59 protein-coding genes (1 of these 59 running past the window's edge) are annotated in these 56321 nt (G+C 65.6%); 38 read left to right on the top strand and 21 right to left on the bottom strand.

All coding sequences use genetic code 11. The features are described 5' to 3' along the window. The 10 genes in view from NU1_RS12010 to NU1_RS11965 are tightly spaced (at most 39 nt apart) and all read left to right on the top strand, a layout consistent with a single transcriptional unit that may run on beyond the window. A protein-coding gene (locus NU1_RS12010) for an acyl-CoA dehydrogenase family protein (protein WP_067520359.1) crosses the window boundary here: on the top strand, positions 1-92 show its 3' end. Its footprint begins 976 nt before the window's first position; only the last 92 of its 1068 coding nucleotides appear in the window; the start codon falls outside the window, past its left edge; its stop codon occupies positions 90-92. Continuing rightward, on the top strand, positions 85-1035 hold the full coding sequence (locus NU1_RS12005; RefSeq protein WP_067520357.1) for an acyl-CoA dehydrogenase family protein: 951 nt from the start codon (positions 85-87) through the stop codon (positions 1033-1035). The genes NU1_RS12010 and NU1_RS12005 overlap by 8 nt, the downstream gene beginning before the upstream one ends. A gap of 6 nt (positions 1036-1041) precedes the next feature. Then, positions 1042-1395 carry a 2Fe-2S iron-sulfur cluster-binding protein gene (locus NU1_RS12000; protein ID WP_245720073.1) on the top strand — a complete coding sequence of 118 codons (354 nt, stop codon included), beginning with the start codon at positions 1042-1044 and terminating at the stop codon, positions 1393-1395. Beyond that, positions 1392-1820, top strand: a complete 429-nt coding sequence (locus NU1_RS11995) for a Zn-ribbon domain-containing OB-fold protein (protein WP_245720072.1) — start codon at positions 1392-1394, stop codon at positions 1818-1820. The genes NU1_RS12000 and NU1_RS11995 overlap by 4 nt, the downstream gene beginning before the upstream one ends. Then, complete coding sequence (locus NU1_RS11990) at positions 1820-2962, top strand: thiolase family protein (protein WP_067520353.1); 1143 nt, start codon at positions 1820-1822, stop codon at positions 2960-2962. The genes NU1_RS11995 and NU1_RS11990 overlap by 1 nt, the downstream gene beginning before the upstream one ends. A gap of 10 nt (positions 2963-2972) precedes the next feature. Next, entirely contained in the window at positions 2973-3167 is a 195-nt protein-coding gene (locus NU1_RS11985) for a ferredoxin (protein WP_067520351.1), read from the top strand. A 39-nt stretch (positions 3168-3206) separates the two neighbouring features. Then, positions 3207-3431: a biotin/lipoyl-containing protein gene (locus NU1_RS11980; protein ID WP_245720071.1), complete on the top strand. Its 225-nt coding sequence runs from the start codon at positions 3207-3209 to the stop codon at positions 3429-3431. A 3-nt stretch (positions 3432-3434) separates the two neighbouring features. Beyond that, entirely contained in the window at positions 3435-4883 is a 1449-nt protein-coding gene (locus NU1_RS11975; RefSeq protein ID WP_084521208.1) for a carotenoid oxygenase family protein, read from the top strand. Positions 4884-4887: 4 nt separating this feature from the next. Then, the gene (locus tag NU1_RS11970; protein ID WP_067520347.1) at positions 4888-5931 is read left to right on the top strand and encodes an NADP-dependent oxidoreductase; all 1044 of its coding nucleotides are present in this window, start codon (positions 4888-4890) and stop codon (positions 5929-5931) included. Then, positions 5909-7471: an aldehyde dehydrogenase family protein gene (locus NU1_RS11965; protein WP_245720070.1), complete on the top strand. Its 1563-nt coding sequence runs from the start codon at positions 5909-5911 to the stop codon at positions 7469-7471. Before NU1_RS11970 ends, NU1_RS11965 begins: the two co-directional genes overlap by 23 nt. Positions 7472-7692: 221 nt before the next feature. Here NU1_RS11965 and NU1_RS11960 read toward each other — a convergent pair whose 3' ends face one another. Next, positions 7693-8298 carry a dihydrofolate reductase family protein gene (locus tag NU1_RS11960; RefSeq protein WP_067520345.1) on the bottom strand — a complete coding sequence of 202 codons (606 nt, stop codon included), beginning with the start codon at positions 8296-8298 and terminating at the stop codon, positions 7693-7695. 164 nt (positions 8299-8462) lie between these two features. On the opposite strand from NU1_RS11960, the gene NU1_RS11955 reads away from it, so the two are divergent. Beyond that, positions 8463-9200: a MerR family transcriptional regulator gene (locus NU1_RS11955; RefSeq protein WP_067520343.1), complete on the top strand. Its 738-nt coding sequence runs from the start codon at positions 8463-8465 to the stop codon at positions 9198-9200. A gap of 4 nt (positions 9201-9204) precedes the next feature. On the opposite strand, the gene NU1_RS11950 is transcribed toward NU1_RS11955, so the two are convergent. Further along, positions 9205-10692 carry an alpha/beta hydrolase gene (locus tag NU1_RS11950; protein WP_067520341.1) on the bottom strand — a complete coding sequence of 496 codons (1488 nt, stop codon included), beginning with the start codon at positions 10690-10692 and terminating at the stop codon, positions 9205-9207. 251 nt (positions 10693-10943) lie between these two features. Between NU1_RS11950 and NU1_RS11945 the strand changes: the two genes are divergently transcribed. Both NU1_RS11945 and NU1_RS11940 read left to right on the top strand, forming a co-directional pair. Then, entirely contained in the window at positions 10944-11279 is a 336-nt protein-coding gene (locus NU1_RS11945; RefSeq protein WP_067520339.1) for a hypothetical protein, read from the top strand. Positions 11280-11585: 306 nt separating this feature from the next. Then, a complete protein-coding gene (locus NU1_RS11940) occupies positions 11586-12218 on the top strand; it encodes a class I SAM-dependent methyltransferase (RefSeq protein WP_067520337.1) in 633 nt (210 codons plus the stop codon). A 517-nt stretch (positions 12219-12735) separates the two neighbouring features. On the opposite strand, the gene NU1_RS42200 is transcribed toward NU1_RS11940, so the two are convergent. Then, entirely contained in the window at positions 12736-12906 is a 171-nt protein-coding gene (locus NU1_RS42200; RefSeq protein ID WP_169815045.1) for a hypothetical protein, read from the bottom strand. A 198-nt stretch (positions 12907-13104) separates the two neighbouring features. Here NU1_RS42200 and NU1_RS11935 point away from each other — a divergent pair, with 198 nt between their 5' ends. From NU1_RS11935 to NU1_RS43775, 5 genes are all read left to right on the top strand, one after another. Beyond that, positions 13105-13320, top strand: a complete 216-nt coding sequence (locus NU1_RS11935; protein ID WP_067520334.1) for a hypothetical protein — start codon at positions 13105-13107, stop codon at positions 13318-13320. Positions 13321-13528: 208 nt separating this feature from the next. Continuing rightward, positions 13529-14482: an NAD(P)-dependent alcohol dehydrogenase gene (locus NU1_RS11930; protein ID WP_067520332.1), complete on the top strand. Its 954-nt coding sequence runs from the start codon at positions 13529-13531 to the stop codon at positions 14480-14482. Between the two features lie 587 nt (positions 14483-15069). After that, the gene (locus NU1_RS40265) at positions 15070-15282 is read left to right on the top strand and encodes a DUF397 domain-containing protein (RefSeq protein WP_084521217.1); all 213 of its coding nucleotides are present in this window, start codon (positions 15070-15072) and stop codon (positions 15280-15282) included. After that, complete coding sequence (locus NU1_RS11925; RefSeq protein ID WP_067520331.1) at positions 15275-15478, top strand: DUF397 domain-containing protein; 204 nt, start codon at positions 15275-15277, stop codon at positions 15476-15478. The genes NU1_RS40265 and NU1_RS11925 overlap by 8 nt, the downstream gene beginning before the upstream one ends. Positions 15479-15542: 64 nt before the next feature. Continuing rightward, positions 15543-17174 (top strand): S8 family peptidase, encoded by a 1632-nt coding sequence (locus tag NU1_RS43775; RefSeq protein ID WP_067520329.1) that lies wholly within the window; start codon positions 15543-15545, stop codon positions 17172-17174. A 141-nt stretch (positions 17175-17315) separates the two neighbouring features. Here the strand turns inward: NU1_RS43775 and NU1_RS11915 are convergent, their stop codons facing one another. Together NU1_RS11915 and NU1_RS11910 are read right to left on the bottom strand one after the other, a co-directional pair. Next, positions 17316-17732 carry a VOC family protein gene (locus NU1_RS11915; RefSeq protein WP_067520327.1) on the bottom strand — a complete coding sequence of 139 codons (417 nt, stop codon included), beginning with the start codon at positions 17730-17732 and terminating at the stop codon, positions 17316-17318. Between the two features lie 85 nt (positions 17733-17817). After that, positions 17818-18162, bottom strand: coding sequence for a putative quinol monooxygenase (locus NU1_RS11910; RefSeq protein ID WP_067520325.1), 345 nt, complete (start codon positions 18160-18162; stop codon positions 17818-17820). 61 nt (positions 18163-18223) lie between these two features. Here NU1_RS11910 and NU1_RS11905 point away from each other — a divergent pair, with 61 nt between their 5' ends. Then, positions 18224-18550, top strand: coding sequence for an ArsR/SmtB family transcription factor (locus NU1_RS11905; protein ID WP_067520323.1), 327 nt, complete (start codon positions 18224-18226; stop codon positions 18548-18550). Positions 18551-18613: 63 nt separating this feature from the next. On the opposite strand, the gene NU1_RS11900 is transcribed toward NU1_RS11905, so the two are convergent. From NU1_RS11900 to NU1_RS11875, 6 genes are all read right to left on the bottom strand, one after another. Next, entirely contained in the window at positions 18614-19834 is a 1221-nt protein-coding gene (locus tag NU1_RS11900) for a cytochrome P450 family protein (RefSeq protein WP_067520321.1), read from the bottom strand. A 10-nt stretch (positions 19835-19844) separates the two neighbouring features. Continuing rightward, positions 19845-21071: a cytochrome P450 gene (locus tag NU1_RS11895; protein ID WP_067520319.1), complete on the bottom strand. Its 1227-nt coding sequence runs from the start codon at positions 21069-21071 to the stop codon at positions 19845-19847. Continuing rightward, a complete protein-coding gene (locus NU1_RS11890) occupies positions 21068-21670 on the bottom strand; it encodes a GTP-binding protein (protein ID WP_067520317.1) in 603 nt (200 codons plus the stop codon). The genes NU1_RS11895 and NU1_RS11890 overlap by 4 nt, the downstream gene beginning before the upstream one ends. Beyond that, positions 21645-21989, bottom strand: a complete 345-nt coding sequence (locus NU1_RS11885) for a DUF742 domain-containing protein (RefSeq protein WP_067520315.1) — start codon at positions 21987-21989, stop codon at positions 21645-21647. The genes NU1_RS11890 and NU1_RS11885 overlap by 26 nt, the downstream gene beginning before the upstream one ends. Further along, positions 21986-22360 (bottom strand): roadblock/LC7 domain-containing protein, encoded by a 375-nt coding sequence (locus NU1_RS11880; RefSeq protein ID WP_067520405.1) that lies wholly within the window; start codon positions 22358-22360, stop codon positions 21986-21988. Before NU1_RS11880 ends, NU1_RS11885 begins: the two co-directional genes overlap by 4 nt. Before the next feature lie 77 nt (positions 22361-22437). Beyond that, positions 22438-23775, bottom strand: coding sequence for a sensor histidine kinase (locus tag NU1_RS11875; protein ID WP_245720069.1), 1338 nt, complete (start codon positions 23773-23775; stop codon positions 22438-22440). A gap of 401 nt (positions 23776-24176) precedes the next feature. Between NU1_RS11875 and NU1_RS11870 the strand changes: the two genes are divergently transcribed. From NU1_RS11870 to NU1_RS11825, 11 genes are all read left to right on the top strand, one after another. Beyond that, positions 24177-25166, top strand: coding sequence for an alpha/beta hydrolase (locus NU1_RS11870; RefSeq protein ID WP_084521216.1), 990 nt, complete (start codon positions 24177-24179; stop codon positions 25164-25166). 181 nt (positions 25167-25347) lie between these two features. Beyond that, positions 25348-26931, top strand: coding sequence for an alpha/beta hydrolase (locus tag NU1_RS11865; RefSeq protein ID WP_245720067.1), 1584 nt, complete (start codon positions 25348-25350; stop codon positions 26929-26931). Positions 26932-27026: 95 nt separating this feature from the next. Continuing rightward, positions 27027-27419, top strand: coding sequence for an antibiotic biosynthesis monooxygenase (locus tag NU1_RS11860; protein ID WP_157552113.1), 393 nt, complete (start codon positions 27027-27029; stop codon positions 27417-27419). 152 nt (positions 27420-27571) lie between these two features. Beyond that, positions 27572-28654: a class I SAM-dependent methyltransferase gene (locus NU1_RS11855; RefSeq protein WP_067520308.1), complete on the top strand. Its 1083-nt coding sequence runs from the start codon at positions 27572-27574 to the stop codon at positions 28652-28654. Positions 28655-28908: 254 nt separating this feature from the next. Beyond that, positions 28909-30612, top strand: coding sequence for an ATP-binding cassette domain-containing protein (locus NU1_RS11850; protein WP_067520306.1), 1704 nt, complete (start codon positions 28909-28911; stop codon positions 30610-30612). Between the two features lie 317 nt (positions 30613-30929). Beyond that, positions 30930-31637: a helix-turn-helix transcriptional regulator gene (locus NU1_RS11845; protein ID WP_067520304.1), complete on the top strand. Its 708-nt coding sequence runs from the start codon at positions 30930-30932 to the stop codon at positions 31635-31637. A 125-nt stretch (positions 31638-31762) separates the two neighbouring features. Further along, positions 31763-32137 (top strand): VOC family protein, encoded by a 375-nt coding sequence (locus NU1_RS11840; RefSeq protein ID WP_067520302.1) that lies wholly within the window; start codon positions 31763-31765, stop codon positions 32135-32137. Between the two features lie 195 nt (positions 32138-32332). Further along, positions 32333-34162, top strand: a complete 1830-nt coding sequence (locus NU1_RS11835) for a hypothetical protein (RefSeq protein WP_245720077.1) — start codon at positions 32333-32335, stop codon at positions 34160-34162. Beyond that, on the top strand, positions 34159-34332 hold the full coding sequence (locus NU1_RS42195; protein ID WP_169815044.1) for a hypothetical protein: 174 nt from the start codon (positions 34159-34161) through the stop codon (positions 34330-34332). Before NU1_RS11835 ends, NU1_RS42195 begins: the two co-directional genes overlap by 4 nt. After that, positions 34329-34715 (top strand): hypothetical protein, encoded by a 387-nt coding sequence (locus NU1_RS11830; RefSeq protein ID WP_067520297.1) that lies wholly within the window; start codon positions 34329-34331, stop codon positions 34713-34715. The genes NU1_RS42195 and NU1_RS11830 overlap by 4 nt, the downstream gene beginning before the upstream one ends. A gap of 85 nt (positions 34716-34800) precedes the next feature. After that, positions 34801-35661 carry a hypothetical protein gene (locus NU1_RS11825; RefSeq protein WP_174565937.1) on the top strand — a complete coding sequence of 287 codons (861 nt, stop codon included), beginning with the start codon at positions 34801-34803 and terminating at the stop codon, positions 35659-35661. Positions 35662-35677: 16 nt separating this feature from the next. Here the strand turns inward: NU1_RS11825 and NU1_RS11820 are convergent, their stop codons facing one another. Next, positions 35678-36394, bottom strand: a complete 717-nt coding sequence (locus tag NU1_RS11820) for a class I SAM-dependent DNA methyltransferase (RefSeq protein ID WP_067520400.1) — start codon at positions 36392-36394, stop codon at positions 35678-35680. Between the two features lie 66 nt (positions 36395-36460). Here NU1_RS11820 and NU1_RS11815 point away from each other — a divergent pair, with 66 nt between their 5' ends. Both NU1_RS11815 and NU1_RS11810 read left to right on the top strand, forming a co-directional pair. Then, positions 36461-38509, top strand: a complete 2049-nt coding sequence (locus tag NU1_RS11815; RefSeq protein WP_067520398.1) for a M3 family metallopeptidase — start codon at positions 36461-36463, stop codon at positions 38507-38509. A gap of 81 nt (positions 38510-38590) precedes the next feature. Continuing rightward, the gene (locus tag NU1_RS11810) at positions 38591-39109 is read left to right on the top strand and encodes a pyridoxamine 5'-phosphate oxidase family protein (protein WP_067520295.1); all 519 of its coding nucleotides are present in this window, start codon (positions 38591-38593) and stop codon (positions 39107-39109) included. 187 nt (positions 39110-39296) lie between these two features. Here NU1_RS11810 and NU1_RS11805 read toward each other — a convergent pair whose 3' ends face one another. After that, the gene (locus NU1_RS11805; protein ID WP_245720066.1) at positions 39297-39839 is read right to left on the bottom strand and encodes an anthrone oxygenase family protein; all 543 of its coding nucleotides are present in this window, start codon (positions 39837-39839) and stop codon (positions 39297-39299) included. A gap of 380 nt (positions 39840-40219) precedes the next feature. Between NU1_RS11805 and NU1_RS11800 the strand changes: the two genes are divergently transcribed. Next, positions 40220-41401 (top strand): metallophosphoesterase, encoded by a 1182-nt coding sequence (locus NU1_RS11800; protein WP_307643627.1) that lies wholly within the window; start codon positions 40220-40222, stop codon positions 41399-41401. Between the two features lie 132 nt (positions 41402-41533). Here NU1_RS11800 and NU1_RS11795 read toward each other — a convergent pair whose 3' ends face one another. Further along, positions 41534-42712: a hypothetical protein gene (locus NU1_RS11795; RefSeq protein WP_067520289.1), complete on the bottom strand. Its 1179-nt coding sequence runs from the start codon at positions 42710-42712 to the stop codon at positions 41534-41536. Beyond that, a complete protein-coding gene (locus NU1_RS11790) occupies positions 42712-43650 on the bottom strand; it encodes a metal-dependent hydrolase (RefSeq protein WP_067520287.1) in 939 nt (312 codons plus the stop codon). Before NU1_RS11790 ends, NU1_RS11795 begins: the two co-directional genes overlap by 1 nt. Positions 43651-43824: 174 nt before the next feature. On the opposite strand from NU1_RS11790, the gene NU1_RS11785 reads away from it, so the two are divergent. Beyond that, positions 43825-44445 (top strand): TetR/AcrR family transcriptional regulator, encoded by a 621-nt coding sequence (locus tag NU1_RS11785; RefSeq protein ID WP_067520285.1) that lies wholly within the window; start codon positions 43825-43827, stop codon positions 44443-44445. 9 nt (positions 44446-44454) lie between these two features. Here NU1_RS11785 and NU1_RS11780 read toward each other — a convergent pair whose 3' ends face one another. Further along, a complete protein-coding gene (locus NU1_RS11780) occupies positions 44455-45813 on the bottom strand; it encodes a DUF2252 domain-containing protein (protein ID WP_067520283.1) in 1359 nt (452 codons plus the stop codon). Positions 45814-46113: 300 nt separating this feature from the next. Here NU1_RS11780 and NU1_RS11775 point away from each other — a divergent pair, with 300 nt between their 5' ends. Further along, the gene (locus NU1_RS11775) at positions 46114-47535 is read left to right on the top strand and encodes a serine hydrolase domain-containing protein (protein WP_067520281.1); all 1422 of its coding nucleotides are present in this window, start codon (positions 46114-46116) and stop codon (positions 47533-47535) included. 33 nt (positions 47536-47568) lie between these two features. Here the strand turns inward: NU1_RS11775 and NU1_RS11770 are convergent, their stop codons facing one another. Continuing rightward, positions 47569-49905: a phosphoketolase family protein gene (locus NU1_RS11770; protein ID WP_084521206.1), complete on the bottom strand. Its 2337-nt coding sequence runs from the start codon at positions 49903-49905 to the stop codon at positions 47569-47571. Positions 49906-50025: 120 nt separating this feature from the next. On the opposite strand from NU1_RS11770, the gene NU1_RS11765 reads away from it, so the two are divergent. From NU1_RS11765 to NU1_RS11755, 3 genes are all read left to right on the top strand, one after another. Continuing rightward, positions 50026-51987: a molybdopterin-containing oxidoreductase family protein gene (locus tag NU1_RS11765; protein ID WP_067520279.1), complete on the top strand. Its 1962-nt coding sequence runs from the start codon at positions 50026-50028 to the stop codon at positions 51985-51987. 74 nt (positions 51988-52061) lie between these two features. Next, positions 52062-52463: a cupredoxin domain-containing protein gene (locus NU1_RS11760; protein WP_169815043.1), complete on the top strand. Its 402-nt coding sequence runs from the start codon at positions 52062-52064 to the stop codon at positions 52461-52463. Between the two features lie 180 nt (positions 52464-52643). Then, a complete protein-coding gene (locus NU1_RS11755; RefSeq protein WP_067520278.1) occupies positions 52644-53654 on the top strand; it encodes an LLM class flavin-dependent oxidoreductase in 1011 nt (336 codons plus the stop codon). Between the two features lie 15 nt (positions 53655-53669). On the opposite strand, the gene NU1_RS11750 is transcribed toward NU1_RS11755, so the two are convergent. The 4 genes from NU1_RS11750 to NU1_RS11735 are packed head-to-tail and all read right to left on the bottom strand — an operon-like array spanning position 53670 to position 56252. After that, positions 53670-54059 carry a VOC family protein gene (locus NU1_RS11750; RefSeq protein ID WP_067520276.1) on the bottom strand — a complete coding sequence of 130 codons (390 nt, stop codon included), beginning with the start codon at positions 54057-54059 and terminating at the stop codon, positions 53670-53672. Beyond that, the gene (locus tag NU1_RS11745; RefSeq protein WP_067520274.1) at positions 54040-54813 is read right to left on the bottom strand and encodes an arsenate reductase/protein-tyrosine-phosphatase family protein; all 774 of its coding nucleotides are present in this window, start codon (positions 54811-54813) and stop codon (positions 54040-54042) included. The genes NU1_RS11750 and NU1_RS11745 overlap by 20 nt, the downstream gene beginning before the upstream one ends. After that, entirely contained in the window at positions 54741-55388 is a 648-nt protein-coding gene (locus tag NU1_RS40260) for a serine hydrolase (RefSeq protein ID WP_281221102.1), read from the bottom strand. Before NU1_RS40260 ends, NU1_RS11745 begins: the two co-directional genes overlap by 73 nt. Positions 55389-55445: 57 nt before the next feature. Further along, positions 55446-56252 (bottom strand): LLM class flavin-dependent oxidoreductase, encoded by an 807-nt coding sequence (locus tag NU1_RS11735; RefSeq protein ID WP_067520272.1) that lies wholly within the window; start codon positions 56250-56252, stop codon positions 55446-55448. Positions 56253-56321: the final 69 nt, after the last annotated feature.

Here is a 56321-nt window from a genome sequence, read left to right as displayed (position 1 = left end):
CGCACTCGGTGGTCGCGCTCACCGGGGGAGCGCCACGATATCGGCGGCGGCTCGCCGAACTTGTGGATCTCGAGGACGGCCACCGTGACTGACGACACCGTGGACGGGCCGCATTTCGTCGCCCACACCTTGATCGGACCCACCATCGCGGCATGGGGGACCCTGCAGCAGCAGCGGCGGTATCTGCCCGGGATCACCTCCGGAGCCGATATCTGGTGCCAGCTGTTCAGCGAACCGGGAGCCGGATCCGATCTGGCGAGCCTGGGCACCCGGGCACAGTCGGACGGCGACGATTGGATCGTCAATGGTCAGAAGGTGTGGAGTTCGTTCGCGAATCTCGCCGGATACGGCATGCTGCTGGCGCGCACCGATCCGGATAAACCGAAACATGCCGGTATCACCTGCTTTCTGCTCGATATGGCCGCACCCGGAGTGACCGTGCGCCCGCTGCGTCAGATCACCGGCGAGCAACATTTCTGCGAGGTGTTCCTCGACGCCGTCCGGGTGTCCGACGATATTCGGCTGGGGGAGGTGAATGACGGGTGGCGGGTGGCACTGTCGACCCTGAGCACCGAAAGATCCGGTCTCTCCGGCAGTTCCGAGGCGAGCGGTGTGCCGCTGGCGCCGGTGCTGGAATTGGCTCGCCGGGCCGGGGCGTGGCGCGACCCGGTGCTGCGCGATCGGCTGATGGCGCTACTCGCCACCGAGCGGGCATTGCACCTGACCAATCTGCGCGCGCAAGCACCCTCCTCACAGTCGCGTGGCGGCGCGGAGGGATCGATAACCAAACTCGCGCAATCGGAACTGGCGCAACGGATTACCGAACTCGGATACGAGGTCGCCGGTGCCGACGCGGCCTACGCCGATACCGGTCTCACGCCCGAGGCGTACGCGCTGCTGGACAGTCGCCGACTCACCATTGCCGGTGGCACCTCGGAGATTCAACGCACCATTATCGCCGAACGGGTCCTGGGCCTGGACCGCGAACCCGATCCGAACCGGGGGCGACCCTGGAGTGAGTTGCGACGGGGGTGAATACCAGTGCACGACAACGGCGGCGACCCGACGGTGACGGTCCGGCCCTCCGGCATCCAATTCACCGCCACCCCCGGACAAACCATTATGGCCGCCGCACTCGCGGCCGGATATCGGTGGCCGACCATCTGCGGGGGGCTCGGCGATTGCCTCGTCTGCCATGTCGATGTCCTCGAACATGCCGAGCGGCTGTCGACAGCGGCCGAATCCGAGACGCGGGTGGTGAGAGATCTGCGGCCGCACGGCAGTGGGCCGGTCCGGCTGGCCTGTCAGGCGGGGGTGCACGGCGATGTCGTGGTGCTCAAACGCGGCGTCCGGCCGTCGCACAAACCGTCGACCGATGAGGAGAAATCACGGTGACAAGTAAGCCGATCGACCCCCAGCTGATGGATCTAGAGAATGGCCGAATTCGGCTGCGCGGCGGCCGCTGTGCGGCCTGCGGGGACCACCACTTTCCGGTCGGTGCCGCCTGTCCGCGCTGCGGTGCGCGAGAAATCTCGGTGGTGCCGCTCGCCGAACAGGGCGTGCTGTGGAGTTGGACAGTTCAGCGCTTCCCGCCACCGAGCCCGCCGTATGCGGTTGCGGGGGAAGCCTTCACGCCGTTCGGATTGGGCTACGTCGAACTGCCCGACCAGGTGATCGTGGAATCGCTGCTGACCCGGGCGGATCCGCGGCAGTTGCGTATCGGGATGCCCATGCGACTGACCGCCCTCGAGGTGCCCACCGAATCAGGGGAAACAGCGACAACTTTCGCGTTCACCCCCATCGATCAGGGAGAAGCGTGATGAAGGCCGCCATTATCGGAGTCGGTTGCCGTCCCTTCGGCCGGTATCGCGAGACCACGGCGCGCGCGGAGGCCGTGCACGCCGTGCGGCAGGCCCTGGACGACGCCGGAGTGGGGTGGTCCGATATCGACTACGCGGTCGGGGGCAGCATGTCCGCCGGCTCGGCCGATACCCTCGTCACCGAACTCGGACTGACCGGCGTGCCGTTCATCAATGTGCTCAATGGCTGCGCTACCGGCAGCAGTTCGCTCATCTCCGCGGTGCACGCTATCGAATCCGGTGCGGCCGAATGCGCGCTGGTGGTCGGGTTCGACGCCCATCCGCGCGGGGCATTCCGCATCTCCACCGAACATATGGGGCTCGGCCGCTGGTACGGGACCACCGGGATGGCGGTGACCGCACAGTTCTTCGCACTCAAGATCCAGCGCTACCTGTACGCGCACGACCTGCCGCCACGACTGCTGAGCGCGGTGGCGGCCAAGGCGTTTCACAATGGCTCGCTGAATCCGAATGCCTGGCGGCGCAAAGAGCTCTCGGTCGACGATATCGAGAACTCGACCATGCTGGTGGATCCACTGCGCCAGTACATGCTGTGTTCGCCCGGGGACGGCGCGACCGCGCTCGTGCTGTGTAAGGCGAAGAATGCCAAGCGGTTTCGGCGCGACCCGGTGCATGTGGCGGCGGTGGCGGTGCGGACCCGTCGGCCCGGATCGTTCGAGGTGCTCAGCCCGTCGCTATCGATTCGGGGTGGCGAGAGTCCGACGGTCGACGCCGCCCGCGCGGTATTCGAACAGGCCGGAATCGTTCCCGCCGAAGTCGATATCGCGCAGGTGCAGGACACCGACTCGGGCGCGGAGATCATCCATATGGCCGAGACCGGGCTGTGCGCGCACGGTGAGCAGACCGAACTGATCGATGCCGGAGTCACCGCCCTCACGGGCCGGTTGCCGATCAATACCGACGGCGGCTGCCTGGCCAATGGCGAACCGATCGGGGCGTCGGGGCTGCGGCAGATCCATGAGAACGTCCTGCAATTGCGCGGTACGGCCGGGGACCGGCAGGTCGCACGACCGCCCCGGGTCGCGCTGTCCCACGTCTACGGTGCGCCCGGTTTGAGCGGTTGCGCGCTGCTGACCCGATAGGAGTCCCGTCGTGAAGGTTGTGGTGGACCGTGACCGGTGTATCGGGCACGGAGTGTGTGAGGCGGTGTCGGCGGAACTATTCGTCGTCGGTGACGACGGCACCGTGCAGGTACTGGTCGACGAGATATCCGGTGAGACAGCCGCGCTGGCGGCGCTGGCGGTCGCGGACTGTCCGAGCCAGGCGCTGCGGATCGATGAGGACTGAGAAGTCCGGTAGGGAAAGCGAATTCGTATGGAAATCAGAATGCCGAAGCTCGACGTCTCCATGACCGACGGCACCTTCCTGGGCTGGTTGGTACCCGATGGGCAGGCGGTCAGCGAGGGTGAGCCGCTGTACACGGTGGGCACCGACAAGGTGGAAACCGAAATCCCCGCCCCGTCACAGGGCGTGCTGCGCCACGGCGCCGTCGAGGTCGATGGTGAGTACCCGGTGGGCACCACGCTCGGCGTCCTCGAACCGGAGCACTGAGCCATGGCGTCGACGCGGTATCGCGACAGTGCGTTCCTCACCGGGCATCACCGACCCAACCGGATGGAGGTGGACGCGCCGGATCTGTTCATCGAGGGTGAGCTGCCCGCGGATCTGGCGGGCGTGTTCTACCGCAATGGGGCAGAGCCACTGTATCCGCCGACCGATGAGGACTATCACTGGTTCGACGGGGACGGCATGGTGTACGCCTTCTTCATCGAGGACGGTCGGGTGTCGCTGCGTAACCGTTGGGTGCGCACCGACAAGCTGCTGCTCGAAATGAAGGAGGGGCGACGGCTTTTCGGTGTCCACGGCAATCCGATGACCACCGATCCGCTGGCGGAAGGCACCCGCTACAACACCGCCAATACCAATATCGTCCTGCACGGCGGGAAGCTGCTCGCACTCATGGAGGGCGCGCCACCGGTCGAACTCGATCCCCGGACCCTCGACACGCTGGGGGAGGAGACCTACGGCGGGGTGGTCACCACGACCTTCAGTGCGCACCCGACGGTCGACCACTCGACCGGAGAGCTGATCAATATCGGTTCGATCGCGCGACGCGGTGACGCTGCCCCCGAATTGCGCTACGACATTATCGATTTCGATGGGCGGCCGATCGCTACGGAAAGCGTTCCGGTCCCGCATCAGAGCATGCTGCACACCTTCTTCGTCACCGAGCACTATGTGGTGTTTCCGGTGACACCCCTCGACATCAGCCTGCCACGCGCCATGTCCGGCGGTCCGCTGGTCGGCTGGGATCCGGACCGGCCGACGAAACTCGGCCTCATGCCACGGCGCGGCACCGCGGCCGACGTCCGATGGTTCGAAGCCGAACCCCGGCACATGATGCATCAGGCCAATGTGTGGGAGTCCGACGGTCGGATCGTCGCCGATGTGGCGGCGGCCGAGGGCACGGCGCTCTTCCCGGATATCGATGGCACGCGCCGCACCCACCGGGAAACGCGACAAAGCTTGCGCCGCTGGACTATCGATCCGACGGCCACCACCGATGTGGTGCGCGAGGAGATTCTCAATGACCGCGATATCCAGTTCCCGCGACCCGATGACCGGCTCATGACGCGCCCCAGCCGCTACGCGTTCGCCAATAGCAACCTGCACTCGGTCGATGGTCGCGCCGATGGCATGGACTCGGTGGTTCGGGTCGATACGCGCACCGGTTTCGAAGACCTGTACCACTTCGGTGACTCGGCTGCGGCCGGTGAACTCATCTTCGCGCCCAAGGTCGGTGGCACCGACGAACTCGACGGTTACGCAATAACTTTGGTGCACCAGGCTGGGGCCGCGGAAACCGAATTGGTGGTGTTCGACGCCAAGGACCTGACGGGTGGGCCGCTGGCCCGGGTCAAGGTGCCATTCGCGATCCCCAGCGGATTCCACTGCAATTACTACAGCGTCGACAATCCGCTGTACCGCCAGGCGATGGGGTAGCGGCATGACGATTTCTTCGCGGGAATGGCGTTTGATCGCCCGTCCGATCGGTGAACCGAAACCGACGGACTTCGAGTTCGCCACCGTCACCCTGGAAGAACCGGGGCCGGGGCAGATTCTGGTGGCCAATGACTGGCTGTCGGTGGACCCCTATATGCGGGGACGGATGAACGAGGGCAAGTCGTACATGCCGCCGTTCGAGCTGGGGCAGACGATGACGGGTGGGGCTGTCGGCACCGTGATCGCCTCCGCAGCTGATACCGTCCCGGTCGGCACGAGTGTCATTCACTTTGCCGGATGGCGCGAATACGCCGTGCTCGACGTGGCCGACGTGCATGCGGTCGATGTGAATCGCTCACCGGCACAGGCGTATCTGGGGGTGCTCGGTGCCACCGGCCTCACCGCGTATGTGGGGTTGACCGAGATCGCGCCGGTGGGCGAAGGCGATGTCGTCTTCGTTTCGGGTGCGGCGGGGGCGGTGGGTTCGGTCGCCGGGCAGATCGCGCGCAAGCTCGGGGCCTCCCGCGTCATCGGGTCGGCGGGCGGACCGGAGAAGGTCGCGCGGCTGGTCTCGGATTTCGGATTCGACGCCGCAATCGACTACCGCGCCGGACATCTCACCGAACAACTCGCGGCCGCCGCACCCGAGGGAATCGATATCTATTTCGACAATGTCGGCGGCGAACATCTGCAAGCGGCCCTCACCGTGCTCAATACCTTTGGGCGGGTAGCTTTGTGCGGCTCGATCTCGAGCTACAACAACGCCACCTCCGCTCCCGGACCGAATAACCTGCACCTGGCGACTCGTAAACGCATCACCCTGCGCGGCTACATACTCGGCGATCACACCCATCGGTCCGGGGAATGGGTTCGCACCGCATCCGGCTGGCTGGCCGACGGGTCGCTGCGGGTGGGGGAGACCGTCGTCGATGGGATAGACCACGCACTCGACGCCTTCCTGGACATGATGCGCGGAGCCAACACCGGCAAAATGCTTGTTCACCTGCCACGGGAAGGGGAGTCGCGTGTCGAACACCGCAACACCTGAGACAACTGGAATCGATACCGCGACAGCCGATATCGACGTTCACAATCCGGCCGATGGACGCCCCGTGGGACGGGTCGCCGACCATTCGGCGGTCAGCGTTGCCGACACGATCCGCGACCTTCGGGTGCACCAACCGGAATGGGAATCCATCGGCGTACGCGCACGCGCGGAATGGATTATGCGGTTCCAGGATTGGTTGGTCGACAATACTGCCCGGCTCACCGATATCGTGCAGTCCGAAACCGGCAAGACCCGGTTCGACGCCGAAATCGAAGTGCCCGCCGCGATCGACCTGGCCAAGTATTGGGCGCGCAATGCCGAGGCCTTCCTGGTGGATGAGAAGGCGACACCGCACAGCCCGATCGGTCGAACGAAGCGTCTGGTCAAGACCTTTCGGCCGCATCCGGTGGTCGGCATCATCACGCCGTGGAACCTGCCGATCATGAACCCTTGCTTCGATGCTTTCGCCGCGCTACTGGCCGGGGCGGCCGTGGTGGTGAAGCCATCGGAGGTGACCCCGTTGAGCGCGGTCGAACTGGGGCGCGGCTGGGCCGAAATCGGTGCGCCACCGGTATTCACCGTGGTGACGGGGCGCGGTGCGACCGGGCGCGCGGTGGTCGAGGCTGTCGACTATGTGCAATTCACCGGATCGACCAGAACCGGCCGGGCGATAGCGGTGGCGTGCGGGGAGCGGCTGGTCCCGTACAGCCTCGAATTGGGTGGTAAGGATCCGGCCATTGTGCTCGCCGACGCCGATATCGATCGCGCGGCGGCGGGCATTGTCTATGGGGGACTGTTCAATTCGGGGCAGGCGTGTATCTCCGTGGAGCGCGTGTACGTCGAAGCGCCCGTGTACGACAGCTTCGTCAGCAGTCTTGTCGCTCAGGTCAACGAGCTGCGGCAGGGCCAGGACGGCCGCGACTTCGCCTTCGATATCGGTGCGATGGCTACTTCGGCGCAGCGCGATATCGTGCAGCGGCACGTGGAGGACGCATGCGCGAAAGGCGCTCGAATCCTGGTCGGCGGCAAGCCCACCGGAACCGGCACCTTCTTCGAACCGACCGTGCTCGTCGACGTGGACCACTCGATGGCCTGCCTCACCGAGGAAACGTTCGGGCCGGTGCTACCGGTCATCAAGGTCGCCGATGAAGCCGAAGCGATTCGTATGGCCAATGACTCGACCTATGGACTGTCCGCCACCGTGTGGACGGGTGACCGGAGTCGCGGTGAACGGGTGGCCCGCAGCCTGGAAGTGGGAGCGGTCAATGTCAATGATGCCTACGCCAACATCGTGAACTTCGCCCTCCCCATGGGTGGTTGGAAAGACTCCGGCATCGGAGCCCGCTGGGGCGGCGCATCCGGAATCCGCAAATACTGCCGCCAACAAGCGATTACCATTCCCCGAGGACCCGCCCTCTCCCGAGAGCCGCTCTGGTACCCGGCATCCCGTATCAGGTCCCGTGTCGTCACGACCCTGATGCGGGCAGTCGACGCCCGAGGCTGGCGCAAGCTGCCAAACGCTCTCCGCCGCAACAGATAACGAATCCGAGGTCACCGTGATGCTGAGACTCCTCACGAAATCCCCGATCTGGCAGTACATGCTGCACGGACTGGTCGCTCGGCGCAGGCGCGGGCAGCTCGCCGGAGGTGTACGTCGAATACCGGGCGGCTCGCCGCACCGCAGGTTAGTGAGATCGCCGATGGGTCGGTCCGGTTGACCACGACGGTGTCCTCATGGTCCGGACCGGTGGATACGTGACGTCAGGCCGGGGCGCCGAGCGGTGGGTGGTCGAGGACGCGGGGCTTGTACTCGACCAGCTGGATGCCGCCGTCGAAGGTGCGGTGCTCGATCATGTCGAGGGCGACGTCCGGATAGCCGTCGTAGATGCGTTCCGCGCCTGTGGCGCCGGTGATGACCGGGAACATCACGACGCGGAATCGGTCGACGAGTCCGGCTCGTAGCAGGGACTGGCACAGGCTCAGGCTGCCGATTGTGCTGAGGAGCCCTGAGCCGCTGGCTTTCATGGCGCGGACCGCCTCGATGGCGTCGTCGCGGACGAGCGTGGAGTTGGCCCACGTCAGTGGGGCCTCGAGGGAGGAGGAGAACACCACCTTGGACGCTTTCGTGAGCCCGTCGACGGACGCTTCTTCTTCGGGTCGGAACTCGTCTTGGCCATCGGGGACCTGGCCGGCGGCGAAGCCCGACATCAGGCGGTAGGTGTTGGCTCCCATCAGGTGGGTGGACTCGGGCTGCTCGCCGAGCCATGCGAGGTACTCCGGGCCCTCGAGGCCCCAGAACCCGGGCCATCCCTCTCCCGATGCGTAGCCGTCGAGAGAGGTGATGAAGTCGACGAGAAGCTCCGACATGGCGGTGTCCTTTCCTAGGGTGTCATTAGCTTTGACCGGTCGGGAGCCACAAACTCATCGGTCGAACTGCCAGCATCACGGGAGAGGTTGGGCCCCGTGCTTGACCGTGCCCTCGGGGCAGGGTGTGAGCTGTCAGCCATACCGACCAGGTAAGGAGATCGAGTATGGGGTGGAGCACCAGGCAACTTGCCGAGCTCACGCACACAACGATCAAAGCGGTCCGCCACTACCACGACATCGGGTTGCTCGAGCTGCCCGAACGCGCTTCCAACGGGTACAAGCAGTACAACGTCACTCATTTGGTTCGGCTGATACAGATCAAGCGGCTCAGCGAACTGGGTGTGCCGCTGGCGCAAATCGCGGAACTGGGAAGCGCCGATCAGGATCCCGAACAAGCGATCCGCAGCCTCGACGCCCAGCTCGCGGCAACCGTCGAACGCATCAACCGGGCGCGCGCCGAACTGGCCACCATCCTGCGCCATCGCGCGCCGATGCATATTCCGCCCGAGGCCGCTGCCTTGTCCCGGACCCTGTCGAACACCCAGCATTCGCTGCTGACGGTCTACTCCACCGTGTTCAGTGAAGAGACCATGCGAGAGTTCCACGAGATGGTCGCCGATCCCGACCCCACCGAAGCGGAACTCGAGGCCCTGCCCGCCGACGCCGACGATGCGACGATCGAACAGCTCGCCCAGCGCATGCTGCCCGTGGTCCACCGGCGGCGAGTCCAGTATCCGCGGACGGTCGACCCCGCGGCCGATTCACCTCTGGGCCCCGATGCCGCCCTCGAGGCGATGGCCCACGCAGTGACCGAGTTCTACAACTCCGCACAGCTGCGCGTCCTACAACGGCTGGACGCCTTGCTGGCTCAGCCGCACGACAGCGATACCGAGGAACGCTGACTGCTCAACCGGTGGCCGGGCAGTCGAGGTCTTCGGCCGGCAGCACACCGTCGACGAGATACGCGGTCGTGATCCGCGAAGCACAGGAGTTGCCGCCGAGAACGTAGGCGCCGTGCCCGCTGCCATCGACGCGCAGCAGCCGGGATCGTTGACCGAATTTCTCGTTCAGCAGTTCGCCACCGCGCAGCGGCGTGACCGGATCGCGTTGGTTCTGCATGATCAGGACGTCGGCTGGTCCTGAGTCGTCTACCGCGACCGGGGGTTCGGCGGGCCGGTACGGCCACGCGGCGCACGGCAGGATATTGGCGGCGGCCGCGCCGAAGAGCGGATACCGCTCACGGTCGTCAGCGACGGCTTGCCGATACGTCTGCACATCCTCGGGCCATTCGACGTCGTTGCAGGTCACCGCCAGGAAGACCGACCACAGGTTGTCGTAGGGCGACAGCGCGGCTGAGTCCGGCGGCGGATCCGCTACGGGTGCAACAGATTCGGATCCCAATAGCGACCGCCACGCCTGCGCCGTCTGCGGGTACGACCTTTCGCTGTAGAGGCCCACGAAACTGTTCAGCCGGAAGACCGCGCCGGTCATACCGTTCCCCGGAGACCGGTCGAACCGCTGAGCCAGCTGAAAATAGGTGGCGCGCACCTGCTCCGGGGTGTTGCCCAAGCCGTAGGTGTCATGCCGTTCGGCGGCCCAGCGCGCGAAGTCGGGGAAGGTCTGCTCCATTCCCAGGGCATACCTGCGCAGACCGTCGCGATCGAGGTGGGTGTCGCCGTAGTTGCTGTCGAGCACGACCCGATCCGCGCGTTCGGGGAACATCGAGGCGTACGCGGCTCCCAGCGAGGCCCCGTAGGAGTAGCCGAGATAGCTGGCCTGCTCCTCGCCGAGCGCGGCTCGGATCCGGTCCAGGTCGCGGGCCATATTCGCCGTCGACACGTGCCGCAGGCGTCCCTCGTGGTCGTTCGCCGCGCACTGCTCGGCCACCTGCTCGGCGATCCCCGCCTGCGCCCGCACCGCCGCATCATCGACCGCGTAGGGCGGCACATTGCCCTGATAGGGACCGCCGATGGTGAATCCGCAGCTCATCGGCGCGGAGTACCCGATGCCCCGGGTGTCCATCCCGATGAGGTCGTAGCTTTTCCGCACACCTTCGGGAAATCCTTGGGAGACAAGCAGTTTCGACTGAGCCAACCCCGATCCGCCTGGACCGCCCGGATTCAGCAGCAACACACCACGCCGCTTACCCGGATCCGTACTCGCCAGCCGGGAGATAGTCAGCTTGATCAGCGCGCCGCCGGGATCGCTGTAGTCCAGCGGCACCGGCACGGTGGCACACTGCAATTCGGGGGCCTCGGTCGCGACATCCGCAGGACACGAACCCCAGTGCACCTGTGGCGCGGCCGTCCCGTCGGGCGCACACGCCAGCGTGGACAGCACGACCACGGCGACCGCCGCCCCGAGCCCTCGGCGCGTATTTCGTTTCCGATCCATGTCCTCACATCCCGAATCTGGGCGTACCGGATACAGCCCACACCGTGCCCCTCGGGCAGAGTCAAACTTCGGGTGTCAGCGGCTGACTGCGGCTCCTAGCCCGCTCTTCGGCGTTTCAGAGCACTTCTGATGCCGAGATGGCCTCTGCCACGTTGATCTTCGGGCCTGTCGCATGGCCGCTTCGCTCAGCGCACACAGCGGCAATTGAGTGCGTTTCCTCGGCGGTGGCCGAAAGCCGTAATACTGGTCGGATGAGGTGGATTCGCGACTTCTACGCAGATGAGTGCATCTGGCTCCTGATCGAACTCGATGACGATGGCTGGCCCAACCGGCAGGTTAATCTGCGAGGTGCTGACGGCGAGCCGGTCACGGCCGCGTCGCTGGTGGAGGTGATGCATGCACGAGACCACGGGGGATTCGCCGCAGTTCAGGCGTACGAACTCAAATACGGTGTGCTCGCGGAGGGTAGCGCCGAGGATTGGGATGTCGAGGCCAGCGCCCTCGAGCAAATGACGGCCGAGGAATTCGAAACGGTCTGGATGATGGCTCGTCAAGCGATCGAGCACCGATTTCCTGCCGATAGCTGAGCGGATCTCCTCCGCAACAACGCACTCGCTCATCGGCAGTAGCGGCATTCCACCGATGTCGGATGCCCGCCGCCCGCGAATCTTCCAAAGTGCCGCGCTGGCCAGTTCGACCAGCGCGGTCAGCGACAGACGAGGACGTTTGAGAGTAAATCGGTACGTGCGCAAAGCATCTCCAGCTATGCGCCAAAGCGCCTCGCGATGATCGCTGAAGCGGAAGAATTCCGCTCGAGTGGTTTGTTCTGACCCTCACCTCAGAAGGTCGATCATGTCCACGATCGAACCAGTCGGATCGCGAAGGGGGCATCTATGACCGGGCCGAATCACAATCAGGCGTTGGCGAAGTACCGGCGGATCGCCGACAAGTACGACAGCCGGACAGCGCTGTTGGCTGGTCTGCGCCGCCGGACCGTCGAGAAACTCGACCTCAGCGCCGGTGATGTCGTCGTCGATGTCGCATGCGGAACCGGCGCGAACTTCGCCCAGATCCAAGAGCGCATCGGGCCGAGTGGCCGGTTGATCGGCATCGAACTGAGTCCGGAGATGATCGGCCAAGCGCAACGTCGAGTCGGTGACGCCGGCTGGACGAACGTCACGCTCGTCAACAACGGGATCGAACGGGCCGACCTACCGGCGGCACCCAACGCGTTCCTCTTCTCTCTCACCCACGACGTACTACAGCTTCCGGACGCACTGGCCGCGTTGTTTCGACACGCCGAACCGGGGGCGCGGGTCGCCACCGGCGGAACGAAATACACCGCGCGGGGCAGGCTCATGACCGACCCGTTCGTACGGATGCTGGCGCGCCGGTTCGTGACAACCACCGACGGTCTCGACCGGCCGTGGCGGCACTTGGAACGGTTCGCCGACCTGGCAGTGCGATCGACACTGCTGGGCGGCGGGTACATCGCCTGGGGAAGACTGCAAGCCTCGGCCGACTGACACACCCCTCTTTTTGATGACCGTTGATCGCGCCGCTACCTGTAATCGGTATGTGAGTGCGTCGGCCGGGCTGCGCGGCCGAGCGCTCAACGGCAGATGAGTGCGTTGGTGAGATCTCTCCGAGCCCGTCCTATCCTCCCAGCAGCTCGCGTGCTCGTTCGATCGAATCCTCGACATACGGGGGCGCACCCTTGCGGCTCTGTCCAACCTGTGTGCCGCAGGCGTACATGACAATGGTTCCGGCAGTCATGACCTGCGCGCGGGCGGTGAAGTTCCGTACGTGTTCGTAGTAGACGGTTCCGAACGCGATGTCGCAGTGAAGATTCCAGTGAGCGAGCCCGTGCCGACCACATAGCGGGCTATCGCTTTACTCGCGGCGATACTCGATGACGACAACCGGCGCGCTGGAAGTGAGGTCGTCGATCGCCTGCCATTGTTCGTAGGAATTGGTGTGGGGATCGAACTCGATCCATGTCGCTGGCATGCCGAAGCACCTCTGGTCGCCGGACTGCTGCCCTCAGCCGAGGCCGCCGAGAACTTTCGCGACTGCCGCGAATCCGGCCATCAAGAAGCCGGGCTGTGGATCTTGACGCAACTGCTTCTCGAGCACCAGATTCCGATCAACGACCGAACACGCGCCGAGATCGAAATTCTCGCCGAGCATTGGGGCGAACGGTTGGCCAGCCATGACCAAATCGCCGCGTGCGTCAGGGATTCCACCGCTGAGGCTTCCATACGACTACTTCCCGACGATCGCTCGACACCGGTCGATCCAGCCCAGATCGGCATTACCGATTCTGCGCTGACAGGCCTTCTCGTTGTCCCATGGCTCGAATGCTTGGCGATGCGACCGGGTGCTATCCACACGCCCACAGTTTCTTTCGACATGTCTCAGCGCGACCTACGCGACGGGCTCACCCTCGCTCCGGCCAGTGAAGCCGCAGTCACGGCACTATCGGCCGGTCTCACGTGGCGACCGCTGCAGGGCGCACCCACCGTGACGATCCACCTGGTCCTCCCGCGCGTGCAGTCACCACTACATCGCCGCATCCGTGCCGTCGCCAAAACCCTGGCGCACGAGCTGCACTGGCTGCCGGACTGAGGCGGTAGCTGAAACCACCGCCCTCGACACACCCTCGGATTCCGCACACCATCAGAAGCACTCGAAGAAGTGTTGCGGACCGCCTGAGCCCGCAGGGTTCGGCGAGTCGCGCCGAATGCCGACGCACAGTTCGCCGGTCGCGGGGCGGCCCGCCGACTAGAGTCTGTCATGTGTCAGGCTGCCGCTCGATCCTCGGTGCTGGAATCGCATGAGGGCCGTCGTGTACGACCGCTACGGCGGCCCCGAGGTGCTGTCGATCGCGGAGGTCCCAGCGCCTTCCCCAGGGCCGAAACAGGTGCTCGTCCAGGTGCACGCGACGTCGATCAACCTCTCCGACTGGGAGACACTACGGGGGACGCCGCTGTATTCACGCATCGGCGGGCTCCGGGCGCCTAGGCGCCCGGTTCTCGGATCCGATATCGCCGGACGGGTCGAAGTCGTCGGCTCCGAGGTCACACTGTTCGCACCGGGTGACGAGGTCTACGGCGACAATCTCATGCTCAAGGGTGGGTTCGCGGAATATGCCGTGGTTCCTGAATCGGCGCTGGCTCACAAACCGGCGGCGCTGAGCTTCGCCGAGGCGTCGACGCTGCCACAGGCGGGGGCGATAGCACTGCAGGGCACGGCCGACATCGCAGCCGGTATGTCGGTGTTGATCAACGGAGCGGGCGGCGGGTCCGGAGCGTTTGCGATTCAGTTGGCCAAGAGTGCCGGGGCTCATGTGACCGGGGTGGACAACGCCGCCAAACTGGCGTTCATGCGCACGCTCGGCGCTGACGAGGTCATCGACTATCGCGCTGAGGACTTCACCCGAACCGGACCGTACGACCGGGTGCTCGACCTCGTTGCCCACCGGTCGGTCTTCGCCTATCGCAGGTCGGTCGCGCGTGGCGGCCGGTACCGCTGCGTCGGCGGCACCACGCGCGCGTTGCTGCGGTTGACGACGGTCGGAGTGGTCGCCGGAATGGTGACCGGCCGCGGGCTCGGGGTCCTCGCGGTGAAGGAAGGGCCCGCGCACTTCACACCCCTCGCGGAGTCGTGTGTCGCGGGACGGATCGGTATCCACATCGACCGCAGTTACCCCCTCGACGAGACCGCGAACGCGCTGGCCCACGTCGGTGCGGGACGCGCCCTGGGCAAAGTGGTGGTCGAGATCCGCTGATCGGCGCCACCGGATGTTATGAGCCGCAACCAGTCTCGCCCGCCAGTGACCACGACGTGGCCGCTTCGCTCAGCGCGGTAGGCGGTGCGAGCTCAGGCGGTCATCGCAACACTTCTTCGAGTGCTCCTGATGGTGTGCGGAATCCGAGTGCTGTCGAGGGCGTTTCAGGTCCCGATCTGTACCGAACGCCGTTGCGGTACTAGGTGACTCACGACAATCGGTGAGCGGGGCAAACCTGTGGAGCCGGATGCCGTACCCGCCGTGGGAGAAGACATGGCGAAGGGGGATCGCACCGCAGGGGGCCGGATTCAGATTCGGCATCGATGTCGGCCGTCCTCGCGGTGCTGGCACCACTCGGCATCGGGGAGGTAGCACGCTGCTTTTCGTAGGTGATTCTCCATAGCTTGATGCCGTGAGGATGAAAGGTGCGGTGCGGAATGTCGCTATGACGGGCAGGGGCGGTGCAGTTGCATGGTTGGTCGGTGCCGCACAGTTGCTGATCGCGCAGTTGGTCGTAGGAGGGGATGCGTCCCTTGGCGAGAGTGAAACACGAGACCTGCTGCGGCGGGTGGCGAAGGAGTATGAACGTGAGCATTGATCTGCCTGGTGCACAGTGGTTCAAGAGCAGTTACCGCGAGACAGGCGGCCAGTGCGTCGAGGTTGCATGGCTGTCGGGAAGCAATGTCGGCGTGCGTGATTCCAAGAACCCGACCGGCCCGGCTCTTGTCTTCGCACCGGGCGAGTGGGATGCGTTTGCCACCAAGGTCGCGGGGGGAGAGTTCAGCCGTGAACATGGTTGATCCAGTTGGTGCCGAGTGGTTCAAGAGTCGGTACAGCGGCAGTCAAGGTGATTGTGTCGAGGTTGCCTGGCTGCCGGGAGGCGGTGTCGGTATCCGTGACTCCAAGAATCCGACCGGCCCGGCCTTGATCTTCGAGCCGGACGAATGGGACACGTTCGCCACCAAGGTGGCGGGCGGCGAGTTCAACCGCTCCTGAAACCACACGGAGCGTGAGATGCTGCGCCCACGGATCGACCGGACGCTGACGAAGGGAGTCGTGGTTGCCTACCGCGAATTATGGGGCGCAGGGTGAGCCTGGTTTCGAACTCGAAGTGGATCCCGATCTGATTGTGGTGCGGGCGCGGCGTGGGCGTGGGGTGCCGTGGCGAGTCGGCTCGGTGCGCACGCCGCTGAGCGGGGTGCTCGATGATGCGGCACTCGTGGAGGCGTATCCGGAGGTGGGCGTCGAGGTGTATCGCCTGCCTCCCGGTTCGCCCTCGGTCGAAGAGCGCAAGGTGAGGCTGAATGCGGCACCGGAGGTGCGCTTCGCGGGGCGGGTCCTCGTAGACCCGGGCACCGAAGAGCCGGTGCTGTATACCGAGAACATCTTTCTGAAGTTCGTCGATACCGCCACGCCCGAAGACTGCCGAACTGTCCTGCGGGAAGCGGGATTGCAGCTGCGGCAGGAGGTGGTCTACGCCGCCAACGCCTACTTCGCCGCCGCACCCGAGGGGACCGGCCAGGAGGTTTTCGCTATCGCGAACGCGCTGCTCGAGCGCGACGACGTGGAATACAGCCACCCCGAACTGATCCGGCGTCGCTCCCGCAAAACCATCTTCGCCGAGCAGTGGCATCTGAAGCCGACCGTCATCGGCGGTGTCGCGATCGATGCGCACGCGAATATCGAAGCGGCACACTTGATTACCCGTGGTGCGGGCGTGGTCGTCGCGGTGATCGACGATGGTGTCGATATCGATCATCCGGAGTTCTCGGGCAAGGTGGTCGCACCACGTGACGCCACCCTCCGCACCGACGATCCACGCCCCAAGGACTTCTTCGGAACCGGTCCCGATGGCGGCGACAACCACGGCACCGCCTGTGCCGGAGTCGCCTGTGCGAACGGCATTCTGGGTGCGTCCGGGGTAGCGCCGGAGGCCCGGTTGATGCCGATCCGCCTCGCCTCCGGCCTCGGCTCCCAGGCCGAGGCCCACGCCTTCCAATGGGCCGCCGACAATGGCGCCGACGTCATCTCATGCAGTTGGGGTCCCGTCGACGGCGACTGGTTCCGCCCCGGCGACCCGGTACACAACCAAGTGGTCCCCATGCCCGCCAGTACACGACTGGCAGTCGAGTACGCGACGACCAAGGGCCGCGCGGGAAAAGGCTGCGTAATCCTGTTCGCCGCGGGCAACGGCAATGAATCGGTCGACAACGACGGCTACGCGAGCTCTCCGATGGTAGTCGCCGTCGCGGCCTGCAACGACACCGGAAAACGCAGTGTCTACAGCGATTTCGGCAAGGCTGTCTGGTGTGCGTTCCCCAGCAACGATATCGGCCACCCACCCTTCGGTCACCCCGACCCCCGCACCCCCGGCATCTGGACCGTCGACAGGCGCGGCGCCGACGGCTACAACCCCGGCAGCACCGATGCGGGCGACCTCGCGGGCAATTTCACCAACAATTTCGGCGGCACCTCCAGCGCGACCCCGGGAGCGGCCGGTATCGCGGCCCTGATCCTGTCGGTGAACCCGGACCTGACCCGGCAGCAGGTCAAAGACCTCCTGAAGGCGTCCTGCGACAAGATCGACCCACAGGGGGCTGCCTACGGCGACGACGGGCACAGCGACAGATACGGTTTCGGCCGACTCAACGGGCTGACAGCAGTCCGAGCCGCACGGGGCGCGAGGCTCTGACCCGCCGCTGTCCGACTGTCGACCGGATTAATCGTGCACTTTCCGCCCATTACCGGTGAATTCCGCGACTTCCGGTCGAAAAGTGCACGATAAAGCCGGAGTTTCAGACGGGACGGTGCTACCGAGGATCGGGTCGCGCCGTCATGCCTTGCGGACGACCAGTTCGAGCGCGATATTGTCAGGGTCGCGGAACTCCAGAATGTACATGGGGCCAAGGTCTTTCACGCCCTCATGGGCGATGCCCAGTTCATCGAGGAGTGTCGCGGCCGCGTCGATTTCCGCGCGGGTCGCCAGGGAGAACGCAAGATGGTCGAGTCCCACGCGATCCTCGTGGAAATCATCCTTGCCGACCGGACGCAGGCCCAGCAGTGTGTCGCCCATCTGGTAGATGATGCCGCCGAAAAGGAACCAGTACCGCTCGCGCGTGACCTCGTCCGCGTCGGCGGGTATCTCCCAGGCGATCGGCCAACCGAAGACCGTGTCGTAGAAGGCGCGGGAGCGGTCGATATCGGTCACCGTCAAGCGGACATGGTCGAACGAACTGCATGGAATCGGCACGCCGTCGATGCTGCCATATTCGCGGTGCGGTCGATGCGCTCGATCACGGCCGGGTCGATTGAAACCGTGGCTGTGTGAACGTGATTCAGGCGTCGACCGGGCGCGGGTAGGCGCTGTGCATGGTCAGGAACTTGATATCGAGATCGCGTTCGAGGTACTCCATGCGCCGCTCCCAGAAGTCACGCATATGCGGGAGCTCGAGGTGGCGGTCGAGGTCTTCCTTGGAGCGCCACACCTCGTAGAACACGAAACTGCCGGGCTCGGCATTGTCCTCGTGGAAGTGGTATTCGAGGGAGCCCTCCTCGGCGCGGGTGGGGGCGACGAAGGACAGCAGGAGTTCGCGGAGTTCGGCTTCGCGCTCGGGCTTGGGGCGAGCGACGCCGACCAGGGCAAAGGGGGTATTCGAGGATTCAGGTATGGTCTGAGTCATACCTCGCACGCTAGGCGATGTGTAGGTATGATGCAAACCGTACCTAGGAGAGGGGTCACGCATGACCGGCGATGTCGAGCCGACCCCGCAGGAGATGGAGCTCGGTACGGTGCTCGCCGCACTGGCCGACAAGCACCGTCTCCGCGTAATCCTCACCTTGCTCGCCGAGCCGGACGGCACCGAGCGGACGTGCAGCTCCTTCGGGCTTCCGGTCTCGAAAGCGACTCTCACCCATCACTTCCGAACGCTGCGCGCCGCCGGACTGATCCAGCAAGTCAATCGCGGCAACAGCAATATGGCGCAGCTCCGCCGCGCCGAGTTGGAAGCGCGATTCCCCGGGCTGCTGGATACGTTGCGCGCCGAGAACGATCGACGAGAATCGCGGTAGGCGTGCCGACCGCAGAAACAGCTCGGGCCCGGCATCTGCCGGGCCCGAGCTGTACCGAGCGAGCTACTCCGCGGTGAGGTACACCGGGAGCTCGAGGTGCCCATTGGAAATGAAGCCGATCACCGGGGCCAGATCAGCGGCGCTGGTGGCGAAACGGAGGTCGGGGAAGCGTTCGAAGAGCGCCGGGAGGGCGATGCTCGCCTCGAGGCGGGCCAGGGGTGCGCCGATGCAGTGGTGCGCGCCATGGCCGAAGGCCACGTGGTCCTTGTTGACGCGGGTGACGTCGAACGAATCAGCGGTGGCTCCATGGACCTTGGGGTCACGGCCCGCTGCCGCATAGGAAGCGAGAATGGCTTCGCCCTTGCGGATTCCGATGCCGTCGATGTCGATATCCTCCACGGCGTAGCGCAGCGGCAGGTGGGCCACGGGGGATTCGTAGCGCAGGGTCTCCTCGATAACGGCGTCCCAGCCGACCTTGCCGTCGAGTACCGCGGCGAGCTGATCGGGATGGGTGAGCAGCGAGTAGATCGCCTGGTCTAGGAGGTTGACGGTGGTCTCGTGACCCGCGTTGATGACCAGCATCAGCGTGTCGACCATTTCCTTCTCGGTCAGCCGCTCGCCGTCCTCGTCGCGGGTGGCGATCAGCACGCTGGTCATATCGTCGCCGGGGTTGTCCCGCTTGTGGGCGACGAGTTCCTCGATGAGACCGTACATTTCGACGTAGTTGGCCCCGGCGGCCTCGGGGGAGATCTCGGTGTCGAAGAACCGGGCGACACAGGTGCGCAGCGCGGGTTCGCGCTCCTCGGGCACACCCATGAGCTCGGTGAGCACCTGGATCGGCACCGGATACGCGAAACCCTCACGCAGATCGACACTCTCACCGGCCGGGGTCGCGGCGAGACCATCGAGTAGGCTGGTCACCAGCTCCTCGATGCGCGGGCGCAACGCCATGGTGCGGCGATTGGTGAGGGCCGGCGAGACCAGTTTGCGCAGGCGACGGTGGTCGGCACCGTAGGCGGTGAACATATTGGTCGCCGCCACCCACGGGAACAGCGGCCACTCGGGGGTGACCTCGCCATTGATGAATGCCGACCAGTGCTGGGCCGGATCCTTCGACACCCGTGGATCGGCCAGCAGCCGCTTGAGCACATCGGCATCGGTTACCGACCAGGCGGGCACACCCATGAGCTCGACCAGGGTCACCGGTCCACGCGCACGGATACGGGCGTTCTCACCTTGAATGTCGGCACCGGTCAGGTCCAGCGCCAGGGGTTCGATCGTCACGGTAGTTCTCCTACTTCACATTCAACGGCGGACACGCAGGGAAGACCACCGGCAGCGCTGCCAGCGCGCGGTGAAACGGCCCTGGGCGCCAAGATAATTCATCCACCGGAACGGCGAGCCGCAACTCGGGCAGCGCGTCGAGCAATTGATCGATCGCCTCCTGCGCCACCAGCGACGCCACCGACTTCGCCGGGCAGGCATGCGGTCCCAGGCTCCACGCCAGATGTGAGCGATTGCCGATGCGCTCACCACCGGCGATCGTGGGATCGTTATTGCACCCGGCGAGACTGATGACCACCGGCTGATGCGCGGGCAGCCAGGTGTCGCCGATCAGCATGGGCTGGCGCGGGTAGGAGATGGCGAAGTTCGCCATCGGCGGATCGTTGAACAGGACCTCGTCCAACGCGTCACGCGTGGAAAGGCTTCCGCCCAGCACATCGCCCGCGAAACGTTCATCGGTGAGGATCAGCCGCAGCGTATTGATGATCAGATTCTGCTGCGGTTCCAATCCGGCGCCGTAGAGGCTGATGATATTGGCCAGCATCTCGGTGTCATCGAGTCCGGCCTCGTGCTGCAGCAGCCGGGTCACCATATCGTTGCCGGGTTCGCGTTTCTTGAGCGCGATCAGCTCCAACAGCGCACCACTGAGCATCTCCATACCGAGAGCGGCGTTATCGTCCACCGAATCGAACAGGGCGGCCATACCCGCGGCCACGCGCTGCCCGATCTCCGGTGGGCAGCCCAGCATGTCGTTGAGACCGGCGAAAACCAGCGGGAAGGCGTACTGCGTGATGAGCTCAGCTTCACCAGTCTCGCAGAAGGTATTGATCAGCGGAATGGCCTCGCGCTCCACAATGGCGTGCAGGCCGTGCAGATTGACACCGTCGACAGCACTGACATTCGCCTGCCGGTAACGCCAGTGCGCCGCACCGGCATTGCGCAGCACATTGGGATACCACTCCATCATCGGCTTCACCGGGCAGTCGGCCGGAATGGTCTGCTGCCAGATGCGCGGATCGGCGGGGAAGTGTTCGGGATCATTGAGAATCCGCACCGCGTCGTGGTATCCGATCACCAGGGTGGCGGGCACCCCGGGCGCGAGTTCCACCGGCACCAAAGAGCCGTATTGGCGACGCATTTCACGGTAGTTGGCGTGTGGGTCGGCCGCGAATTCCTGGGCATAGAGCGGGTAGCGCGTTCCGTCGACAACGGAGGACGGGCCGATCGAAGTGGTCAAATGCGTGTCTCCTGACGCGAATGAAACAAGAACTCGACGAGGGTGATGAGCGACTGCACACAGGTGCGTCGATCACGAGCGTCCAGGGCGGTCAGCGGGGTGCCCTCGGCCAGGTCGAGCGCATCGCGGATCTCGGCGAGCGGATACCGCTTCGCACCCTCGAATTCATTGACCGCCACCGAGTACTGCACCCCGCGCTCCTCGAGCACCGACAGCACCTCATCGGATTGTTCGATGCGCCGAGTATCGACGAGCACCAGCGCGCCGAGCGCACCGCGCGCCAGCTCCTCCCACAGCGGGACGAAACGCTGCTGGCCGGGAGTGCCGAAAAGGTACAGGGCTAGTTCGGGATTGAGCGTGATACGGCCGAAGTCCATGGCGACCGTCGTGGTCGTCTTGTTCCGGAGGCCGGCCACATCGTCGATACCGATACTGTTCTCGGTGATCGTCTCTTCGGTGCGCAGCGGCTTGATCTCCGAGACGCTGTTGACGAAGGTGGTTTTGCCGACACCGAAGTTGCCCGCCACCAAGAGCTTGACCGATTTGGTGATAGTGGCGGGCAGGTAGTCGACTTCAGACCGCGAGGGCGCGGAGCCCATTCAGTACCTCTTCCAACAAACTGACGTCCGGCAGAGCATGCTCGGGCGTCCGGGTAATCAGGTGACCGCCGTCGAGCAGGTCGGAAACGACGATCTTCACCACTGACGGCGGCAGGTCGAGGTGGGCGGCGATCTCCGCGAGCGATAGAGCCTGATGGCACAGCGCGAAGATCCGACGCGCGTCGGGCGAGCCGCCCTGCAGTGGTACGCCGTCGGCGAGAATCACGGTGACGAGGTCCAGTTGCTGGGTGGGACGCGAACGCCCACCGGTGCGCACATACGCCCGGACAAGATCGGGATCACGCCGCGGCCCGGTCATGGCCGGGCGCCGCCTCGACGCGGCACAGCGCCTAGCTCGTGGCCGACGCGGGCGGCTAGCTCATTGAGCCGATGCGCGACGAGCGCGACATCGACCTCGGCGGTGGTAGATACGCCGAGTACCGCACCCTCGCCCGCGGCGGTAATGAAGATCATGCCCTGGTCGTACTCGGTGACATTCTGGCGCACATTGTCGCCGAGACCGCCGCAGAATTCGCCGAGCGCCTTACCCAGAGAGCGCAAACCCGATGCGGCCGCGGCGAACCGGTCGGCGTTATCGCGAGTGATATTGCCCGAGTGCGCGATCCGCAGACCATCTTCGGAGAGCAGCACCGAGAATCGGACCCCGGGCACATCGAGTTCGGCGAGCATCCAGCCGAGGCGGTTGGGGCCGTCGGCGAGGTTCGCCGGTGGTGTCGCGTTGAGGGGGTCGGCCGCTGTCGGTGAGTTCACGAGATCATCCCTTCGGTCTGGTCGGCTTCGGCCGCGGCGGTGCGGCCACTGACCGAGCCGCTGTGCCACGCCGCTGCGATATCGGGTCGAGCTAGTTGGAGCGTTGGAGCCGGGGCGGATTGGAGAGTGGGCGCGGGCGATTGCACACTCGGCGTGGCCACCGTGCGCCGCCGCCGTTTCGCCAGTCCGCTCGCGGTGGTGGCCGCGGCGACATCGGGATCGGTCACGGGTCCTCCGTCCACCGGGAGCACCGCGGGCGGGGAGGCCACCGCGGGCTGTTCCTTGACGTCCTGTGGGGCCACCAGCAGCGATTCGGGGATGTACACCATCGCCCGGACGCCGCCGTACATATTGGGGCCGTCGACGTAGACACTGAATCCGTACCGCCGCACCAATGCCGCGATACTGGGGAAGCCGATCTTCGGCGCGGGGCCGAGCTCGAGGATATCGACGGCGCGCTCGCCGGCGAGTACCTGGCGGGCGTCCTCCAACTGCTCCTGGCTCATCCGCACCCCGGCATCGTCGATCAGGATGGTCACCCCGTGGTGGCCCTCCTGGAAGCTGATATCGACGAATGACGTAGGGGGCGAGTAGCGCAATGCGTTGTCCAGCAGCGTCGCCACGGAGTGCACGAGCGGCTCCACCACGCGGCTGGCCACCACGCGGTCGCCCTGCATCGCGCGCACCCGCAGGTAGTCACGTACGCGGCCGGTGGCGCCACCGACCACATCGGTCACCGATTGCTGCGGCCAACGGCGGCCGGGCAGCCCACCGCTGACAATCACATACGACTGCGCCTGCCGGATCATCTGCTGCACGCTGTGGTCGATGCGGATGAGCGTCTCGTACACCGCGTCGTCGCGATGCTCGCGCAACGCGGCACTGACCACCTTGCCGACATCGGCGCCCAGACTGACCACCGAGGTGCCGAACGACCGGACCGCCGCGGCGGTCACATCCCGCGACGCGCCCTGGGCTTCGGAGCGGACGGCCTGCTCGGCGTTGGTGATTGCCTGACGAGCCTCCGCCTCGGTCTCCCGCCTGCCCTGATCGGACGCTTCTGCCCACAGCAGCCGCAGATCATCGGCATAGCATTCGACGGTTTGCCAGACCAGCGGCGCGATGGTCGACTGCTCCAGGCCGGGCGGGATCTCCATCCCGGTCATGGGCATCCCGGGGCGGCGGACCGACTCGGTGACCGACGGGAGGGTCTTGCGGACAAGCTGTTCGAGCAACTGCTCCCAGCCGCGCACCTGGGCGGCCAAGCCGTCGGCGCGGGCACGCTCGGCGCGCAGCATTATCGCCGTGTATCCCGCCGCAGCCACAGCGAGCACAAGTAGGGGAACGAGTATCCAGAGAAACATCACAACCATATGGGGTTTCGTCAATCCTGTCGGCTACACCGGAGTCGGGCGCACTCGCGCAAACACGCCCGACCGTAGCGCACAATCTACCTATTGCGTTATCCCAGCATCACTTTCATCCGAGATTCGCTGGTGGTACTTCGTTGCCGCTATCGGGTGACCGAGCGCACCGGCAGCAACGCGGGTCGACAGAGAGGTCCGAGTCTCGTCGGTTACTTGTCGGGCAAGACGGGGACGGCCTGCGGCGTCGGCAGCCCGTGGAGGCGTGCCGAAACCGGGGGCGCAATTGCGCAAATTGACCTGAGCGACAGCGGGATTCAGGGGGTTTCGGTAACTTACCTGGAATGATGGTGGGAGTTATGCGGGTGGACATGGCAGCGCGATCCGGTCGCCGACGGGCAATTCGCGGTTGGTTGGGGAAGGCCTGCACGGTCATTGCGGCGGCCGTACTCGTGTCATCGGTGGGCGCGGCGGCGGCGCCCGCGGCACCGATCCACGCACCGGTATTACGCGCACCGGCAGGCGGTTACGAAGAGCTCTGGGTGCCATCGAGTATGGGGCCGATCAAAATCCAGGTGCAGTGGGCGGCTCGCGGTGGCGGCGCTGCCCTCTATGTGCTCGACGGTCTCCGAGCACCGAACGACCACAGCCAGTGGACATCCGATACCGACGCACTGCGCCAGTTCGCCAATGACAACGTCACCCTGGTATTCCCGGTCGGCGGGCGGTCCAGCTTCTACACCGATTGGTACCGCTCCAGCAGTACCAATCGTCAACCGATCACCTACAAGTGGGAAACCTTCCTGACCCGGGAACTGCCGGACTTCCTGGCGGGGTACGGCGTATCGCGCACCAATAAGGCCATTGTCGGGGCCTCCATGGGTGGCAATGCCGCACTGGTGCTGGCCGCCCACCACCGGGACCAGTTCCGGTTCGCCGGATCCTTCTCGGGATTCGTGAACCCGACCTTCCCGATGTGGAATCAGGCGATGCGCGCCGCCATGTGGGATGAGGGCCAGTTCAATGTGGACGATATGTGGGGACCGGCCGGGGATCCCGCCTGGAGCCGCAACGACGCCACCGCGCAGGCCGAGCGGCTGCGCGGACTGCCGATGTACGTCTCGTCGGGCAATGGGATGCCGGGTCCACCGGACCTGCCGTACGGCGCCGTGAACACCGTGAACGCCATGGCCCTGGAAGCGATGACGATGACCGCCGCCCAGATATTCCGGGATCGGGTCGCGGCGCTGGGGATCGGCGCTCGCATCGAGATCGGCAATGGGACCCACACCTGGCCCTACTGGCGGCAGGGTCTCGCGAACGCACGCCCGATGATCCTCGACGCACTCGGCGCGCACTGACACGTCCAGCGGCCCCGCCACCGTCCGGCGTCGAAACCGGCTGTGCGCAGGGGAAATCGGTTGACGCTCGGAAATACGCGATGCCTCGGGATGCGTGATCGCATTCCGAGGCATCGGACATACCCGGCGGTGTGGCAAGGTGTACGGGCATACGTTCGTCCGTGCTCGGAAGGCTATCGACTTGGTTCTGCGTTTGGGACGCAGCAGTTTTCACCGAATCCGAATCCGAATCGTCGCCTTCGCACTCGTACTGAGCGCCGGTGCATTCGGGGTGGCGGTGCCCGCAACGGCGGACGGTGGCGCGGATCCGTATCTCGATCCGCTCGCGCAATCGGCGGAAACGCCCACGCTGCACTGGGCGGACTGCGCCGACGGGTTCCAATGCTCGACCGCGTCGGTGCCATTGGACTACCGGCAGCCGCACGCCGATCCGATCGACCTGGCGCTGATCAAACTGCCGGCCGCGGACCCGAATGCGCGAATCGGCACGCTATTCGTCAATTTCGGCGGTCCGGGCGCGTCCGGAATCGATCGACTACGCGAGCGGGCGCGCTGGCCTTTCCTGTTCTCCGAGGAGCTGCGGTCGCGATTCGACATCGTCTCCTGGGATCCGCGGGCGGTGGCACGCAGTGCGCCGACCCGCTGTTTCCCGAATACCGAGGAGCAGTTGGCTTTTCTGGGTTCCATGCCGGATATGCCCGGCGACCCGGCCGGCGAAGCCGCCTTCTACGCCGGCAATAAAGAACTCGCGGACCGATGCGCGCAACTCGCCGGCCCGATCCTCGAACACGCCTCGACCGCCAATACCGCTCGGGATTTGGAGCTACTGCGCCGCGCGGTCGGCGATCGGCAGCTGTCCTATCACGGCATTTCCTATGGCACCCAGGTCGGCGCGACCTACGCCAATATGTTTCCCGGCCGGGTACGCGCGATGGTGTTCGACGGCTCGATGGACTTTCAGGGCAGCGCGAATGGCCATGGCGCGGAAGGCGCCACCGTTCCGCTCGATACCCGCCAACAGGTGGCCGACGGCATTGCCGCCACCTTCGACGCCTTCCTGCGGCAATGCGAGGCCGCAGGTCCGCGATGCGCGTTCGCTGCCGGTGATCCCGCACTGAAATGGCGAGCGCTCGCCGAACGAGCGCGACTGGCACCGATTCGGGTGAATGGTCAACCGTGGACCTATACCCAGATAGTCAATGCGGCCTCGGATCTGTCGCGGCCGTCGACCTATCCGGACCTCGCCGTTCTGTTGCAGGCGCTGTTCGATGACGGCACGACCCTGCCGGGCATCCTGCCGATCGCCGACAGCGCGGCCTATACCGGCAATCGCACCGAAGCGTTCTACTCCATCCAATGCACTGACAGCACCGTCCCGACCGACCCCACCGTCTACAGCCGGTTCGCGATCTCGGAAGACCAGCGGGTGCCCTATTTCGGCCGGATCGGCGTCTTCAACACCATGGCGTGCGCGTTCTGGCAGGCCCGCGACGCCGACCGCTACACCGGTCCCTGGAATCGCCGCACCGCCGCCCCGATCCTGGTGCTCAACAGTCGATTCGATCCCGCGACCCCGCTGCACGGCGCCGAAGCCGGAGCCGCCCAACTCGCCCGCGCGCAGGTAGTGGTGGTCGAGGGAGCGGGCCACAGCAGCATGTACGTGCCCAGCACCTGCGCCGAACGGGTCAAGCGCGAATACCTGTTCTCCGCCCAACTCCCGCCCGCGGGCGCCGGCTGCGATGGCGACGGTTCACCTTTCGGCTGAATCGCGATGCCGTGGTCAGGTCGCGAGGGTGCTCCATGGCTGGTTACATATAGCCGATCATTGTCTGGCTCAATGCCATTGAGGGGATAGAATTCATGCCTGTACTGCCCTGGTCCTCTGGAGTGCATAAGCCGGTCGAAGGGGAACAGCTGCACGTCCTCACTTCCCGGCTGCCGCTGATTCGCTACAGCGATGTGCCGAGGTTCCTGCGCTGGACGCTGAAGATTCGAACCCAACTGCGTACCGCTCCCGGTTGCGTCGGCTACAGCCTGGACGCCAAGTTGCTGTCGAAGACGTTCTGGACCCTGTCCGCGTGGTCGGACAAGGAGGCAATGGAGGCCTTCGTCCGCAGTGGTTCGCATGCGGAGATGTTGTCCGATATGAAGGGTCGTGTCGGAAGCCCCAACTTCATCGATTCGACCGCCGGACCCGCGGACATTCCGCTGTCGTGGGCGGCGGCTCGTACCCGCATCAACGAATTGCGTTGAGGCAGTAGCGAGGTGGGCACCGAGCCGTCGGTGTCGGGCAGTGGTGAACCTCAACTCCGGAATCGGCGTATCTCCGCGTGAGACGTCGTGCCGCCCGGTGCCCAAGCTGTCGAGGTTCGACAGCCGCCGGGGGCGACGAGAAAGAGGTGGTCATGACCACGGTCGATCAATCCACTGTCGTAGCTCCCGTCGAGGAGTTCGCGGGACGGATGGTTTCGGTGCTCAACAACGCGTGCACGGCGCTATTGCTCAGCGTCGGCCACCAGACCGGGCTGTTCGACGTCATGGCAGATATGCCGGCGGCGACCGGTGCCCGGATCGCCGAGACCGCTGGGCTCGATGAGCGCTATGTGCGGGAATGGCTCGGGGCGATGACCGTATCCGGGATCGTGGACTACGACGCCGATGCCGAAACCTACCGGCTGCCACCCGAGCACGCGGCCTGCCTGACCCGTGCTGCGGGACCCAGCAATATCGCCCGCACGATGGGAGTCGTGTCGATGATGGGGGAGGTGGAGCCGAAGATTGTCGACTGCTTCCGCGACGGGGGCGGACTCGCCTACAGCGACTATCCCCGGTTCCACGACTACATGGCCGAGGAGAGCGCGGCGGTATCCGATTCCGCGCTCGTCGATGTCATTGTGCCGATGGTGCCCGGACTGCCCGACCGGCTGCGTGCGGGCATCGATGTCGCCGATATCGGTTGCGGCCGTGGACATGCCATCAATGTCATGGCGGCGGCGTATCCGGCCAGCCGGTTCACCGGCTACGACTTCTCGGCGGAAGCACTCGAGGCGGCTCGTACGGAGGCGAAGCAGCTCGGTCTGACCAATGTGAACTTCGTGGTCCAGGACGTCGCGGAACTCGCCGCGTCCGAGGCATATGACCTGATTACCGCCTTCGACGCTATCCATGACCAAGCGCATCCGGCGCAGGTGCTGTCCGCGATCGCACGCGGACTGCGCAAGCACGGTGTCTTCCTCATGGTGGATATCCAGGCATCCAGCCATCTGGAGGACAATCGGGAACACCCCTTCGGTTCGTTCCTGTACACCGTGTCCACCCTGCACTGCATGTCGGTGTCGCTCGGACTGGGCGGTGACGGCCTCGGCACCGTGTGGGGTGAGCAGCTGGCCCAGTCCATGCTCCGCGATGCCGGATTCACCGAGACCGATGTTCAGCACGTCGAGGCCGACCCGTTCAACAGCTATTTCGTGGCACGCAAGGGGAGCTAGCGGTGATTGTGCCGACGGTGACGGCGGGCACGGGAATATTCGCTGGCCGGTCACCGGGAGGCTTGTTACCGTGGACCTCATGAGCTTCCAGTTCTACCTCTGATTCTGTTGGGTCCCGCGCCGCCGCGGCGAGTGCGCGGGACTCTTCCATAACGTCCTGACGCGCTATCGAGCGCGTGACGCATCAGATCAGGGCACACCACCCTTACCGATTCTTCGTATCGACGTGGGTGTGCTGTGCCTGGAGGAAGAACATGACCATCTGGATTCAGCCTGCCGGTGAGCGGGCGCAACTGACCTGTTCGGGCGTGCGCGTGGAGCGCGGCGGCCAACTCGTACTCGACGGTGTGGATATGAAACTGTCGGCGCGATCGCGGTGCGGGATTGTCGGCGAGAACGGTCGCGGTAAATCGACACTGCTGCATGTGCTCGCGGGGATGCTCACCCCCGAAGCCGGAACGGTGCATCGGGTCGGCACGCTCGCCCTCGCCACCCAGGAGATGCCCGACCACGACGAGCGCACCATTGGCGATGTCATCGACGAGCAGCTCGCCGCGGCGCGCGCGGCACTGACTCGACTCGACGCGGCCGCGGCGGCGCTCACCGACCAGCGGCCCGGTGCGGACGAGGAATACAGTGCCGCACTGGATCTGGTTCAGCTGCTCGACGCCTGGGATGCCGATCGGCGGGTGGATATGGCGCTCGAGGGGCTCGGCGCGATCAGCGATCGGGAGCGTCGGCTCGCGACTCTGTCTGTGGGACAGCGCTATCGGGTGCGGCTCGCCGTATTGCTCGGGGCCGGAGACGATTTCCTGCTCCTCGATGAGCCGACGAACCACCTCGATCGGGCCGCACTGGCTTTCCTGACCGCGCAGCTGCGTGGTTTCGCCGGTGGGGTGGCGTTGGTCAGCCACGACCGGGCGCTGCTCGCCGATGTGGCGGAGACGATCATCGATCTCGATCCGACCCGCGACGGCCGCCCGCGCGTCTACGGCGGTGGTTACGCCGGGTATCGGCAGGGTCGAATTGCCGAGCGGGAGCATTGGGAGCAGGAGTACCGGCAGCAGCGTACGGAGGCGGAACGGCTCGCCGAGGATCTGTCCGTGGCACAGGACCGCCTGGTCTCGGGCTGGCGGCCGGATAAGGGGACCGGCAAACATCAGCGCGCCACCCGCGCCGGAGCGCTCACCCGCGCCGTACATCGCCGTCAGGACGCCCTCGACCGGCACAGCGTCCCCGGACCACCCCCGCCGCGGCGATTCGCCATGCCCGCCATGCCTGCTCGCCCCGGCGTGACACTGGTCCGGGTCGAGGAGATGACCGTGGCACAGCGGCTGAGTGAGCCGGTGGACCTGGTAATCGATTCCGGTGACCGGCTGGTGATCACCGGGTCGAATGGTGCCGGTAAGTCGACGCTGTTGGAGGTCCTGACCGGAACGCTGGAACCCACCGGCGGTGGGGTGCATCGGGCCCGTCGGGCGCGCATCCAACTGCTGCGGCAGGAATCGGCGCGGCAGCCGCAGCGCCGGGCCCGCGAAGTATTCGCCGCGCACACCGCGCGGCTGGTGTCGGAGGGTGTGCTCGCGGAGAACGAGGTGATCGGACTCGGCGAGCTGGGACTGCTCGCGGCCGAAGATGCGAATAAACGCCTGGGCGAGCTGTCCATGGGTCAGCAGCGGCGCCTGGACCTGGCCTGCGCCCTGGCCGCACGACCACACCTGCTACTGCTCGATGAGCCGACCAACCACCTGTCCATCAGCCTGGTGGACGAACTCACCGAGGCGTTGCAAGCCACCGCCGCGGCGGTGGTCGTGGCGACGCACGATCGACAGTTGCAACGGGATATCCGGCAGTGGCCGCGACTGCACCTGCCGAATCGGACACTGGAATCAGTTGGGGCGGTGTCCGACTCGGGCTCGATCGCGCCTGAGGCGGCAGGGTGGGAGGCGAGACGCTGAAGTAGGGAACTGAGCCCCGCACCCATGGTTCGTCGATCCTTACGCGGCAGACCGCACCCCAGTCCGTTTTCGTCACCGCCCGGAACCGGCAAGGTGGGCCGTCGGGTGGCAGAGCATTCGACCGCCAAAGGATTCCGGTTCCCATCGGCACCCGGTCCGCCGCGATCGGATTCGACCGGGAAGCGCGGCATGTGAGCGCCGCCCCCTCGAAGTGTGCACGACGGGTGCCTGGAAGCGGGGCTGATCGTCGAGTCGAGAGCGCATCCGCCCGACCGGATGCGCTCTCGACTGTCGGTGCTCGGCGATATTCTCGCGCCGTGAACCGGACGGATCGGCTGTACGCGCTTGTCGAGGACCTGCGGGCCGTATCGCCGCGCCTGCGCACGGCCCGTGAGCTCGCCCAACGATATGAGGTGAGTGTGCGCACCATCGAGCGCGATATCGGGGCATTGCAGCAGGCGGGCATTCCGATCTACGCGGATGTGGGTCGGCGGGGCGGCTATGCCCTGGACAAGACCATGTCGTTGCCGCCATTGAATTTCACTCCGTCGGAAATCGTCGCCCTCGCGGTGGCGTTGGAGCGGAGCCGAGGCGCCCCATTCGAGGCGGCGGGGCGCAGTGCCCTGCGCAAGATGATGGCGGCGATCTCGGAACGCAATGCCATCGCGACACGTGACCTGGCCGCACGGGTGCGGTTACTGGATCCCCCTGAGCAGCAACAGGTTCCGGAGATTCCATCGATCATCGAGCGAGCGATCGAGGCCGGACGAGCGGTACGGATCGGTTATCTGGATCGTTTCGGCGCGACCAGCGAACGGGAGGTCGAGCCGATGGCCTTGCTCGACGGACCGAACGGGTGGTACATCGTCGCGTGGTGTCACCTGCGCGGGGAGTCCCGCTGCTTCCGCCTGGACCGCATCCGGACCGCGACCATGACCGATCTCCCCATCGTGGACCGCACAGTGGACGGCCATATCTCCGACGCTGACGGTCGCCGCCTCCGGCTGCGCCTCGTCGGTCTGTGAGATCGGTGTCGGACCAGAGGTATCTGACTCAGGAATTCCCTCCGGAAACACCGACAGGGGGTTGTCGCTCGCGCGGGAGATCGTGATCGAGCAAGGCATCAACCCACTTACCGGAGGAGAACGCAATGACCATGCCTGCCTACAACACGGTGTCCTGGTTCCAGGTCGGCAGCGATAAGCCGGAGCAGGTCGAGAAGTTCTACGGCGAGTTGTTCGGCTGGTCCTTCGCTCCGGACCCGAATACCGAAGGCTACGACTTGATCAGCTATCGGGGCAATGAGGTTCCCGCTGGCGGCATCGCCCACACCCCCGACGCCGCCAATCACGCGACCTTCTTCGTGCTCGTCCAGGATGTAGCGGCCACGGTCGCGGAGGCGGAGCGGCTGGGCGCGAAGGTGCTGGCGCCGCCGAAAACCAGCAAGGACGGGCTGGTATTCGCCCACCTCGCCGATACCTCCGGGAACAACTTCGGCGTCTTCACCCCAGGTTCGCCGTCGTAATCGGGCGGTGACGACACCCTGATTCGCGGTGATGCCGCGGATCAGGGCACACCGCCCTCTCGCCGCCACACCGCCCTCCGCCCTCGGTCGAGACAGGAGGGTCGAGATCCTTCCCATGATCACCTGCATACCGACGCGCTACATGGGCATTAGCCCGTAGGAGAGACGTCGAGTTACAGGAAAGAGCGATCCATGATGAGGGTATTGGCGCAGGGGACGGAGGGCGGCGGAGCCGCGTTGGATCAAGTCATCATTCTGACCGGCGCCGCAATGCTGATTGCCGCCGGATTGTGCTGGGTGGCGTATCTGCATCGCACCCGCCGCATCAACTGGCTGAAGTCGGCGGCGGACCGATTGGGGCAGATGAGTAATCGGCCCGGGTGGGTCGCACTGCCGATCGCGCTGTTCATTACGACAATCCTGACGGCGCTGCTCGGGTTCATCTGGGATGTGAGTCTGCATATCGCCGACGGGCGCGATGAGGGGCCGCTGGCCAACCCCGCGCACTACTTCATTCTGGTCGGGCTGTTCTTCCTGTTCATCGCGGGCATGCTGGCCATTATCCTGCCGCTGGATGAGAAACCCGGTCCGGCCGCTATTCGAATCACCCGCAATTGGTACGCGCCGGTCGGTGGGGTGCTAATGGCGGGGGCGGGTCTGTACGCACTCATCGGATTTCCACTCGACGACGTGTGGCATCGACTCTTCGGGCAGGATGTAACCCTGTGGGGGCCGACGCATCTCATGCTCATCGGCGGTGCCGGGCTATCGCTGGTCGCGGTATTGCTCCTGGAATTCGAAGGGCGACTGCATAAACCCGATCCCGAGCGCACCGACGGTCCGCTGCTGTGGGTGCTGCGCAGCTTCGCCTTCGGTGGCCTACTGATCGGACTATCGGTATTCCCGGTCGAATTCGACTTCGGTGTGCAACAGTTCCGGCTCGTCTTCCACCCGATGTTGATCACGGTCGCGGGAACCATCGCGTTGATCGCGGCGCGATATACCCTGGGACGCCTCAGCACACTGGTGGTGGTGGCCTTCGCGTTCTTGGTTCGGGGAGTCGTCGCGGTACTGGTCGGACCGATACTCGGCGCACCGTCCAACGTATTCCCGCTCTATCTCGGTATCGCGGTGGTGGTGGAGTTGATGGCGCTGCTGCCGCTGATCCGTAAACCGGTGTGGTGGGGTGCGCTGACCGGTCTGGTCGCCGCCACGGTCGGGCTGTGGCTGGAATCGCTGTGGGTGCGGGGCATGTACATCAATCCCTGGCCTACGTCGATGTGGCCGGAAGCGTTGGCAATGGCGGTGCCGGTGGGAATCGCCGGGGGCGTGGTAGGCGCTCTGCTCGCCATGGTGCTGTGCGGTGAACAGCTGCCGCGACCCACGATTCGGCGTGGACTGGTCGTTGTCGCGGTAGTGATCGCGGCCGCCGCCACGGCCAACGGTCTGAGAGTCGATGTTCCCGAGGGTGCCTCGGCCACAGTCCGATTGAGTGATGCCGAACCGGTGAACGGTGGTCGAATGGTGACCGCCGAGGTGGTGGTCACCCCTGCGGACCTGATCGGTGATAACCCGGAGTGGGTGCAGATTCTCGGCTGGCAGGGCGGGCGCGGATCGGATAGTCCGGGTCGCGGACTGGTGGTCGACCGGCTCGAACGCGTCGGTCCCGGGCAGTATGTCAGCACCAAACCGGTTCCCGCATACGGTACTTGGAAGACGGTGCTGCGCGTGCACGACGGCCGCGTGCTGACCGCGGTACCGATCTATATGCCGCACGATCCCGGTATCGACGCCGAGGCGGTGCCCGCCCCGAACGAACTCACCCGGCCGTTCGTCGCCGAAATCACCGTGCTGCAACGGGAGCGATCGTTCGATCATCCGGCGTGGCTGATGACGACCGCCGCGCTGGTGGTGCTGCTCTGCTCGCTGGTGCTGATCGCGGCGCTGTCGTGGGGTGCGGCCCGGATCAGTCTCGCCTACCGGCGCACCGCTCATCCCGGAACGGAGCGAGTGGAGCGTCGATGAGATACGAAGACGGAATAGATGTACTCGCCGATCACCCTGTCCTGCTGGCGATTCCAGCTTTCGTACCCGCGATCGCGGTGGTCACGGTGGTCGTGCTCATCGCCGTTCGCGACCGTTGCGTGGAAGATGACGAAGGCTCCGAGCGGCCGACTCGAGAGGACAACCGATGAGCCGTGTACTCCGACACTGCGCCCTGGCTGTGATCGTTGCCTGGTCGGCGCTGGTATCCGGCTGCTCGGACACCACGTCTGATCCGACGGGCGGCGATTCTGCCTCGGCCGCCGATGCCGTGACGATCGAGGTCCGAATCGACTCGGGGACCGTGACTCCCACGAACGAGCGGACCGAAGCCAAGGTGAACCAGCCGATCGTCGTTCGCGTCGACAGTGACGCATCCGATGAGCTGCATGTGCACTCCGACCCGGCGCATACATTCCCCGTCGAACGCCGGGCGGGGCAGAAGTTCCGGTTCACCGTCACTGTTCCCGGTAGCGTCGATATCGAACTGCACGATGCCGGGAAAACGGTGACCACCCTGCTGATCCGCCCGTGAGTCCGATACTGGCGCACGGCCTGGGCGGCGCGGACGATCTGCCGATTTCTACACGTACCCGTCATCGTGGGGCTGCCGACCGGCGGTGCTCGGGCTGTTCGCCTTCGTGTGGCTGGAACTGGCTGCGCCACAACCCGATTCGGTCACCGCTGTCGGATGGTGGCTGCTCGGGTACGTGGTGGTCACCGCGGCGGGGCTGGTGCTGTTCGGTACGGTGTGGGCCGAGCGGGCCGACCCATTCGAGGTGTACAGCAGCCTGCTGGCGCGGCTCAGCCCCTTCGGCCGCGACCCCTCCGGCGCACCGGTATTGCGGACCCCGCTGCACAATCTGGCCGCCAGCCCCGTCCTGCCCGGATCGGTGGCGCTGGCGGCGACCCTGCTCGGCTCCACCGCCTTCGACAGCATCACGGCACTGCCCGGGTGGCGCGACTTCGTCGACTCCCGCAGCGGCGGTGCGAGTTTCGACGCCACCGTGATTCGCACGCTGGGTCTGTTGGCCGTCATCGCGATAGTGGCCACGGTGTTCACCGTCGCCGTCCGCGCCACCGGCGGCCTCGACCGCACCGCGCGCGCCCAACTGCCGGGTCTGCTGGCCCACAGCATCACCCCGATCATCGCGGGCTACCTTATCGCCCACTACCTCACCCTCCTGGTCGAACAGGGCCAGGCCACCCTGTGGCTGCTCGCGGACCCGTTGCGGCGCGGCTGGAATATCGGCGGCCTCGCCGACCACGACGTCACCTACGTGCTCTCGACCCACCCGGCCGTACTTGCCACCCTGAAGGTGCTCGCCGTCCTCATCGGCCACATACTCGGCGTCACCGCCGCCCACGACCGCTGCCTGCGGCTACTGCCACCCGCGCAGCGCGCCACCGGACAGCTCGCCCTCATGCTGGTGATGGTCGGCTTCACCTTCACGGGCCTGTACCTGCTCTTCGGCGGGTGATGAGACGCGCTCCCGCTCAGTAGGGCGGGGTCGACGGGTGTGTCGTCCAGACCGAGGCCATGGTGAACGGGTGTCCGCGCAGGTCGGCCCATTTGGGTTTGGCGGCGATCCAGGTGTCGTCGATCGGGGCCTCCGCCAGTTCGGCGAGCTGCCACCCGGCGGCCAATCCGGCGGTGATGTGATCGCTGACGCTGTGCAGGTGGGTGCTGATGGCGAGCGGCTCCCCGGACGGGCTGGTGTAATGGGTGGGCATGCCGGTCACCATCATGAACTGCGGGTGATAGCTGACCAGGACGAAGACGCCGTCGTCGGCGGCGAGCCGACGCGCCTCGGTGTAGAGCGGTGCCAGGTCGGGCAGGTGCTCGTCGATGAGCGAGGCGATCACCAGATCGTATGCACCAGTGGGTAATCCGGTCTCGCGGACATCGCCGTGGGTGAGGGTGGTGTGATTGCCGCGCTCGCGGGCCTGCGACAGCATGCCCGCGCTGAGGTCGACGCCGTCGATGTGGGTGATGCCGTGGCGGCGCAGCCAGGCCGCGGTGCGGCCGGTTCCGCAACCGAGGTCCGAGGCGCGGTGTCGGCGGTCCCACCGTGGCTGCCGCAGCCGCTCCAGCAGTGCCAGATCCATCTCGTCCAGGACGCTGTGGTCGTAGCTCGGCGCCCAGCCGTCGTAGCCGGTGGCGACATCCACGGTGCGGTAGTGGCGACGATCGAAATCCGCGAAGGTTGGCATCGCCATATTTTGCGTGGTGAACGATCGCTGTGCCACGGTATTTCCGCCCCCGCATAAGGTGTGGGGATGACGAGCAACCCGTTCTTCGAGCGCAGCACGCTGCCGTATGAACTCCCGGCATTCGCGGAGATCGGCGATGAGCACTACCTGCCCGCGTTCGAGCGCGGGATGGTGGAACAGTTGGGTGAGATCGCCGCCATCACCGCGAGCGAGGAGCCGCCGACATTCGGCAATACGATTGTGGCGCTGGAGTCCTCGGGTGCGTTGTTGACCCGGGTGTCGAACGTTTTCTTCAATATCGCCGGGTCGGACTCCAATGCGCGCACCGAAGCGATCGAGGCGGAGATCTCCCCGCGGCTCGCCGCGCATCGCGATGCCATCCATCTCGATCCCGAACTCTTCGGACGGGTCGAATCACTGTACGAGCGGCGCGCGGACCTCGGCCTCGAGGGCGAGCAGGCGCGGCTGCTGGAGCAGTACTACCTTCGGTTCGTTCGGGCCGGTGCGCGACTCGATGCCGCACAGCAGGAGCGGTTGCGGGAGCTGAATGCCCAATTGGCGTCGGCGGCAACGGAATTCGGGCAGAACAATCTGGCGGCGACCAATGCGGCCACGCTGGTGCTCGACAGTGCCGAGGAGGTGGCGGGGCTCGCGGCGGCGGCGGTGGCCGCCGCGGCCGAGAACGCGCGGTCGCTCGGGCACGACGGCAAGTGGGCGTTGAGCCTGCAGAACGTCTCGAATCAGCCCGTGCTCGCCGAATTGGCCGACCGGGAGGTGCGGCGGCGGATGCTGGCGGTGTCGCTGGGGCGCGGATTCGGTGACACGGGGCGCAATGGACCGCTCGCCGCCCGGATCGCGGCGCTGCGCGCGGAACGAGCGGCATTGCTCGGCTATCCGGACCATGCGTCGTATGCCGTCGAGGACCAGACCGCGAAAACCGCACCGGCGGTGGAGGAGATGCTCGGGCGGCTGGTCGCGCCCGCGGTGGCCAATGCGGAGCGCGAGGCCGACGAACTCGCGGTGGCAATGCGAGCGGACGCGACCGGCACGGCCGAACTTCGATCCTGGGATTGGCAGTTCTGGTCGGAAAGGGTCCGGGCCGAACGGTTCTCGGTGGATGCCGAGGCGCTGCGGCCCTACCTCGAGCTCGAGCGGGTGCTGTGGGACGGGGTGTTCTTCGCTGCCGGGCAGGTCTACGGAATCACCGTCCGTGAGCGCGACGATCTGATCGGATACCACCCCGAGGTGCGGGTTTTCGAGGTATTCGATGCCGACGGCGCTGCGCTGGGACTGTTCCTCGGCGACTTCTTCACCCGGCCCTCGAAGCGCGGCGGGGCCTGGATGAACGAATTGGTCAGCCAATCACGGCTATTGGGGCAGCGGCCGGTGGTGGTCAACAACCTCAATATCGTGAAGCCGCCCGAAGGTGAACCGGCACTGCTCACCTGGGATAACGTCCGGACGCTGTTCCACGAGTTCGGGCATGCGCTGCACGGGCTGTTCTCCGACGTGACCTACCCGTTCTTCGCGGGCACCGAGGTGCCCCGCGACTTCGTCGAATTCCCGTCACAGGTGAACGAGATGTGGATGGCCCGGCCCGAGATCCTGGCCAACTACGCCAAGCACATCGACACCGGCGAGCAGATCCCGGCCGCACTGGTCGAGCGCCTGGCCGCGGCCGAACGTTTCGGCGAGGGCTTCCGTACCGTCGAGTACCTCGCCGCCGCGCTGCTGGACTGGGCCTGGCACCGCATCCCCGGGGCTGAGGCGACCGCGGACGTGGACGCCGAGGAGTTCGAGGCGGACGCACTCAGCAAGGCGGGCCTCGCACTGGCAGCGATCCCACCGCGCTACCGAACCGGTTATTTCGCCCACATCTTCGCGGGCGGGTACGCGGCGGGCTACTACTCCTATATCTGGAGCGAAGTGCTGGACGCCGACACCGTGCAGTGGTTCTCCGACAGTGCCGCACCGATCCGCGACAAGGGGGAAGCGTTCCGCCGCGAACTGCTCGCCCGCGGCGGTTCGGTGGACCCACTCGAGGCCTTCGAATCCTTCCGGGGACGCGCACCCGAGATCGAGCCGCTATTGATTCGGCGAGGACTGACCGCATAGCGCGCTCCCCGCGGTTCCGAGCGATGAATTTCGCCGTCGCGCGGAGTCTCCACCGGTATCACCACGATCCGAGGAGGAAGTATGCTGCCCGATCCTATTGGAGCCAAGGACCTCAATATCTACGGTGATGCCGAGTTGCCGTGGAGCCGAGTGCGGAAGGCCGTCGAGATCGGGATCGGCCTTCCCGAAACGCCACAGTTCCTGGGGACGGTCGGCTCCGATGGCCGTCCCCATTCCACCGGAATCGGCGCGATGGCCCACAACGGTTTTCTCTACGTCACCAGCGGTCCCGCCACACGTAAGTCTCGCAATCTGGCTGCCAACCCCGCCTGCACGCTCTCCTTCCGCTTCCCGGATGTCGATGTCGTCTTCGAAGGTCATGCCCACCGCACCACCGACACCGGCGAGATCGACGCCGTAACCGCCCTGTACCGGCAGTTCGGTTGGCCCGCAGAACGATCCGGTGATGCGATCAATGCCCCGTACAGCGCGCAGAGCGCGGGACCGGGGCCCTGGTATCTCTACCGCGTCACAATCCACACCGCGACCGGGGTTGCGCTGGTCGAACCGCATGGTGCCACCCATTGGCGCTTCACGTAGCCCAGTTCAGCTGAGCAGCTGTCGATGTTGTCGGCGGAGAAAGGGAATGAGGTGGTCGCCGACGGCCTCGGGATCGTCGGCGAACGGCCAGTGACCGAGTCCGGGGCAGGAAATGAATGCGCGCGTCGGGCCAGATCTGGGCTTGGTCGTGGGCGTAGCGGGGGAGGATCTTCGACCACGAAGCGACTCAGGCGGTTCGCCGCGGCGGGCGCAGCGCGATGACGAACCCCACGGCAGCCGCGATCGAGGTCAGCACGCGGACGTGGTTCCACCGGACCCACTGGGCGAACAACTCGTCCCATCGCGCCGCCGATTCCGTCGCCGCCGGGTCGAGCGCATCTATCGACGCGCTGAGAGGAACGTTGCCCGCCCCCGTGATCGCGACCGAGGCGAGCAGGAACGCGATGGCCGCGGCGAGAATCCACGGCACGAACGGACTCGTCCGTCGCATGAGCGCCCGAACAATGAGGACGACGCACAGCACGGCGGTGACATACATCATCAGCATGAGCGGTGGGGTGACCGCGCTGCGGTTGAAGGCCTGCATGGCGGAAATGCCCTGCGCGGCAGGCAGTTCACGCAGGCCCGGCATAACGACGAAGGAGAAGTCGAAGAACACTCCGGCATTGATCGCCGTGGCGACCGCGGCGGCCGACGTCAGCCAACGGTCCGGCGTTCCCATCCGACTGTCTTGCCGGGTAGGCACCGGCTGCGAGCCCATCGCGTTCATGATCGGCACCCCCCGTCGTCGACCGCAAGCTCCGAGTCGCTGGTAGCTGTCTTCCAATCGTTCGTATTCGGCATCACGCAAGCACATCAGCCGACTGCTCGTTCCGCCATGTCTGAGAGGCGCGACACCATGCGACGTCGTCCAATGTCGACGTATAGCCCGGCACGTCGGTTGCTCCCGCGACCAGGCCGACCACCGTTCATGCCGTCAACTCGCGGTGAAAGCACTGGCCAGGAGTGTATTTCGAAGTTTCCGGACCGGAGGAATCGCCCCGTGGCTCATCGGTGGTACCTGTTGTCTCTACTGATCGGAAGTCCGGCTGACACCGAGCACGGTGACCGAACTACGCTTGGCGACTGGGTTCATCCGCGGGTTACGGCGTGGAAGTTGCTGGCGCGCAGGCCATTGTCGACGTCGGCGTATGTGTATCGAAAGGGCGGCTTGTGCTGCGAATAGTCATCGGCGGTGTGGTGTTCGCCCTGGTTCACTGGCTGCTCTACTGGCGTTTCATCCGGGCCACGGGAGTGCGCGGACCCGCGAAAGTGGTTGGAGCGGTGGTCCTCGGGGTCCTGTGGCTCGCTATCGTCGTCGCGCTCGGCGCGGGTAGCTCGTATTCCCAGGAACCGATCCGGCCGGTCGTCTGGCTCGGCCTGACGTGGTCCGCCGCGATGTTCTACCTGCTGCTGGGCCTGCTCGTGATCGGCCTGGTGCTGCTGATCGCGCGGATCGCGAGGTTCCCGCATCGCACGCGACTACTTCAAGGCATGTCGGCGGTGCTGGTCGTGGCAGCCGTCGGGACGGTCGCCTACGGCGTGTACGAGGCGGACAATCCGCGGGTGGTGGCAGTCGAATTGCGTTCGCCGAAGCTGCCCGCCGAACTCGATGGCATTCGCGTCGCGGTGGTCGCCGATATTCACGTCGGCGCGGCGCGTGGTGCGGCCTTCACTCAGCGGGTCGTCGACCTGGTCAACGATCAGCGGCCCGACCTCATAGTGCTGCCCGGGGACCTGATCGACGGCTCGGTCGAACTCGTCGGACCGGATATCGCCCCGATCGCGGGGCTCACGTCGAAGTACGGCACGTTCGCGGTGGCCGGTAACCACGAGGGCTATGTCGATGGCGTCGCCGACTGGATGGACTACTGGGAGACGCTGGGACTGCGGACATTACGTAACCAGCGCGCTGAGATCGAGATCAACGGCGCGACCTTGGCGATAGCGGGCGTGTACGACTATGCCGCCTCGGACCCGTATGGCCCCGATCTCGATGCGGCCATGGCCGGACACCGATCCGATCGATTCATCATGCTCCTCGCGCACCAGCCCCGGCAGGCCCCCGACTCGGCCGCCCACGGCGTCGACCTGCAGGTGTCCGGCCACACCCACGGCGGCCAGATCTGGCCGCTGACCCATGTCGTGGGCCGGGTCAACGGCACGGTAGCCGGACTCGATCGCGTGGGAGATATGCGGCTCTACACCACGCGCGGTGTCGGCGCGTGGGGTCCGCCGGTCCGAGTCGGCGCGCCCCCGGACATCTCGATCCTCACGCTCCGGCGCGGTTGATTTCGATCATGGGTTGAGACACGAGATACGCGGCCGCAGCGCCACGCTCGGCAATCCTGTTCCCGAATATGGCATTAGGCCCGGCGTAACGCCGGGCCTAATGCCGTTCATGGATCTGTGGACGACCTCTCGCTAGACCGCCGAGTCGGCCGCGGGCTCCGTCGGTCGATCAGCTGCTCCGGTGCCGGTCACGGCGGGCGCCGCACTTCCCTTGCTCGACACGGTGAAAACCGCGATCACACACGGGATCGCGACGGCGAAGCAGGCCAGTACGAACCAGAGATTCCCGATGGGATCGCCATTGGGAGTCGAACCGTCTACGGCGTCGAAGTAGTCGGGGAGGGAAGTGGCCCAGAGGACCGCGAAGACGAGCAGGTAGATCGCGCTGTAGATCCGGACGAAGTTGTTTATGTAGTGGGGAGCGTCCGAGGTGTCCTTGCGCAGCAACGCCCACTGGCGGATCAGGATCGGGATCGCGACGACGCAGATGATTACCAGTTCGGCCGCGTAGAGGACGGCCCGGACCGTGGTGCTGCCCATGCCGAAGACGGTGGCGGGGAGCGGGAGGATGAAGGTACCCAAGGAAGCCAGCAGGCCGATTACCACTGTGCGCCAGAGCAATTGGAGGCCATTGAAGTGCTGGCCCTGGTCGACGTGGCGGCCGACGAACCATTGGACACAGAAGGCCAGCGACATCGGCCACAGCGCGGCGAAGACGACCACGCTCGGCAGTGGGACCGAATCGAAGAAGGGCTGATTGATCGGGTTGTCGAGCGACCACTCCCACCAGCGCAATTGCGGGCCGAGATGGTCGAAGATCTCGTAGAAGGCGTGGTGCACGAAGCCGACACAGAGCGCGCCCAGGAATACGCCGTACTTTCGGAAAACACCCAGCATTCGGACGATTTCGAAGGCGATCGTGGCCATCAGCGGGTAGATCGCGATGATGTAGAGGGGGAGCCGGCCCCACATGAATTCCACGGTGAACACATTGTGCGCGAACATCGTGTCCACATGCTCTTCGATGCCGAAGGCCGCGGGGAAGTACAGCGGGGGTTCGATAATGAAGAGGTATGCGGTCGCGCCGAACCAGAGCACCAGGTTGGTGGGATCACCATTGCGGCGAAGTCGCACGATGGCGAGGATGAGGGCGAGTACCGAACCGACCACGATGGTGAGCTCGAGGACCGGCAGGGTCCAATTCTCCAGCGCCGCGGGGTTGCGGAGTTCGAAGAGACCTCCGGCTTCCTGACAGGTGAAACCGAGTTCGCTCGCGAGTTGTTCGAAGGTTGGTGTGCAGCGTTCGGACATCACTTCACCTCGGCGGTGGCATGGTTGTCGGCGGTGTACCAGCGCGTCACGTCGTAGCCCGCCTCATAGCGCCGGAACCACACATCGGCGAGCGCGGGCAGCTGCTCATTGGCGGGATTGTGTTTCGGCAGCTGGCTGCGAATGACGCCCCGCAATGCGATGAGCTGCTCGCCGAGCGGTAGCTCGTCGAACGCGCGCAGCATCGGCCCGCTGTTGTCGGGCCGCAGTCCCGGCAGCCACCGGCGCAGGTGCTGCTTATTGCGGTAGCTCGCGAACATGGCCATCGCGTCGACCTGCCGGGCTTCCAGTGGGACGTGCTTGTTGAAACCTTCGCAGGCGATCCTGATGACCTTCATGACGTGTTTGAAGATCGAGGGGGCCATCTTCATGCGGTACAGATCGCTGCCGACGACGGAATCGAAGATCATGAGCGCGGAACTGCGATGCTCGACCTCCTCGACGAAATGCCAGATGAACAGCGATGCCACCCGGTCGTCGCCGGGCCGGAACAGCGCCGATTCATTGTCGAGCATCAGTTTGAACACCGAGGTGAAGGTCGCCTCGAGGTCGGCGGTGTAGGCGAGCCGGTAGTCCAGTGAGGTGTCGCGGGTGAGCCGGTCGAATTCGCCGATCACTTCGTCGAGGGTTTCCTCGAGTCCGGGATACTCCTTGATCAGGCCCCTGACGTGCGCGCGGTGCGCGGTGGAGTGTTGCCCCTCCTGCCGCATGAACGCGACGGCCTCCTCGGCGATCGCGGCGTCGGTAATGACCGGCTTGGCCTGCATGATCATCTTCACGATCATTTTCTCGAAGCCGATGGCCAGGAACGACACCGCGTTGGCCATGCTCGAGAAGGCCGGGTTCTGCTCGTTCCACAGGAACGGCACTGCGTAATCCTCGAACGCGAAAGTCAACTTCCGCACAATCAGATCCGTCATCGTCGGCGATACCTCATCTTTCGTACGCGGGCTGGGCTGGTGGCGCCACGTGGGTGTTTCGAGTCAACATATACGCCAACATACACATGACGTCTAGTGTGTATGATAACAATCGACGGGCTCGTTCCGAATGCCCACGACCAGCGGCGGGAGACCCCTTGATAACGTTGGGCCGTGGCACGTAGACGCGGATGGGGCGGCAGTCCGCCGGATAACGATGACGAGGCTGCTCGTCGAATCGTGGCTGCCGCAGTCGAATTGATCGGCCGAACCGGTTCGGAGATCAGCATCGCCGATGTGGCGGAATCACTCGGCGTCATCCGTCAGACGGTGTACCGGTATTTCCCGAGTGCGGATGCGCTGATGCGCGCCTCGGCGATCGCGTCCGTGGACGGATTTCTCGATCGATTGACACAGCAGGTCCGCGGTATGGAAGACCCGGCCGAAGCGATGACCGAGGCCGTGGTCTACACGCTGACCGAGGTGCGTCGAACTCCGCACCTGGGCATTCTGCTCTCGGCGAGCTATTCGAACATCGATCCCGGCGGCATTACGTCGCAGGAGGCGCAAGCCTTCGGTATGACCATGATCAGGCGGTTCGATGTCGACTGGGAGCGCTACGGGTACGACGACGCGGCGCTGCGGGAGCTCGTGGAATACGTGCTGCGCACAATGCAGTCGTTCTTCCTCTCCCCGGGTAATCCGCCGCGTGGTGACGATGAGCTACGGCGGTATCTGCGCCGCTGGATGGGGACCGCCATCATGGCGCAGGCGGTATCTCCCCACCCCGCGTAGCCTGCACCGTCAAAGATCGGTAGCCGCGTCGATGCGGCCGGAATCTATGGCGGCCAGCAGAGTTTCGTAGTCCATCTCGGTCTGATCGGCATAGGCGAGGGCGAATTCGCCGATGGCGCGGTCGAAGGTGTCGCCGGTGCCGAGATAGGCGGCGATGGCGACGCGGTCACCGGAGCGGGCGTGCCCGCGCGCGAGCGTATGCCCGCACAGGGCCGCGTATTGGCGGAGTTGGGTGCGCGACATGTCCTCGATGGTGACCGAGCCCTTCATATCCCGCAGCTGCCGCCAGTAGAAGAAGTTGCCTTCGGGTCCGGTGGCCCAGCCGAGGAAGATATCGGCGGCGGCCTGGGTGAGGCGTTGGCCGTGCACGACGCGGTGGCCCTGGTGCCGGAATATGCTGGCGCGCAAGTGTTGTGCGAGCACCGATTCCTCGGCCTGCTTGACTTGCAGGAAGAGTGGATCGCCGGTGGTGCGGCCGGTCAGCAGGACGATGAAGCAGCGGGTTCCCACACTGCCCACACCGACAACCTTCATGGCGACGTCGCGCACCTGATAGCGGTCCAGGAGGACTCGGCGTTCTTCCGGGAGGCTGTTGCGATAGTTGGACAGGACTGAATCGAGGTCCGCCCGTTGATGTTCCGGAACCGGCAGCAGGAGCGGTGGGTCCTGTCGGATACACGGGGTGCCGTCGGGGCCGGGTTCGGTGAGTTTGTCGAGGGCTTGCAGGCTGGTCCGGGAACGCGCCTTGGTCAGCACCTTGTCGGTGAGTTTGCGGTCCTTCGGACTGATCAGGTCCGAAACCTTCTCGGCGTCGACCATTTCGTACCAGACCTCGGTCTCACCGAGACCCGCGAGGCGATGCATGGCCTCCCGGTAGGCGGTGGCCGCGGCGGCGGCCGTATCGACGGCGTCCGCGTCGCCGCACCCATTGGCTCGCGCGGCAACGGCGATGCTGGCGGCGAGCCGCTTCACATCCCATTCGAACGGCCCCGGCAGTGTTTCGTCGAAATCATTGAGATCGAATACCAGCGCGCGTTCCGGGGAGGCGAACAGCCCGAAATTCGACAGATGCGCATCCCCACACAACTGCACGGTCAATCCGGTATTCGGCCCAGCAGCCAAATCGGCCGCCATAATCGCGGGCGCGCCCCGATAGAACGGAAACCGCCCCGCCGCCATCCGCGCATACCGAATCCGCACCAACTCCGGCACCCGAGTGCGAGCCTGCTGCTCCAGCACCGCGATGGGATCGACCCGGTCATTCCCGGGTTCCCACCGCCCCAACGCCGACCGCTGCACCCGCTTGCGCGCGGCCCGCCCGGCCTCCACTGCCAAAACCTCATCAACCTCCGCTACGGCATCAGGCATAACCCCGAACTCTATCCGCCGAACCCCCCACCCCCGCGCGCGACATACGTCCGCTCACTTCGCACCCTGTCTCGGTGCTTGGCACCCCGTGTAAGGGGTGTTGAGTACCAACAAGGGGTGTCAAGTCGAAGTCGGTATTCGACCGCTACCCGGAAATAGTTGAGTCGCTTGTGTTTCCGTGTTGTTCGTCAGCGCACTGTCAGCGTGTTGTCAGCGGTGACCGGCATCGTCTTTTCCAGGGCCAGCGTGGGCCCTCCGAAAGGGAGGACAACCTGCGGTAATGCGGAAAGGGCGACGAACATGACGAAGAACCTGAGTGCGGATGCCAACGGTAACCGGAAGGCCGAGGAGGGAGTCGCGCAGTCGCGAGGCCGAGTCCTGGATTCGCAGCATTGGCAGGGGCGGCTCGATGAGCTGCGCGCCGCCCACCACGTGCCGGGTGCGGCCCTGGCCTTGGTGGTCGACGATCAGATTCATGAATTCGCCTCGGGCGTCCTGCATATGGGTACCGGGGTGGAGGCGACTGCCGATTCGGTGTTCCAGCTCGGCTCGGTGGCCAAGATCTATACGGCCACCCTGATCATGCGGTTGGTCGACACCGGTGAACTCGATCTGGATGCCACGGTGTCCGATATCCTGCCCGGCTTCGCCGTCGCTGATGCCGAAGCCGGCAAGATGATCACGGTCAGACAGCTGCTCACCCATACCAGCGGCCTCAGTGGCGATTTCCACTATGACAGCGGCCGTGGCGACGACTGTCTTGCCCGCTACGTCGAGGCCTGCACAGACCTGAAGCTGGACTGCCCCAACGGTTCCGGGCTCTCCTACAGCGGCAGCGGCTACATCATTCTGGGCCGCATTGCCGAAGTGATCACCGGTCTGACTTGGGACCAGGCCCTGCGCGAGCGCGTCTTGACCCCGCTCGGCCTCGAACACACCATGACACTGCCGGAGGAGGCACTGCGTTTTCGCGTGGCAATGAGCCACCTCGGCGGAGCGGGGGCCTATCCCGAGCCAGCGCCGGTGTGGGACTTCCAATCCCGCGCTGCCGCTCCAGCTGCCCGTGTCCTGGCCACCGTGGGCGATCTCGCCCGGTTCGCCCGTACGCACCTTCGCGGCGGCGAGGAGAACCTGTCACCGCAGACCGTCGCGGCGATGCAACAGCGTGCGGTCGACAGCCCCGACAAGTGGACCATCAGCGCCGACGGCTGGGGCCTGGGCTGGACTCTGTACGACTGGAACGGCACCCCTGGCTACGGCCACGATGGTTCAGCTGTCGGCCAGTTCTCCTATTTGCGCGTCGTACCCGGGGCAGGCGTCGCGATCGCGCTGCTGACCAATGGCGGGTCCACCCGGCAGCTCTACAACGACCTGTTCGGGGAACTGCTGGCAGAGTTGGCCGAGGTGCGGATGCCCGAGCCGTTCGGCCCGGCCGCACAACCGCCCGTGGTCGACTGGACGCCGCTGATCGGCACCTACCGCCGCGAAGGGGTGAAACTCACCGTCACCGAGGGGCGGCTGCTGTACGAGTTCGTCGATGGTATGGCGGGCATCTCTCCGGCCCTGGATGTCGAGCTGGCTCCTGTCACCGCCGCGGTATTCGCGGGCAGTGGTGCCGGACCGTCCTTCAATGACGACTACATGCCTGTCGTCTTCTCGACGCTGAGCGACGGCACCGCATGTGTCTACGTCGGGATGCGCGCCACCCCGAAAATCGCCTGATACCGATGTCTCGGATTCGAGCGGGATACGGCGTCAGTCGCCCGGCCAACTCCAGTCGGCGACCGCCGGGATGTCGGCACCGTGTTCGCGGGTCCACAGGCGGGCGGTCCAGCGGGCATCGACCATTTCCTGCCGCAGGCCCGCGGCGCGCTCGCGCAGGGTCGGCACCCGGTCGATGACGTCCATGACCAGGTGGTAGCGGTCCAGGTCATTGAGCATGACCATATCGAAAGGCGTTGTGGTGGTGCCTTTCTCCTTGTATCCGCGGACATGAAGTTCGCTGTGGTTGGTGCGGCGGTAGGTGAGCCGGTGCACCAACCAGGGATAGCCGTGGAAGGCGAAGATGACCGGGCGGTCGCGGGTGAAGAGGGTGTCGAATTCGCTATCCGGCAAACCGTGCGGGTGTTCGGTATCGGGGAGCAGCCGCATCAGGTCGACGACATTGACCACGCGAACCTTCAACTCGGGTAGCCGATCTCGCAGTATGGCCGCCGCGTCCGGAACCGACAGCCACGATTCCTGCGGTTGTTTACCCGCCACAACGACATTCACATAGTGCCGTGAACGTAGGCAGTGGTCGTAGGTCGAGAGCAGGGTATTGGCGTCCGGGGGCAGATAGACCCGCACGACCTCGGGGCTCTTGTTCAGCACGACATCGAGGAATCCGGGATCCTGATGGGTGAAACCATTGTGGTCCTGCCGCCAGACATGGGAGGACAGTAGGTAGTTCAGGCTGGGGATGGGGCGCCGCCAGGAGACCTTCGCACTGGCGTCGAGCCATTTGGCGTGCTGGTTGAACATGGCGTCGACAATGTGGATGAACGCTTCGTAGCAGGTGAATACGCCGTGCCTGCCGGTCAGCAGGTAGCCCTCCAGCAGGCCCTGGCACATATGCTCGGAGAGCACCTCGATCACCCGGCCGCCGCGGTCGAGGTCCACATCGAATTCGCCGATTTCGGCCTGCCAGTCGCGGCCGGTGACCTCGAGAATGTCCTGGAGGCGATTGCTGGCCAGTTCATCGGGTGCGAAGGTGAGGAAATTGTCGGGGTTGTCGCGGGTGACCTCGCGCAGCCAGCCGCCGAGTACCCGGGTGGCCTCATGCTTCACCTGCCCCGGCGCGGGCACCTCGACCCCGCAATCGCGCCAGTCGGGCAGGCGCAGATCGCGAATCGCGCTGCCGCCGTTAGTGACCGGGTTCGCGCTCATGCGTCGGTCGCCGACCGGTGCCTGTTCGCGCAGCACGGGCACCGGCCGACCGGTCGCGTCGAACAGCTCGTCGGGACGGTAGGACCGCAGCCACTGTTCGAGCACCTCGCGATGGGCGTCGTCGGTGCGGGCGGCGGGCAGGGGCACCTGGTGGGCGCGGAAGGTGCCCTCCACCGGATTGCCGTCCACGATCGGCGGGCAGGTCCAGCCCTTCGGGGTGCGCAGCACGATCATCGGCCAGGTGGGCCGGGTGCCATTGCCGCCGTCGCGTGCGCTCCGCTGGATCCGGGCGATCTGGTCGAGGCAGTCGTCGGTGGCGGCGGCCATGGCCTGATGCACGGTCGCGGGATCCTTACCCGTGACCATGATCGGCTCGTAGCCGTACCCGCGCAGCAGCGATGCCAGCTCCGCCTCGGGAATCCGGGCCAGGATGGTGGGATTGGCGATCTTGTATTCATTGAGGGCCAGAATCGGGATCACCGCGCCGTCGCGGGCCGGACTGAGGAATTTATTGGCGTGCCAGCTGCCCGCCAGGGGGCCGGTTTCGGCTTCACCGTCGCCGATTACGCAGAATACGGTGAGATCCGGATGGTCGAGGGCCGCGCCGAAGGCGTGCAGCAGCGAATAGCCCAGTTCACCGCCCTCGTGGAAGGAACCGGGAGTCTCCGGCGCACAGTGGCTCGGTACACCGCCGGGGAAGGAGAACTGCGCGAACAGCGCGCCCATACCCTCCGCGTCCTGCGGAATATCGCTGTAGAGCTCGGAATAGGTGCCTTCGAGCCAGCCGCAGGCATTCGGCCCCGGCCCGCCGTGCCCCGGTCCGGCCACGAATACCGCATTGAGGTCGCGCTCTCGAATCGCCCGATTCGCGTGCGCCCAGATCAAATTCAGTCCCGGCACGGTGCCGAAATGGCCGAGCAGGCGCGGTTTGATGTGTTCGGGCCGGAGCGGTTCACGCAGCAGCGGATTGCTCATCAGATAGATCTGGCCGACGGAAAGATAGTTGGCGGCTCGCCACCACGCGTCCATTGTCGCGAGCTCATCCGGTGAGAGCGGTCCGGATACGGCCTCGAGTCGATAGGGCTCCGGTGCGATGGTCTTGCCGCCGCTGCTGTCGAGGTTGTCGGCCGAGGTGTCGCCCCCGGCGCCGGCCTGCTGGGTCATTCGCTGACACTCTCCTCACGTTCGGACATCGCCGGATGGAGAATTCAGCAGCCACTCTACCGACCGGGGCAGGTGGTCGGGGCGCTTCGAATGTCGGCACCTGGCCATACGATCGTGAGCATGGAGGTTCTCGGCGCGTGCCCGCTCGACTGTCCGGACGCCTGCTCGTGGGTGGTGACCGTGCGCGATGGCGTGGCGGTGCGGTTGCGGGGAAACAAGGAGCATCCGGTGACCCGGGGCGCGTTGTGCGTGAAGGTGAATCGGTATCTGGAGCAGGTGGATTCGCCGGAGCGGATTCGCTATCCGATGCGGCGGGTAGGGCGCAAGGGTGAGGGCAGGTTCGAGCGGATCAGCTGGGATGAGGCACTCGAGGAGATCTCGCAGCGGCTGACCGGGGTTATTGCCGAGCACGGTGGTGAGGCGATCTGGCCGTTCCACGGGACCGGCAGCCTCGGATACCTGCAGGGGCAGGAGGGCTACGCCGGGCGGCGATTCTTCAATGTGCTCGGGGCCAGTCTGCACAAGGTGACCATCTGCTCGATCGCGGGTAACGCGGGGCTGAAATACACCCTCGGCACCTCGGGCGGGATGGACCCGGAGGATTTCGCCAAGTCGCGGCTGATTCTGCTGTGGGGCACCAATCCGATGACCTCCGGCCATCACCTGTGGAAATTCATTCAGGACAGCGGGGCCTATACGGTCTCGATCGATCCGGTGCGCACCAAGACCTCCGATCGCTGCGACGAACACCTCGCGCCGCTACCCGGCACCGATGCGGCGCTCGCGCTGGGGCTGCTCAATGTCATTGTGTCGATGGGTGCCGAGGATCTGGCATACCTTGCCGAGCACACCGTGGGCTGGCCCGAATTCCGCGAGCGCATAGCGGAATACACCCCGGAGCGGGTCGCCGAGATCACCGGGCTGCCGGTCGAACGGATTGTCGCGCTGGGGGAGCGGATCGCCCGCACCCGACCCACCGCGATTCGCGCCTCGCAGGGTATGCAGCGGCACGCCGGTGGCGGTATGGCGCTGCGGGTGCTGGCCTGCCTGCCGGGTGTGACCGGTGACTGGGCGATTCCCGGTGGGGGACTGCACTATTCGACCAGCGGACACTTCCGTCTCGACAACGCGGAGCTGCTGCGGATGGACCTGCTGCCGCAGCCGGTGCGCACCCTGTCGATGACGCGGATGGGCGAGGCGCTCTTGGCGACCGATGACCCGCCGGTCAAGGCGCTGTTCGTCATTGCCGCCAATCCGGTCGGCTCGAATCCGGATCAGGCGAGGGTCATCGAGGGGCTCGCGCGCGAGGATCTGTTCACCGTGGTGATGGAGCACTTTGCGACCGATACCGTCGACTACGCCGATATCGTGCTCCCCGCCACCATGCAGCCCGAGCATCTCGATGTCCTCGCCGGGTACGGCCATCTGTACCTGGTGTGGAACGACCCCGCTGTCGCGCCGCCCGGCGAATGCCTGTCCACCACCGAGACCTTCCGCCGACTCGCCCGCCACATGGGCCTGACCGAACCGGCCCTGTACGACTCCGACGAGGAGCTCGCCAATCAACTGCTGAAGGGCCACGACCTCGACCGTCTCCGGTCGGAGGGATTCCTGAAGGTCGATCCGCAGCCCGTTCCCTCCGGCAAACTGCAATTCGTCTCCGAGCGGGCGGAGCGGGCCGGACACGAACCACTGCCGTCCTACACCCCACCCGCGGACCCCGGCGACGGCCTCGTCCTGATCTCGGCGGCCTCCCACTACTTCCTCAACAGCACCTTCGGCGCCAATCCCGAATTGCGCCGCCGAGCCGGTGATTCCCGCATCACCATCCACCCCGATGACGCGACTGCACTCGATCTCGCGGATGGCACACCTGTACTTGTCTCCAATGAGCGCGGATCCTTCGAAGCTGTCGCCGAGGTCTCCGATCGGGTGCGCCCGGGCGTCGCGGCCACCACCAAAGGCCGCTGGGTGAAGTTCAACAAGGGTGCCACCGTCAACGCCACCATTGCCGAACGCGATGCGGATTACGACGGCGGGGCGGTCTTCCACGACAACCGGGTGCGGATCACGGTGCGGTAGCCCATCGCGCCGGAATTTCAATGGACAGGCGGGGTACTCCGGTGTCGAGGGGGTCTTCGTGTCGAGAGGAGAGCATGATGCTCACCGCGTTCCACCTACTCCGCCGTGTCACCCTGCTGTTCGGCCTGGCCGCAGTACTCGCCGTCAGCGCGTGCACGTCGTCGAACGACGGCGAGTCGACCGGTACCCCATTGGTCGGCGACCTCATCAATGTGCACGGTAACCGCTTCGATATGCCGCCGACCGTGGAGCCGGGCGCGACGATCACCATCCGCAATAAGGATGACGTCGCACATTCGGTGACCGCCGAGCTCTCCGTCTTCTTCGACACCGAAGTCCGCGGCGGTGAAACGGTTACCTTCACCGCTCCCTCGTCACCGGGTTCCTACCCCCTGCACTGCCGGTATCACCCCGCCATGCGGGCCACCCTGGTTGTCGCGTGGGAAAGGACCGGCGGCAACGCGGCGGCGCGGTGATAGCGCCCGGCGCGCGGCACTACATCGCCCCGGCTCCGCCGAACCGACAAATCCGCAGGTCGGGCGGCCGGGTGCGGAGGGTCATGGCGTGGTTCGGTCGGTTGCGGCATAAATCGGCCGTCTCGGTGCCTTGTACAGATGGCTCGATCGCGTATTCCGATTACCGAAAGGCAGCGCCGCATGCCCACCGCTCTATCGATTCTCGACTTGGCGTCCATTGCGCGCGGACAGACCGCACGCGACAGTTTCGATAACAGTGTGGCGTTGGCGCGCGCCGCGGAACGCAGTGGCTATCGGCGGGTGTGGTACGCGGAGCATCACAATATGAAGTCGATCGCCTCCAGTGCCACGAGTGTGCTCATCGGGTACGTGGCGGCGCATACCGAGACCATTCGGCTCGGTGCGGGCGGAATTATGCTGCCCAATCATTCGCCGCTGGTGATCGCCGAACAGTTCGGCACGCTGGAGACCCTGTACCCCGGGCGAATCGACCTCGGGCTGGGGCGGGCGCCGGGCAGCGATCAGAAGACCATGTACGCGCTGCGCCGTGATCCGGCTTCCGCGGATTCCTTCCCGCGCGATGTACTCGAACTACAGGGATACCTGACCGGAAATTCGCAGGTGCCGGGCGTGAACGCGGTGCCGCGCGCCGAAACCGCTGTGCCGCTCTACATTCTGGGTTCGTCACTGTTCGGAGCCCAACTCGCCGCGCACCTGGGGCTGCCCTACGCGTTCGCGTCGCATTTCGCGCCGGACGCGCTGCACGAGGCGGTCGCTGTCTATCGCGACACCTTCCAGCCGTCGCAACAGCTTGCCGAGCCCTATGTCATGGCGGGTGTCAATGTTTTCGCGGCCGAGGACCACGACGACGCTGTCGAACAAAAAGCGGTTGCCTACCGTGCTCGTGCCCGGGCCATGATCGCGCGCGGACCGGCGAGCGCCGACTTCTCCGATGCGGAGATCGACGCCTTCCTCGCCTCCCCCAACGGCCATCAACTCGCCTCGATGACGAAGTACACCGCCGTCGGCACACCGGCCGAAATCCGGTCGTACCTGGACGATTTCGCGGCCGGTATTCACGCCGACGAGCTCATTACCGCCCATCACGCGACCCGGATCGACGACCGAGTTCGATCGGTCGAGCTCACCGGGACCGCGATGGTTGCCGCCGCGGAGCCGGTCGCGAACTAGCGCCGACCCCTCGGCCTATTCGGCCGGTTGGAACAGTTCGACGAAGTTGCCCGCCGGGTCGATGACCAGGATCTGTTGTCCGCCAGGGCCTTCGACGATGTCATTGCGGAAGGGCACGCCCGCCGCGCGCAATCGCTCGATCTCCGCGGCGATATCGTCGACGATCAGGTGAATGCGATTCCAGCCGCCGGGCTGCGGGATTTCCCCGTCCGGCATGGGGCGGGCCGCGGAGCTCTTCGGCCCGGCCAGTAGCAGGCGCAGCGGACCGCGACTCACAAAGGCGACAGCGGGGCTGAAGTCCTGGCCGAGGGTGAAGCCGAGCTGTTCGGTGTAGAACTCGATCGCGGCGCTGACGTCGTCGACGAGGTAACGGACGGTGGCCACCTCAGTTACGTTGTTGGACATGATCGTTCCTCCTGTCGGTGGTTAGGGGTGTGAGCAGCGTCAATAGCTGCCGGTTGCGGATATCGAGTTCTGCCGCAATGCGGCGGAACTCGGGGTAGCTGTCACCGGAAGCCGCCGGATCGGGCAGGCTCCAGTGCGCCGTTTCGGCGGATCCGTGATCGCGCGGGACCTCACGGACTTTGTCGCACAGCGTGATCACGTAATCGAAGCGGCGGTCGACGACGGCGGACAGCGGTGTCGTGCGGTGACCGCTGAGGTCGATGTCGTAGTCCTCGCGCATGACGCGCACCGCATTCGGATGCAGCGCGGATTTGGGGTGGCTGCCCGCACTGGCCGCCTCGACTCGGCCGCCACTGCGGTGTCGCAGCAGCGCCGCCGCCATGGGTGAACGGGCGCTGTTTCCGGTGCACAGAAACAACACCGCACCACCGGGCATACCGTAGGGTGGTGCGGCGGTGGGAGTCAGTGCCGGGTGCAGTGCCGAGGCGGCCTCGGCGAATGCCGTGCCACAGCGGGCGAGGTCGAGGTGGTAATAGCTATCGCGACCGTCGAAATTACTGCGCCGCACCGTAACCAGTCCGGCCGAGCGCAGCAGCCGCAAATGGTAGGAGACCAGGTTCTGCGGCTCACCCACCGTCGCGACCAGTTCCCGCACCCGCCGATCGCTGGCGGCCAGTTCGGTCAGCAGCGTCCAGCGCAGCGGGTGCGAAGCCATCCGCATGAGCAGTGGAACCGGGACCCGGTCGATCGCCATACCTCCGAAAATACATCAAATGAGTTTGATGTACTAGCGGTAACCAGGAGCCTTGACGTCTTCGGGGCACGTCCCGTCGCAGGGCGTCGACGGCGATTCGAGCCGCGCGCGCCATGGCCAGGTCGATATCGATGCGGCGGGTGCCCAGCTCCGATGACCCGGGTCTGCTCGAGGCCGAGTTCGGTGGCTAGCAATACGGGGGTGTCCCGGCCGATACGGTGGAGTAAGAGATCTGCGGCGCTGTTATCGCTGACCGACATGGCGAAGTACGACAGATCGCGGAGCGACATTTCGACATCATCGGCACAGCCCGCGGTGCCCCAGCCGCCGAGCCGGTCCGCGGCGCGCACCAGTACCCGCTCGGTGGGATCGATCTGGCCCGCCATGACCTGCCGACCGCACTCCAGCATGAGCAGGATCCTGAAGCTCGACGCGATCACCACCCGCTCATCGGCACCGATCGCGACCTTACGGCCATCGGCGATATCGAGCGCGTGCAGGGACTGCTCGAGGTCTGCCGCGCACAGGGGTTCGCTCCCCGCGCGGATACGGCATGCGCGCGATCCGGAATTCACGCTCGGATTGGTGATCCGCGTCCAGTCCGGTCGAGCCGGGTTCGGCTACGGCCGGTCTCACAGTGCGGAGCGAACCTTCGCAGCGAACTCGTAGTTCTGCGCCCAGTTCGGGCCGCTCGGGGCGAGGATGACGCGCTCGACGCCTACCGCCGCGAGGTCGGATAGTTGTTCGGCGGCCTGCTCGATAACCGCCGACAATGACGGTGCGACAACGGTGATCGCGGGCGTGGGCCGGTCGTATCGGGTGGCGAGTTCACGCAATTCGTCAGCGGCGGTGGTGAGTTGGTTGAGGCTGGGCGCAATGGTGATCCAGCCGTCACCGTGGGCGGCAGCACGATTCCGCGCTCGACTCCCGTCGCCCGCCACCAGGATGGGCGGCACGGTTGAGCCGGGAGCCAGCGTCACCTCGAGACCGCCCGCCACGGTGGTCGTCCGCCCGGCGACGAGATCGGGCAGCAGCCGCAGCGCCTCGTCCGTGCGGCGGCCACGCTCGGTGAATGACCTGTCGGCCGCGCGCCATCCGGTGTCGCCATGCGCCGGGTTCCCGGTACCAACGCCGACCAGCAGCCGATCCCCGGACACATACTGCAGCGTGCTGATCTGCTTTGCCGCCCACGCGGCCGGGCGCAGGGCCAACAGCATGACGCCGTATCCGATCCGGATGCGGTCGGTGACCGCCGCTGCTGTCGCCAGCGCGACAGTGCTGTCCAAGATCGGTGCGCTCGCGACGAGATGATCTGTGGCCCAGATCGATCCGAGATCCAGGTCCTCGGCGAGCCGTGCGCTGGCGCGAATATCGCCGAGGATCGGCTGCTCCGGATCGGGTGTGGAGGTCGGTAGGAATACGCCGATTTCGATGGTCATCGTTGTCCAATCAGTCTGTCGCCGAGTGTGATTGCTCCGACTCTAAGAGCCGCTGTACGGCGTTCCAAT

Source organism: Nocardia uniformis NBRC 13702 (assembly GCF_001613345.1).
Taxonomy (GTDB): Bacteria; Actinomycetota; Actinomycetes; order Mycobacteriales; family Mycobacteriaceae; genus Nocardia; species Nocardia uniformis.
The sequence above is the reverse complement of the archived record's forward strand: the minus strand, read 5'-3'. Positions and strand labels throughout refer to the sequence as shown.

Excerpts from the sequence above, each read along its gene's own strand:
- NU1_RS11905 (WP_067520323.1), top strand. The coding sequence starts at position 18,224 with ATGACCGGCGATGTCGAGCCGACCCCGCAGGAGATGGAGCTCGGTACG.
- NU1_RS11860 (WP_157552113.1), top strand. The coding sequence starts at position 27,027 with ATGCCTGTACTGCCCTGGTCCTCTGGAGTGCATAAGCCGGTCGAAGGG.
- NU1_RS11975 (WP_084521208.1), top strand. The coding sequence starts at position 3,435 with ATGGCGTCGACGCGGTATCGCGACAGTGCGTTCCTCACCGGGCATCAC.
- NU1_RS11935 (WP_067520334.1), top strand. The coding sequence starts at position 13,105 with ATGTCTCAGCGCGACCTACGCGACGGGCTCACCCTCGCTCCGGCCAGT.
- NU1_RS11795 (WP_067520289.1), bottom strand. The coding sequence starts at position 42,712 with ATGTCCGAACGCTGCACACCAACCTTCGAACAACTCGCGAGCGAACTC.
- NU1_RS11850 (WP_067520306.1), top strand. The coding sequence starts at position 28,909 with ATGACCATCTGGATTCAGCCTGCCGGTGAGCGGGCGCAACTGACCTGT.
- NU1_RS11780 (WP_067520283.1), bottom strand. The coding sequence starts at position 45,813 with ATGCCTGATGCCGTAGCGGAGGTTGATGAGGTTTTGGCAGTGGAGGCC.
- NU1_RS11760 (WP_169815043.1), top strand. The coding sequence starts at position 52,062 with ATGATGCTCACCGCGTTCCACCTACTCCGCCGTGTCACCCTGCTGTTC.
- NU1_RS11870 (WP_084521216.1), top strand. The coding sequence starts at position 24,177 with ATGGCAGCGCGATCCGGTCGCCGACGGGCAATTCGCGGTTGGTTGGGG.
- NU1_RS11835 (WP_245720077.1), top strand. The coding sequence starts at position 32,333 with ATGAGGGTATTGGCGCAGGGGACGGAGGGCGGCGGAGCCGCGTTGGAT.
- NU1_RS11815 (WP_067520398.1), top strand. The coding sequence starts at position 36,461 with ATGACGAGCAACCCGTTCTTCGAGCGCAGCACGCTGCCGTATGAACTC.
- NU1_RS11790 (WP_067520287.1), bottom strand. The coding sequence starts at position 43,650 with ATGACGGATCTGATTGTGCGGAAGTTGACTTTCGCGTTCGAGGATTAC.
- NU1_RS11855 (WP_067520308.1), top strand. The coding sequence starts at position 27,572 with ATGACCACGGTCGATCAATCCACTGTCGTAGCTCCCGTCGAGGAGTTC.
- NU1_RS11930 (WP_067520332.1), top strand. The coding sequence starts at position 13,529 with ATGAGGGCCGTCGTGTACGACCGCTACGGCGGCCCCGAGGTGCTGTCG.
- NU1_RS11840 (WP_067520302.1), top strand. The coding sequence starts at position 31,763 with ATGACCATGCCTGCCTACAACACGGTGTCCTGGTTCCAGGTCGGCAGC.
- NU1_RS11945 (WP_067520339.1), top strand. The coding sequence starts at position 10,944 with ATGAGGTGGATTCGCGACTTCTACGCAGATGAGTGCATCTGGCTCCTG.
- NU1_RS11980 (WP_245720071.1), top strand. The coding sequence starts at position 3,207 with ATGCCGAAGCTCGACGTCTCCATGACCGACGGCACCTTCCTGGGCTGG.
- NU1_RS11735 (WP_067520272.1), bottom strand. The coding sequence starts at position 56,252 with ATGACCATCGAAATCGGCGTATTCCTACCGACCTCCACACCCGATCCG.
- NU1_RS11805 (WP_245720066.1), bottom strand. The coding sequence starts at position 39,839 with ATGAACGCGATGGGCTCGCAGCCGGTGCCTACCCGGCAAGACAGTCGG.
- NU1_RS11880 (WP_067520405.1), bottom strand. The coding sequence starts at position 22,360 with ATGCTCGCCGAACTCGATGTGCCCGGGGTCCGATTCTCGGTGCTGCTC.
- NU1_RS11925 (WP_067520331.1), top strand. The coding sequence starts at position 15,275 with ATGGTTGATCCAGTTGGTGCCGAGTGGTTCAAGAGTCGGTACAGCGGC.
- NU1_RS42200 (WP_169815045.1), bottom strand. The coding sequence starts at position 12,906 with ATGGCTGGCCAACCGTTCGCCCCAATGCTCGGCGAGAATTTCGATCTC.
- NU1_RS11955 (WP_067520343.1), top strand. The coding sequence starts at position 8,463 with ATGGGGTGGAGCACCAGGCAACTTGCCGAGCTCACGCACACAACGATC.
- NU1_RS11885 (WP_067520315.1), bottom strand. The coding sequence starts at position 21,989 with ATGACCGGGCCGCGGCGTGATCCCGATCTTGTCCGGGCGTATGTGCGC.
- NU1_RS11830 (WP_067520297.1), top strand. The coding sequence starts at position 34,329 with ATGAGCCGTGTACTCCGACACTGCGCCCTGGCTGTGATCGTTGCCTGG.
- NU1_RS11950 (WP_067520341.1), bottom strand. The coding sequence starts at position 10,692 with ATGGATCGGAAACGAAATACGCGCCGAGGGCTCGGGGCGGCGGTCGCC.
- NU1_RS11750 (WP_067520276.1), bottom strand. The coding sequence starts at position 54,059 with ATGTCCAACAACGTAACTGAGGTGGCCACCGTCCGTTACCTCGTCGAC.
- NU1_RS11765 (WP_067520279.1), top strand. The coding sequence starts at position 50,026 with ATGGAGGTTCTCGGCGCGTGCCCGCTCGACTGTCCGGACGCCTGCTCG.
- NU1_RS11960 (WP_067520345.1), bottom strand. The coding sequence starts at position 8,298 with ATGTCGGAGCTTCTCGTCGACTTCATCACCTCTCTCGACGGCTACGCA.
- NU1_RS11970 (WP_067520347.1), top strand. The coding sequence starts at position 4,888 with ATGACGATTTCTTCGCGGGAATGGCGTTTGATCGCCCGTCCGATCGGT.
- NU1_RS11810 (WP_067520295.1), top strand. The coding sequence starts at position 38,591 with ATGCTGCCCGATCCTATTGGAGCCAAGGACCTCAATATCTACGGTGAT.
- NU1_RS42195 (WP_169815044.1), top strand. The coding sequence starts at position 34,159 with ATGAGATACGAAGACGGAATAGATGTACTCGCCGATCACCCTGTCCTG.
- NU1_RS11755 (WP_067520278.1), top strand. The coding sequence starts at position 52,644 with ATGCCCACCGCTCTATCGATTCTCGACTTGGCGTCCATTGCGCGCGGA.
- NU1_RS11745 (WP_067520274.1), bottom strand. The coding sequence starts at position 54,813 with ATGGCGATCGACCGGGTCCCGGTTCCACTGCTCATGCGGATGGCTTCG.
- NU1_RS11910 (WP_067520325.1), bottom strand. The coding sequence starts at position 18,162 with ATGACTCAGACCATACCTGAATCCTCGAATACCCCCTTTGCCCTGGTC.
- NU1_RS11940 (WP_067520337.1), top strand. The coding sequence starts at position 11,586 with ATGACCGGGCCGAATCACAATCAGGCGTTGGCGAAGTACCGGCGGATC.
- NU1_RS11890 (WP_067520317.1), bottom strand. The coding sequence starts at position 21,670 with ATGGGCTCCGCGCCCTCGCGGTCTGAAGTCGACTACCTGCCCGCCACT.
- NU1_RS11820 (WP_067520400.1), bottom strand. The coding sequence starts at position 36,394 with ATGCCAACCTTCGCGGATTTCGATCGTCGCCACTACCGCACCGTGGAT.
- NU1_RS11775 (WP_067520281.1), top strand. The coding sequence starts at position 46,114 with ATGACGAAGAACCTGAGTGCGGATGCCAACGGTAACCGGAAGGCCGAG.
- NU1_RS11990 (WP_067520353.1), top strand. The coding sequence starts at position 1,820 with ATGAAGGCCGCCATTATCGGAGTCGGTTGCCGTCCCTTCGGCCGGTAT.
- NU1_RS11770 (WP_084521206.1), bottom strand. The coding sequence starts at position 49,905 with ATGACCCAGCAGGCCGGCGCCGGGGGCGACACCTCGGCCGACAACCTC.